Genomic DNA, 57671 nt, shown 5'->3' on the forward strand with positions numbered 1-57671 from the left:
CATCCCGCCACCCATCATCTGGTCGCGCGTGCGGCGCATCATGTTCCAGGCAAACAGCACCAACAGACCAAGCCCCAGCAACGACAAGAAAAAGAACAGATCGTCGTAATTCGCCGGGTTTTCGGCGCGGATTTCAATGCCTTTCGCTCGCAATTGAGCGAGCCATTCCTCGCCGACTTGTGGCGGCAACGTGCTTTGGAATTTCTTGATGGGGGCCGGCTGCTTATCGGCGGCTACCACGGGATTCGGAACTTCCACGGGCTCCTTAAACTCGCCAATCACATGCCGCGAAAGAATATTGATCTTCGCGACGTTACCCGCCTCGATTTGGTCGAGCAGTTGGCTGTACGAGATCGAGGGCTCTGCTCCCCAACTGGAGAACAGCAGAAATACCGTGGCCATGCCCAACAACAGAAACACGAGCCATTGCGTGGGATTGCGCTGGGAACCAGAAGGCTTTGCGGTGTCGCCGTTTTTTTCTTTTTCAGCCATGAATTCACATGTGAGAGAATGAGGATCAATCGAGCCTCCTCATTCTAGGCGGGGCACGCGAGAATTTCGAGCGGGATCAACCGCTCTAGTTGAATCGCTTGATTTCGCCCTGCACTTTGCCTTCCTTGAAGGTCGCTTCCGCGATCTTTTTGCCCGTGTCGTTGAACTCGGCCATGGGGCCATCGAGTTGGCCTGCCTTGAATTGAGACTGTTGCCGCATTTGGCCGTTCTCGAAATACGTTGTCCGCTCACCCTCAACTTTGCCGTCGACGATGTTGGCTTTCACCTTGGGAGTCTTGCCGTCTTCATAATAAGTGACCCATTCCCCGTGCCGGATGCCGTTCTTGAAACTCTGCTTGCTCTCCAGCGTGCCATCAGCGCGGCGCACTTCAAAAGTCCCTTCAGGCTTACCCTTCTTGAAGGTAATGGTCTTACATACCTCGCCCGTGGGATGCCAGTAGTTCCACTCCCCTTCCATCACTCCGCCAACGTAGTTCCCTTCGGTGAACTTCTGACCATCGGGATAGTATTCGACGTAAGGACCATCGTTGACATAGGTATCGTCCGAAAGGATCGAGACATTACGCTCCGAGCGGAGCTTCCCATCCTCGTATTTATCCTCGACCTTCTGTTTGCGAACTTCTCGTCCGGGGGGATCGGATTCCGGCTCATCAAGATACACGTCATCCGATTTGGCTTCTTGCGCGGAAGCAGGAACGACCCAGGCAATTCCGAAACAGAGAATGCATACAAACGAAAAGAACTTCAACGCGGTCATGTATTTCATTCCAAGAATGTGATGAATTTAATTAGACTATCAAGAGTTTAGCCCAAAGACGCTTGGGCAGACCCATTCAGTATGACATCTCCTTCGCGGCAGACCAATCGGTAGGTTGGCCCGGACGACGGGAAATTGCCTGCGAGGTCGAACCACCTATTCGGGCTGACGCGATTATGCGGGTCACAGCTGAATCTGCCAATTTGCGGGGAAACAGGCATCTTTCTCGACGACCAGAATCCCGTCCCGCAGCGAACAGAACTCGTTGATCTCGCAATCACCCTGATTGCCGGGATTCACGATCTGTGCCCGCGCGCCAATACGACAGTTTTTGTCGATGATCGCTTTCTCAATCAGCGCCCCTTCGCCGATCCCAATTGGGGTCCGCTCGCTATGCCGGGCGATGTCGTCATCGGTTTCGTAAAAGTCGGCCCCCATGATGATCGAGTCGCGAATCGTCACGTTCCGGCCGATCTTACAGCGCAGGCCAATCACGCTATTCACGATATGCGCGCCCGGTTCGATGATCGAACCATCCGCCACGAGACTGCTTTCCACGGTCGCACCGTCGAACCGCGTGGGCGGTAAGAACCGTGGTCGCGAGTAAATTGGCGCCGACGGCGTGGTCAGTTCGTAAGGAGCATTCGGCCGCGTGAGTTGCAAATTCGCTTCGAAGAACGAACGAATCGTGCCGATGTCTTCCCAGTAACCGTCGAACAGGTGCAATTGGACTTTGTGTGTCTCGATCGATTCAGGGAACACTTCTTTGCCAAAGTCGCGATGATGAGTTTCGTGCAGCAACTCCGCCAGAACAGCGGCATTGAACACGTAGATGCCCATGCTCGCCAAACAATCGCGGCCTTGGCTCTCGATGCCTTGCGCATCGATCCACGCCGGATCGGTACGTACGGAGTTGAGCAACTCCTCGGTCGTCGGCTTTTCGGCAAAACCAATGACTTTGCCGGTGTCGTCAGCCCGCATGATTCCCAGCGACGAGGCTTCGCTACTGTGAACTGGCTTGGTGGCGATCGTGATATCCGCCCCCGCGTCGCGATGCGTTTTCAGCATTTCGCCGAAATTCATGCGATACAACTGATCCCCCGACAAGATCACCACATATTTGATTCCAGGCTGCGTGAGATAGCGAAGGTTCTTCCGCACGGCATCGGCGGTCCCTTGATACCAATCCGTGCCTTCGGTCATCGTTTGTTGAGCGGCAAGAATTTCGACGAATCCGCCGCTGAAATTATCAAACCGGTACGTGCCCCGGATATGACGGTGCAAGCTCACCGACATGAACTGCGTGAGCACATAAATCCGGTTGAGTTGGCTGTTGAGACAATTAGAAAGTGGGATATCGATCAAACGATATTTGCCAGCCAGTGGCACGGCGGGTTTGGAGCGATATTTCGTGAGTGGCATGAGGCGCGTTCCTTGCCCTCCACCCAACACAACAGCAATTGCATCACGCATGAAAAGGTAATCCTTTGTTTATCCACTAGCCGGTTGCGGCTAAGCGATCCTTGTTCTTTTAATCCTTAACCTTTGATCACAAAATTTACCATCCGGCCGGGGACGGCAATCACTTTCACAATTTGTTTCCCTGCGAGCAACTCGGCAACCTTCGCGTCAGCTCGAGCCGCTGCTTCCATCGCTGCGGCATCGGTCTCAGCCGGAATCGTGATCTTGCCACGCAGCTTACCATTAATCTGCACGGGGATTTCCAGTTCCGTTTCGACGAGGAGTGATTCATCGTATGCTGGCCACGGCTCATACGCCAGGGTTTTCTCGTGCCCTAATGCTTGCCACAATTCCTCCGCAATATGGGGGGCAAAAGGGGCCAACAGCAGCACCAGCGGCTCCATCGCAGCCCGCGGACGACGATCCAGCTTTGTGAAGAAATTGCAAAACTCCATCATCCGGGCAATCGCCGTGTTGAACGACAGTTTAGCGACGTCCTCGGTCACGGCTTTGATCGTTTTGTGAAGCACCCGTTGCTGCTCGGTGGTCAAGGCGTCGTCGCAAACCGCCGCGTTGAGCGTGTTCTGCTCGGCATGATCGTCAAGAATCAACCGCCAGACACGGTTTAAAAACCCATGCACGCCGCTGACCCCTTCCATGCTCCATGGCTTGGTTGCTTCCAAAGGCCCCATGAACATTTCATAGAGTCTCAATGAATCCGCACCATACTCCTTCACCACGAGATCAGGATTGATCACATTGCCGCGGCTCTTCGACATCTTCTCGTTGTTCTCGCCAAGAATCATTCCTTGATTCACGAGCTTCTTAAACGGCTCCGGCTCGGAAACCACCCCCCGGTCGTAGAGCACCTTGTGCCAGAATCGCGAGTACAACAGATGCAGCACCGCATGCTCGGCCCCGCCGATGTAGAGATCGACCGGCATCCACGCCTTCTCCACGGCTGGATCAATCGGAGCTTTGTCGTTCTTCGGATCAAGAAACCGCAAGTAATACCAGCAGCTTCCGGCCCACTGCGGCATCGTGTTCGTTTCACGCTTGTACTTCACCCCATCGATCACCGGGTAGAGCCATTCCTCAGGCGCTTTATCCAGCGGCGGCTCGGGTCGGCCATGCGGCTTAAAATCTTCCAGATGCGGCAGATCGACCGGCAATTCCGACTCAGCCACCGCACGAATGCGGCCAGTTGGATTGCCGTTTTGATCAAGCTCATGCAAGATTGGGAAAGGTTCGCCCCAAAAACGTTGCCGACTAAACAGCCAATCCCGCAACTTATAGTTCACAGCCTGCTTGCCAACGCCATGTGCTGACAACCAATCCGTAATCCTTTCTTTGAACTGCGTGGTCGTGAGCCCGTCAAACTTACCTGAATTGATGGCAACACCATTACCGGGAAAAACCTTCTCACCCGCGAGTACGTCATCCCGATCGCTGGCGGTTTCGCCGGGATCAACAACGGCCTTAATGGTAATGTCATACTGCTTCGCAAACTCAAAGTCCCGCTCATCATGCGCCGGCACCGCCATAATCGCGCCCGTGCCATAGCTGATCAGCACATAGTCGGCGATCCAGATCGGCACTTTCTCGCCGTTCACGGGATTTATCGCATAACTCCCTGTGAACACGCCGGTTTTTTCTTTGGCGAGCTCCGTGCGGTCGAGGTCACTTTTCGCGGCCGCCTTTTCGCAATAAGTCTTCACCGCTGCGGCGTTCTCTGCCGTGGTCAGCTTCTCCACGAAGGGATGCTCCGGCGCGATCACCATATAAGTCGCGCCAAACAGCGTGTCAGGCCGCGTGGTGTAGATCCGCAGAAAATCATCTGCCGGCTTCCGTGGAAATGCTTGTCCACGGCGCTGCAACGTCACACTCGGCCAATTGGCAGATGGGCCAATATAAAAATCGACTTCCGCACCCGTACTGCGACCGATCCAATTCCGTTGCAGAGCCTTCACGCTCTCGGGCCAATCAACTAGCTCCAAGTCTTTTTCCAAGCGACTCGCGTAAGAAGTAATTCGCAACATCCATTGTCGCAGCGGCATTCGCACCACGGGATGGCTGCCGCGCTCGCTTTTGCCGTCGATCACTTCTTCATTGGCCAGCACCGTGCCCAGCGCTGGGCACCAATTCACCGGCGCGAAACTTTGAAACGCCAACCGATGCTCGTCTTGATAGGCCAGTACCGCGGCTGCACACTCGTCGGCCACGTCCGAAGGGATCGGCAGTTCCGCAATCGGTCGTCCCTTCTGCTGTTCCTCGTCGAACCACGTGTCGAACAGCTGCAAGAATATCCATTGCGTCCAGCGGACATATTCCACATCGGTGGTCGCGAGCTCGCGCGACCAGTCATAGCTGAACCCGAGCATCTTCAACTGACGACGGAACGTGGCGATGTTCTTCTCGGTTTGGATGCGGGGATGCTCACCCGTCTTGATGGCGTGCTCTTCCGCGGGCAGGCCGAACGAATCGAAGCCCATCGGGTGAACGACGCTCTTACCTTGCATCCGAGCCGCCCGGCAAACAATGTCGGTCGCCGTATATCCTTCCGGATGCCCCACGTGCAAGCCGTCGCCACTCGGATAGGGGAACATGTCGAGCGCGTAGAGCTTTTCACCCTTTGGCATTTGCGGGGCGACAAAGGTTTGGTGCTCCTCCCAATAGGCTTGCCACTTGGGTTCGACGACGGCGGGATTATAACGCGGCATGAGAAATGTCAGGCTGTAAAAGGACGCAAGCGAGCCGGGTCGTGGGCACAAACACGAAGTGTTGGTCGGACCCCAGTTCCAAGCAGCAAGAAAACCGCTAATTCTACAGCAATTAACGACTTGCGCGAACCGCGCAGCCGTTGACGTTTGTCCGTTCCGCTAAGTACGATAACCAGTTTGCAGCCGCCTGTGCGGTGCCGACTGGGAATAGCGTCTGCCGACGGGATTTTAAGAAACATGGAAAAGAGTAAAGTTGCCATTGTCGGCCTGGGAACCGTTGGCTCGGGCGTTGCCAAGATTCTGCTCGAATTCGGCGACCGCACCGCCCGCCACGCCGGCCGCACCCTGTGGTTGGAGAAAGCCGTTGTTCGCGATCTCAAAAAGGCTCGCAACTGCGACCTCCCCGACGGCATTCTCACCGACGATCTGAACGAAGTGCTCGACGACCCCGAGATCGAAGTCGTCGCCCATTTGGTGGGAGGCATCGAACCGGCCCGCACGATCATGCTTCAACTGCTGGAACGCGGCAAAGACGTCGTCACGGCCAACAAAGCGTTGCTAGCGGAACACGGCCCCGAACTCTTCGATCGCGCCCGCGAGCTGGGCCGCTCGATAGCCTTTGAAGCCTCCGTGGCGGGTGGCATCCCCATCATTGCCAACATTGGCCAATGCCTCTCCGCGAATCAGATCGAATCCATCCAAGGGATTCTCAACGGCACCAGCAATTTCATTCTCACGAAGATGCACGAAGATGGAGCCGCCTACGCCGAGGTCTTGGCCGAAGCCCAAAAGCTGGGCTATGCCGAAGCCGATCCGACGATGGACGTCGATGGCGCCGATGCGACGCAAAAGTTAGCCATCCTCGCGCATCTTGCCTTTGGTGCCCGCGTCGATTGGCAAGACATTCCGCGTTCCGGCATCGATACGCTCGACGTGGCCGATGTGCGTTACGCTCAAGAGATGGGCTACAAGATCAAACTCTTGGCCGTAGCCAAACTCGTGGACGACGGCTTGGAACTGCACGTTTCGCCCACGTTGGTGAAAGCAGGCACACCACTCGCCGAAGTGGGTGGCCCGTTCAATGCCATTCGCGTGGTGGGCGATGCCGTGGGACCGCTGCTCTTTTACGGTGCTGGGGCCGGTCAAATGCCAACAGCTTCTGCGGTCGTGGCCGACATGATCGACACCGCCGTGGGTCGCACCAAAATCACCTTCAAAACGCTGGAACTGTGGTCACGGCGTGAAGCCCGCGTGACACCCAACGATTATGCCCAAGCCAAGGGCCGCTTCTACTTGCGTGTGAACGTCGACGATCATCCCGGCGTGCTCGCGCAGATTACATCGGCACTCGGCAAACAAAAAGTTTCGATTTCGTCGGTGCTGCAACACGAAGCCGAACCCGGCAGCCAAGTCCTGCCGCTGGTGATCATGACCCACGAAACGACCGCCGGTGCCGCGGCCAAAGCCTGCGAAGAAATCGCGGGGTTGAGTTGTGTCAAAGGCGATCTGGTCCGCATGTGGGTCAGAGATTAGGTAACCACTAAGATACAAAGGACACAAAGACAGTTGAGTTGAAGTGAGTTCCTACGACCCCATAGCTGATGAGATAGAAAAAATTGCACATGAAGTGATTCAGGGTGCATTTCGAGTTCACAAAGCCCTGGGGCCTGGGTTACTTGAATCGGTTTATGAATCATGCCTATGTCATGAGTTGGCTAAGTCTAACTTAAAGTATGTAAGGCAAGCTGTACTACCAATTATCTACGACGATTTGGTGCTAGAATCTGGCTTACGTATCGATCTTTTGGTTGAGGATTGTGTGGTCATTGAACTGAAATCTTGTGAACAATTAATGCCACTGCACGAAGCGCAGTTATTGACCTATTTAAAACTATCGAAAAACCGTTTGGGACTTTTAATCAATTTTAATGTTCGTCTACTCAAAGACGGTCTCAAAAGAATAGTAATTTAATCTTCCTTTGTGACCTTCGTGCCTTAGTGGTTAATTAAATTATGAAATACGCGATCATCATCCCCGACGGTGCTGCCGACGAGCCGCAAGCTTTGCTTGATGGCCAGACGCCGCTTGAAGCCGCCAAGACACCCGCCATGGATGCCGTCGTGGCGTCGGGCGTGATCGCGCAGGCTTGCCATACTCCCAAAGTCCTCCCCGCGGGCTCCGAAGTCGGCAACATGAGTCTCTTGGGCTACGACCCGCTCACCAACTTCACGGGCCGCGCGCCGATTGAAGCCGCTGCACAAGGAATCGAACTCTCACCAGACGACTGGGCCATTCGCTGTAATCTTGTCACGGTCCAAGACCAGATCATGAAGAGCTTCACGGCCGGGCATATCTCGACCGAAGAAGCAACCGAGCTATTGGCGACGGCTCAAGAAAAACTCGGCGGCAATGGACTCGAATTTGTTCCTGGTGTGAGTTATCGCAACCTACTGATCTGGCGCGGTAAAGAACGCCCTGCCCCGTTCACGATGGAAATGCGAGCTACCCCGCCCCACGATCTGACCGACAAATCAGTGCTCGACAATTTCCCCCGTGGTCCTGGCAGCACGGTCCTCAACGAATTGATGACCGAAACAATCGCGCTGTTTGCCGATCATCCGGTCAACAAACGCCGCCTTGCTGCGGGTAAGCCTCCTGCAACGAATGTCTGGCTCTGGGGCATCGGCAAGGCGCCCAAGTTGGCTCCGTTCACCGAAGCCTATGGCCCACGTGGCGCAATGATCACCGCCGTCGACCTACTGCGTGGTTTGGCCGCTTTGGTCGGTTGGCAACGGATCGAAGTCCCCGGCGCCACCGGCTACACCGACACCGACTACGCCGCCAAAGGCCGTTATGCGATTGATGCCCTCCAGGAAGTCGATCTCATTTGCGTCCACGTCGAAGCCCCCGACGAATCGTCGCACGAAGGGGACTGCGGCAAGAAAGTCAAATCGCTCGAAGAGATCGACACCCACGTCGTGGGTCCTCTCGTCGACGCCTTGAAATCCTACGGCGACTACCGCGTGATGATCTCCCCCGATCATCCTACGTACCTCAGCACCAAAACACACACACATGGCAACGTCCCCGTGGCGATGGCTGGCACGGGCATCGAAGCCGACGAGTACACCACCTACGGCGACACCAACGCCGCCCAATCCTCGCTCGCCTTCGACGAAGGCTGGCGCACCATGGGTTGGTTCATAAAAAAATAACCACTAAGACACAAAGGGCACTAAGAAAATAAATTGCAATTTATCAAAATCTGAAATTTCTACTTTGTGATCTTTGTGCCTTCGTGGTAACAAACATTCCCCAATCCGAATTCCACAATCCGAAATCAAACATGGGCATCATCGTTCAAAAATTTGGCGGCACCAGCGTTGGCACACCCGAGAAGATCATGGCCGCCGCGCGCAAGGCCATTCGCTCCCAACAGCAAGGTCATCAAGTCGTGATGGTCGTGAGTGCCATGGGCAAGAACACCGACGTGCTTGTCGATCTCGCCGGGCAAATCTCCACGAACCCTTCAGCCCGCGAAATGGACATGCTCCTTTCCACGGGCGAGCAGGTGAGCGTGGCCCTCATGGCGATGGCGATTCATGAACTCGGTAGCAAAGCCGTGAGCCTCACCGGCGGCCAAATCGGCATCAAAACCGACAGTTCGCACACCAAGGCACGCATCCAGTCGATCTCCACCGACCGTATGCGTAAGCATCTCGATGACGGCAACATCGTGATCGCCGCGGGATTCCAGGGCATCGACGATGATTACAACATCACCACCCTCGGTCGCGGCGGGAGCGACACAACCGCCGTGGCCCTTGCCGCCGTGTTGAAGGCCGACGCTTGCCAGATTTACACCGACGTCGACGGCGTGTTCACGACCGACCCGCGGATCGTCGCCGAAGCTCGCAAGATGGATCAAGTCAGTCACGACGAAATCCTGGAGCTCGCCAGCCTCGGTGCCGGAGTCATGCACAGCCGTTCCATTGAATTCGGCAAGAAATTCGGCGTGCCGATTCACGTCTGCAACAGCGCCAGTTTCAGCGACGAGCCCGGTACGATCATTGGCCTGCATCCCGAAAGTTTGGATCGTCCGGTAAGCGGTGCGGCTCTCACCAAGAACGAAGCCTGGATCACCATCAGCAACGTCCCCGATCAGCCGGGCACGATGGATATGGTCTTCTCGCTAATCGGCAAAGTGAACGTCGCGGTCGACATGATCGTGCAAAACGTCGGCGAAGGGGGCAAAGCCGAGATTTCCTTCACGGTGCTCGAAACCGATTTGCCCGCCACGTTGAAGGCCGTCGAACAGGCCGCTAAAGAATTGGGAGCGGAAGTCACCCATCAAGCCGACGTGTCGAAAGTCTCGATTGTCGGCCTCGGCATGGCCACACAAACGGGCGTGGCCGACCGCATGTTCCGCGCCCTGGCCGACGAGAAGGTCAACATCCTGGCGATCACCACCAGCCAAATCAAAATCTCGGCCCTCGTGAAACGCGAACAAGCGATGCAAGCCTTGAGGGCTGTGCATAGCGAATTCGAACTTGAAAAGACCCCCAAGGATCGCGCGGCCTTCGGCGACAAACCGTCGACCACGGGCCAGCAAAACGCCATCGACATCGTGGCTCGCTTGCAACGGATGGAAGACCTCACGATCGAGAGCGTTCAACTCGACGAATCGCAAGGTCGCATCACGATATCACAAGTCCCCGACAAGCCCGGCATCGCCGCGGAAGTCTTTGAAGCGGTCGCCGCCGAAGACATCATGGTCGACATGATCGTGCAAGGCACGGGCCGCGACGGGCAAGCGAATCTCAGCTTTACTGTTCCTAGTGAATCCGTCGGCGCGGCGTCGGAAGTCGTCACCAAAATCGCCGAGCAACTCGAATGCGGGCCGGTCACCACCGCTTCGCAAATCGCGATTCTGTCGGTCTTCGGCATCGGCATCCGCACGCACACCGGCGTGGGAGTTCGCACCTTCCAAGCACTCTCCAAGGCGGGGATCAACGTCGAAATGGTCGGCACCAGCGAAATGCGAGTCAACATAGTCGTCGCCGCCGACAAGGGGGAAGAAGGCCTCAAAGCCCTCCAAACCGCCTTCGCCGACGTACTAGGATAATTTATAGAACGCGGATCTAACGCTGATTGGACTGATTGACACAGATCATAATTAAAATCTGCGCCCATCCGCCAAATCCGCGCGGATCTGTGTTCTATTTATTGTCCCGAACTATTCGAGATATCCGTCAGCACATCCTCGGCCACATAGATCGGCAGCGGCGGATCGCAACTCACGGCCACGGCAATCGCGTCGCTCGGCCGGGAATCGATCTCGATGAGCTCGCCATCCTGCCGCACGCGGAGCTGCGCGTAGTACGTGTGATCCTTGAGCTCGTTGATGATCACATCCTGAAATTCCCCACCCATGCTTTCGACGGTATTCACCACCAAATCATGGGTCAGCGGCCGCGGGGCTTCGATGCCGTTCACGCGACGGTTGATGCTCATCGCCTCGAACATGCCGATCAAAATCGGAAAGGTGCGCGTCCCTTCGATCTCGCGCAGCCAAATCACCTGCTCAGCGGTGACCTCGCTGATAATGATTCGCGACAATTCCATGGCGACTGGCATATAAAGACTCCCGTAAGAGCAACCGATCGAAACCCTGTTCCAACTGATGAATTATATGTGATTTTGCGCCGTAAGTAAGTAATTGCGGGTCGAGAGCGAAGAGTCCAGAGTCAAGAGCCGGAATCGTCTGGCTCTCGACTCTTGTCCCTCCGCTCTTAGCTTTTTCTCACGCCAACTTCGCCAGCGCTGCTTCCACCGACTCCAATTGCTCGCGGACTTCCGTCAATTTGCTCCGCTGCTCGTCGACGACGTTCGCCGGGGCACGGCTCACAAAATTCTCGTTCGAGAGCTTCGCGTTGAGCGAATCCACGAACTTCGCCAGATTGTCGCGTTCCTTTTCTAGCCGGGTCCGTTCCGCTGTCACGTCGAAAAACGCGCTAATATCGACGTGGACTTCCATCCCTTCGAGCGGCTTACTGGCCACGCGTTCCGGCGGAGTCACGTCGGCACCCCAGTCGGTCGCCGCGGCGTGCGCCATCGAAAGAAAGTAGGGCTCCATCGGTTGCAAAAGTTTTACCGTCTCGGCATCGCACTTCACAGAGAACTGAATCGGTTCGCGCGGCGGGATATTTTTCTCCTGGCGGATGTTCCGCACGGCACCCATTACGGTCTGAAATTTTGCAAACTGCGCTTCGATCGTATTATCGATCCACTGCGAGTCAACCTGAGGCCACTCCGCCACACAAATACTCTCCGCGGCGCGGTCCTGCTTCAGCAGGCCGCGATGCGGCGCCGCCTGATTCAACAAATGCCAAACTTCCTCAGTCAAAAACGGCGTCATCGGATGCAACAACCGCAGCAGAGTATCGAGCGCGTGAGCCAGCACCCGCTGCGCAGTGGCCCGTTGCTCCGGCACGGCAAACCGCGCCTTCGTCATTTCCACATAGAAGCTGCAGAATTCATCCCAAGCAAAACCATACAGCGAGCGCGCCGCATCGGCAAAACGATATTCCGCGAGCGCCTTGGTCACTTCGTCAGTCACCGTCGCGAGTCGCGACAACAGCCAGCGATCTTCAAGTAATAAATCTCCGGGCGCTGACGACTCGCCGCCTTCTAAGTTCATCAACGCGAACCGCGAGGCGTTCCACAACTTGTTGCAGAAGTTGCGGCCCAGCTCGAACCGTTCGCTCACCACGGCCCCGCGCGGGAGCTTCTGATCGTCTTCGGTGCCGTGCGATTGCGACCATTGCGTGCCGAACGGCTGATGGCATTTGTCGCACTCGATCCGCGGCAAGGTGCGGTTCTTTTTCGTTTGAGCAATCAACGAATGGCAGTGCGGGCATTCAAATTCCACCGGCATGCGGACGTCTTGCGTCTCGGTCGTCAGATACGCCAACCCAAACCGCAGCGAATCGGCCCCGAACTTTTCGATCACGTCCAACGGATCGACGCCGTTCCCCTTCGACTTCGACATCGTCTCGCCGAAGCCGTCGAGAATCTTCGGATGAATGAAAACCTCGGGAAACGGCACCTCTCCCATGTTGTAAAGCCCCGCCAGCACCATCCGCGCGACCCACAGCGTGATAATGTCCCGCGAGGTAATCAGCGTGCTCGTGGGATAAAATCGCGCAAGCTCCGGTGTTTGCTCCGGCCAGCCAAGCGTCGAGTGCGGCCATAAGGCGGAGGAGAACCAAGTGTCGAGAACTTCGTCGTCTTGCTTATATCCGATTAGTTCAAGTTTAGAATCAAGTTCAGGGACAGGAGTACGAAAACAGAGATAGCAAGTACCACCATTCCCTTCTGCCCCCTGGCTGATTAGAAACACAGCTCCATCAATCGGAAAGCTCTTGCCAATCACGGATTCGAGAAGTTCAGTTTCTGCTTCTGACTCGGTTTCTGCTTTAGGTCTGAACTCGTCCGGAACGTCCCCAACTGGTTTCGTCCACACTGGTATCCGATGTCCCCACCAAAGCTGTCGGCCCACGGGCCAGTCTCGCTTTTCACTGAGCCAATCGAGATACGTCTTCTTGTAACGCTCGGGAATGATCTTCACGCGGCCATCTGATACGGCGTCCATCGCCGATTGTGCGAGCTCGTCCATCTTCACGAACCACTGATCGGCCAAGTACGGCTCGATCGGCGTCTTGCTGCGATCGCTGTGCGCCAGATCGATGTCGCGATCTTCAATTTCCACACAAAGCTCAGCCGCTTCCATGTCGGCAACCACTGCCTCGCGGGCTTTCTTCATCGTCAGGCCACGATACTTCTCCGGCACGCTGTCGTTGAGCGTACCGTCGGAGTTCATGATGTTGATCGCTCCGATTGCCAAGTTGCGCTGCCACACCTGGTAGTCGTTTTCATCATGCGCGGGGGTGATTTTCACACAGCCCGAACCCAGTTCCGGCTTGGCCCATTCGTCGGCGATGAGTGGAATCTTACGACCTGTAAGTGGTAGCTCCAACATCACGCCGCGTTTGGCCATGTCTCTCAATTGTTCCAACTGCGGCAGCATCTTCGCGCGGCTTTCCAGAAGCAGCGTCGCCTGTTCTTCGAGTTCGCCCTTTTCCTTCGCGCTGGCAGCGATAATCTTTTCGCGCAGTTCGACACTCACTTTGTCGAAAGCCTTGGCCGGATCGGGATGCACCGCTACGGCCGTATCGCCGAGCATTGTCTCCGGTCGCGTGGTGGCAATCGTCACATGCGTCGGCTCGCCCGGCCGAGGATCAATGACCGGATAATTAAAGTGCCAGAAATGGCCCTTGGTCGCTTCGTGGAAGACTTCGTCATCACTCACGGCGGTTTGCAGGAACGTGTCCCAATTCACCAGCCGCTTGCCTCGATAAATTTTGTTGTCGGCGAACAACTTGAAGAACGTCTCGCGCACCGCGCGGGCGCACTGATCGTCGAGCGTGAACCGCAGCCGCTCCCAGTCGCAACTCGCGCCCAATTGCTTGAGCTGCGAAAGGATTCGCTGCTCGTATTGTTTCTTCCAATCCCAGATCCGCTCGACCAGCTTCTCGCGCCCCAGATCGTGCCGCGTAAGTTTTTCCTCTTCAAACAACCGGCGTTCCACCACGGCCTGCGTGGCAATGCCCGCGTGATCGGTCCCCGGCATCCACAGCACGTTGTAGCCTTGCATCCGCTTCATGCGGCACAAAATATCTTGCAGCGTGTTGTTGAGCGCGTGCCCCAAGTGCAAGGCCCCCGTCACATTCGGGGGCGGGATCACCACGCAATAGGGCGGCCGTGGATCGTCGGCGACGGCATGAAAGTAGCCCTGGCTTTCCCAATAGGGATACCACTTGGCTTGAGCCGCCGAGTGATCGTACTGGGCGGGAAGTTCAGACAACGAGGGGGTGTTCGGATTCGACATCAGAGGCTTAGACACAATCGAGAAAACAACGGTTCAGGGCAACAAAAAGGCCATTGTCCCATCACTTTCGCAGCGAGACAATGGCCTATTTCCGTTGGCAATCTATGCAATTCTCTCGCTTGCATGGCAAGGATATTAACCACAAAGACACGAAGAGCACTCAGATGCAATTATTCGTGGAATTCGTGTCGATTCGTGGTTAACCTCTTTGTGCCCTTCGTGCCTTCGTGGTTAACCCGACTGCACTAACGACAACCAAGCGTCGTCGCGATCGTCACCGGATAGTATCGTCCGTCGACGATGTGCCACAGATTCCCCCCGACGTGCAGCACTGCCACGCGGCGATTCCCGTGCCATTCCCAGCGCTCGCCGGTCGCCAAATCAAACACGCGGGCCGATGACGGATAACGCAGCAACTCCCAAACGCCTTTGCCATTGAGTTGTACCGCGGCGCTGCGGCCCACGTTATCGAGTTGCTTCAATAGCCCCGGGGCACGTTCGTTCAACATGCGGGCTTGCATTTCAGGGGATAGCTGCAGATCGAAGGCCGTGGTTGGCATGACGGTCCCTTCGCCGAACGCGAATTCAAATCCGCCACCCTTTTTGGCCAGCCCCCAGGCGCGCTCGCCGAGTTGCTCGTTGTAATAGTTGTAAACCAACCCAGGCTTGATCTCCGCGGGCGTGACCCGCACGAGCTCGACGGTTTCCAAATTGGGATGCAATCGGTAAACGCCCGTGTGGTCCTCCGCGGAAGCCACTTGAGCCACCGCAGCCTTGGAACTCAACAGCTGCACTAACAACATCATCCAAAATGCGAACGTCTTCATAAGAACCCCTCGGACCATATATGCGAAACGACCCTCAAATATAGATCACGGTTAGCCGGCAGCGTCCCGCTGCCGCGAATCCAACTTCTGCCCCCAAACCCACTGCTAGCAGCCCAATTTGGCCCATCTTCTGGCCTGCATCATTCTGCGGTGATTTGGTAAGCTCCGCCGCTATTTTTCGCGCTCGGCGTCGCTTCGCGGCACCGCGCGGTTAACCGGATTTTTCGCCACATGCTCAAAGCGCTTGAACTCAACGGCTTCAAAAGCTTCGCCGATCGCACGCGGCTGGAGTTCCATAACGGCATTACGGGCGTTGTGGGGCCTAACGGTTCGGGCAAGTCGAACGTCGTCGACGCGATCAAGTGGGTGCTGGGCAATCAAAGCCCCAAAGCGCTGCGCGGCAGCGAAATGACCGACGTCATCTTTGGCGGCTCGCGTTCACGCAAACAGAGCAATGCCGCCGAAGTGACGCTGTCGTTCGACAACAGCACCGGCGTGCTCAACGTCGACGATGCCGAAGTCCATGTCACCCGCCGCGTCTATCGCAGCGGCGAAGCCGAATACTTGATCAATCGACAGGTTTGCCGCCTGAAAGATATTCGCGAAATCTTCGCGGGAATCGGCGTCACTACCGGCGCCTACAGCATCATCGAACAAGGGCGCGTCGATGCCCTGCTGCAATCGTCGCCGAAAGAACGCCGCCTCATCTTTGAAGAAGCCGCAGGCGTGAGTCGCTTTAAACTCAAACGCCAAGAAGCCGCGCGGCGTCTGGAACGTATCGAACAAAACTTGCTGCGACTCTCCGACATCGTCGAAGAACTCGAATCCCGCTTACGCACGGTTCGGTCGCAAGCCGGTAAGGCGCGCAAATACAAAGAACACTCCGACCGCCTCCGCCAGCTGCGTACCCAATTGGGAATCGCCGATTGGCGTAAACTGACGACCGCACTCACCGAGCAAAATCAGCAGACCGAATCACTGCGTATTGCCGTTAACTCGGCCCGAGAAAACGCGGCTGCACGGGAAGCCGAATTGCAGGCCGTCGAGCAAGCCATCGACCAATGGCAACGCGATTCCCAAGAAGCCGGGGCCAAAGCCGCCGCGGTTCGTGAGCGAATTGCCCAATGCGAATCGACCCGCCGCAGCCAACTCGCCCGCATTGATGAGCTGGAACAAGAAACCGAACGGCTCGAGCGCCAGCTCTTGGCGATGACCTCCAAAGCCGGCAACGCTCAGCAAATGGTGTCGGAAAACACCGAGCAGCTTCAAGCCGCGGAAAGCCAGTTCATAGAACTCGAGGCTCAAGCCCGCCAGCAGCAAGCGGAACTCGATTTGGCCCAGGCGGCCCTCGCCCAATGCCGTGGGGATCTCGAAAAATGCCGTACCGATCACACCCAAGCCTTTCGCGATGCCACACAGCTGGAGCACCGCATCCAGATTATCGAAGCGCAACGCCAATCCGCCGTCGCAGCCGGTGAACGCTTTCGCCAGCAGGTTGAACAAACCCGCCAAGCCAAAGCCGAGATTCTCGAACGCTTCACCACGGCCAACGAGCAGCTTCGCATTCAAGAAGCTGCTGCGGAACAATCACAGCGGACGTTGGAACTCGCCCAAGCAAAGCTACGCGAACATCGCACGCAGTTAACCAAAGCCCAGGCCCAGTTCGCCGAACTGAATGGCCGACTCACGGGCGCTCGCGAACGCGCTACAGTCCTCGAAGAACTCGAACGCCAACTCGACGGCTTGAGCGCGGGAACCAAAGAAGTTCTGCGCCTCGCCCGCACCGAACCTCACGGTCCCTTCGGACAAGTCCACGGCATCGTGGCCGACCTGTTGCACGTCGACGCCGACACGGCCTCGTTGGTGGAAATCGCTCTGGGCGATCGTGCGAATTGTCTCGTCATTGAGAAAGTCGATCCACGCTTGGTCAATATGGCTGAGAACGAGTGGGCCGGGCGCACAAGCTTTTTGCGACTCGATGTTCCACTAGTCGCCAGCGCGGTTGATCGGATTGACCTCTCAAACGAGCCCGGCGTCATGGGCCGTGCGGATCAATTCGTCGAAATCGCGGCAGAGCTGGCCCCTCTCACGCGACGGCTACTGGGCCGGCATTGGTTTGTGGATTCGCTCAAAACCGCATTTCAACTGGCCGGTGGTATTGGCCGTGGTTTGAACTTTGTCACGGTTGTCGGAGAAGTCGTATCGGCGGATGGAACGCTGACCGTCGGCCCACGACAATCGTCATCCGGCTTGCTGTCGCGCCGTAGCGAATTGCGGGCCCTCGTCGATGAAATCCGCGACATGGAACACAAGATCGACGAGCAACGCACCAATTGTTCGCACTTGGAAAAAACGCTGCACGACGACGAACAATCGCTTGCCGAACTCACCAAACAGCACGACCGGACGTCGCAAACGACCAACGAAACTCGTCTCAAGGTGGCTTCTGCCCGCGAACGACTCGACCGTGCCACCGAGGAGTTAAATTCCGCGGAAGCCGAGTTGCGTTTGCACGATGAGCAAGCGACCTCCGAAGACAATGAACTCACCGACATTCGCGGCCAACTCAAGCAGCGTCAGACGGATCTGGAAAATTTCCAAAAGCAGCTTGAGCTGCGCACCGAGCAGGGCTCGCGTTTGGAAGAGCAGCTCGCCTCGCTTCAACCGAGCGTCACCGACGTTCGCGTGGCCCTCGCTCGCAGCGAACAACGTCGCGATGGCTTGCGCCGGCAGATGGAACAATTGCACCGCGATCACGCCGAGCACGACCGTGCTTTGGAAGAAACCCGGCAACGCTCGGTCGATTGCCGCACTCAGCGAACCCAATTGCAACAATCGGTTCTCGAACACACGACCGAACTCGCCGAACTTTACGCGGCCAAAGATCAACTCACGACGGGCCTCACTGATTGGTCCACCAAGCACGAAGATCTTCGCAAACAACGCACGGCCGCCAGTCGTAACGTCGAGGGTTTGCGCTCGCAGCTTCTCGAAAACCAATCCAAGCTGCAGCAACTTGATCACAAACTTCAGCAACAAGAGCATCAACGCAAAGAACTGGCCGAGCGGCTCAAAGAAGATTATCAAATCGAGCTGGCCGTGCTGGCTGTGACCGAACCCCCGGCCGAAATCACCGGCCGCGACGAAATGGAAAAAGAAATCCGTACGCTCCGCGACCAACTTTCCGGCATAGGCCCCGTGAGTCTCGACGCCCTCACCGAACTGGAAGCCATTGAAGAGCGGCATTCGTCGCTCGCCAAGCAGTACATCGATCTCAAGACCGCCAAAGCGAAGCTCGAACAGCTCGTCGTGAGCATCAATTCCGAAAGCCGCGACATCTTCGTGAAAACGCTCGACGTGATCCGGGGACATTTCCAAGAACTTTACCGCAATCTGTTTGGCGGTGGCGAAGCTGATATCATCGTCGAAGAAAGCGAAACCGATGACGTGCTCGAATGCGGCATCGAGATCATCGCTCGCCCCCCCGGTAAGCAGCCGCGGAGCATCTCGCTGCTATCAGGTGGCGAACGGACGATGACGTGCGTGGCGTTGTTGCTAGCAATCTTCCGCAGTCGCCCCACGCCGTTCTGCGTGTTGGACGAAGTCGACGCCGCGCTCGACGAAGCGAACATCGACCGCTTTGTGGAAGTCTTGAAGCAGTTCATGGCCAACACACAGTTTATCGTCGTCACGCACAGCAAGCGGACGATGTCCTGCGCCGACACGCTCTATGGCATTACCATGCAAGAATCTGGCATATCGAAACGCGTATCGGTCCGCTTCGAGGATGTCCGCTCCGACGGTTCGATCGTCACCAGCCAAGCGGCGTAAATTTTTTCTTAGGCGCGTTGCAACGCTTCCTACAGAACCTGTCGCCGCGCCGATTTGCGGCTATTTTCTCGATTGGTTCTTAAACTTCCAGCATCGATTTTCTGGGCACGACGACTAGGATCGGCACCTTCTTTACAGCCCGTACAACCGGTTGTCTCACCTTGAATAGAGAAAGTTTCTAAAGTCGGACCCCCGTTTGAATCGAAACTATCCTTCGGAAGGATTGTTCTGGCCGGACGAAATACAATCAGCCAGTCAGAATGATCCACGCAGGGGGGAGCCTGCCAAAACCGGGATCATGTAATCGCGCAAGCGATTGCACCCACCTACCTTACGAGTAGCGGTACGCTCTCTCCACGCCAAGACATATTTGCCGCTCCAAAGGGAGCGCAAGTGTTGGAAGTTTTGCGCGATCGTAACGATTGGAATCGCTGTTAACTACAGTCTCCAATTTAACGAATTTTGCCAATCTTCCAGTGCTTGCACTGCCGATGGAACACCATGGCGGAGAGGATCAGAAGGACCTGAGCCAACCCTACATGCGATTTTAGTATCCCGACCCAGGTGTGCACAGAACACCGTACTGGCCGAAGGGAAGCCGACGCCAGGCTGTTGCACGCAAACGGGATGCGCGGCTATCGGGCAAGTGCCCATAGCGCGACAAGATGCGTTAACGCGAGACTATATTGGAGTACCCGTGATGAAGGTCTTTACAACTGGTCAGGTCGCCAAGATCTGCAAAGTGGCCCCGCGCACGGTCAGCAAATGGTTTGACTCAGGGCGATTAAAGGGCTATCGAATCCCCGGTTCCCAGGACCGTCGGATTCCCCGTGAATACTTGATCCGCTTCCTCAAAGAGCATGGCATGCCTTTGGGCGATCTCGAAGACGAAGCGATGGCCAAGGTTCTGATTGTCGCCCAGGACCAAGTGCTGATCGAAAACCTAAAGCGTGAACTGCCTGTGGAACGAGCTTTCCGCACCTCCACCGCCGCGAGCGGTTTCGAGGCCGGCATCCAAGCCGAAAGCTTCCACCCCGACTGCATCATCGTCGATTTCTCGATTGGTCAGCTCGAGGCCCTGCAGATTTGCCAAAACTTGCGTCGCTCAAGCGACTTTGCTGAAACCATTCTGATTGCCTTGTTGCCCGATGACGGCACCACGGCAAGCTTCGACCGCTCAAGCATCAACGAGACGTTCAAGAAGCCTTTCGATGCCGCCCTGTTGGCCGAAAGACTCCGCACGCTCATCGGTGCCAAGAAAGAGTTGGTCTAAGAAATCAAATGCTTCCCAGATCAACCGGTCCCTCGCGGCCGGTTGATCTATTTATGTCACACATCCGCTCTAGCGGTTCATATAGCAAGATAGGGGCTGTTGAACGATTCAACTGCCGGGCGACGGAAAACTCCCGTTAAAGTCGTCCTCCCCGCACATAAGCCTCGCCACCGGAAACGGTGGCGAGGTTTTTTTATTGCGCGAATTCATGCTGAAAGTCCCTAGCCGGAGGACCACGTCCTCCGGGGCTGCCCGGACCGCGTGGCGGTCCGGCTAGGGGAGGCATATAATATGAGCATGGGCACTTCCATCGAAAATCTCGTCACGCTCACCGAACTCTCCACCGATCTCGAAGCCGCGATGATTATTGCGGCCTTGGAACGTGAAGGGATCGAAGCCTTCATGAAAGGTGAGTACACCGCCGGCTTCCGTGCCGAAGCACCCAGTTGGCCCAAAGTCGAAGTCAGAGAATCTGATTACGCTCGGGCACGATCCATCCTCGACGCAATGCAGCCGGCTCACGATGAATCGCAGATCGATGAAAACGAAATCGCCACGGATTCGCTATTCAGAAAGCTCTGTCTGTGGAGCGTGGCAATCGGCTTCGTACTTTATGCCGTATTCGCTTTATTGATGTGGCTCATACCATGAGCAAGCTCACTCACTTCGACGCTCTTACTCACTTTGATGAAACGGGCGCCAGCCGGATGGTCGACGTCGGCGAAAAGCCCGTTACCAAGCGCATTGCGCGAGCCAGCGGGCTGATTCGCATGCAGCCCGCAACACGGCAACTCATCACAGATAAAAAATTATCCAAGGGCGATGTGCTTGAAGTTGCCCGGCTCGCCGGAATTATGGCGGCCAAGCGAACCGACGAACTCATTCCGCTTTGCCATTCGCTCCCCCTTGATGCCGTACGTATCGATTTCAGCGAAATCGGCAACGACGCCCTAAGAATCGAAGCCACGGTGGAAGTGACCGCCAAAACAGGCGTCGAAATGGAAGCCCTCACGGCGGTGAGCGTCGCGGCGCTGACTATCTACGACATGTGCAAAGCCGTCGACCGCGCAATGCGGATCGAGCAAATCCAACTCGAAGAAAAGACCGGCGGCCGCAGTGGCCACTTCGTGCGTTAGACGGCATCGTCCCGATGCCGTGTGAATTCGCAACTTCGAGGCATCGGGAGGATACCGGTTAACGGTGCTTCCATTCGCGCTGATTTCTCTATAATGGCGGTTCATGTCTCATCGCCTATCTCGGAGTTCCACCATGCTTCGCTTCACTCTTTGTGCCTTTGTGTCCTTTGTGGTCTTAGCCTCAAGTCATGCCGCTGAGTTACCAACCTCAACCCCCGACGCCGAAGGCCTGTCGGCGGAAAAGCTGGCCGAAGTCGGCAAGATCATGAAAAAACAGATCGATGAGCACAAGATCGCCGGAGGGATCGTGCTCATTGCCAAGAACGGCAAGCTTGTGTTCCAAGAACCCTATGGCGTGATGGACCTCGAAACAAAAAAGCCCATCGCTCCCGACACGATCTTTCGCATCTACTCGATGAGCAAGGCCATCACTTCGGCCGCCGCGCTGATCTTGCACGACGAAGGCAAGCTCGATCTCGACGCGCCCGTATCGAAATACTTGCCCGAATTTGCCAATCTCAAAGTCTTCGATGGCGACAAAGAACATCCCGCCGAGCGCGAAATGACGGTGAAGCAACTCTTCACGCACACCTCGGGGATTGTCTACGGCGCACCAGGGGGTAGTCCCACGGAAAACATGTTCGAAGTCACCGACGCGCTTGATTTCAATTCCGACCTGGCGTTGATGACCAAAAAACTTGGCCAAATCCCACTTCCTTTCGAACCCGGCACGAAGTGGCAGTACGGAGCGGGGATCGACGTGCTCGGGCGCGTCGTGGAAGTGGCTTCCGGACAACCGCTCGATGTATTTTTTGAGGAGCGAATCTTCAAACCCTTGGGCATGACCGACACCGGGTTCTATGTGCCCGAAGACAAACGCGAACGCTTCGCCACGAATTACTATGCCGACGGCAAGGGCCGCATGATTATTAAAGACGATCCCCAACGGAGCGGCTACCTTCACAAGCCCGGGCTCTTGTCCGGAGGTGGCGGTCTCGTGGGAACGGCTTCCGATTACATGCGATTCCTCATGATGATTGCCGGCGACGGCGAATTCCAAGGCCAGCGAATCCTCAAACCCGAAACCGTCGAGCTCATGCGGACCGACCAAGTCCCCAAGCTGGCCGGTTGGGTCAAATTTGGCGAAGAAGAACGCACTGGAGTCGGCTACGGCTTGGGCTTCTCGGTGACGACTGAAGCCCATAAGTCGAACGCACATGCCAAGAAAAATGAATACGGCTGGGGCGGCGCGGCGAGCACCCACTATTGGCTTTCCCCCGATGATGACCTCATCGTGGTCACGATGGAACAGCGCGTGCCGTATTCCCCGGAAACGGAAGAGAAACTCAAGCCGGTGATTTATGGGGCGGTGGAGGAGTAGATACGTATGATTAATTTCAAGTGTTAGCCGGCAGTGTCCCACTGCCGATAGTTCCTAATGCGGCACAATCATTACTCGGCATCGGAACGATGCCGGCTAACGCGTGGCGATGTCGCTGGCAATCGCTTCCGCGTTCACTTCCCCCGTAATATCCACAAACCGGCATTCGCACAAACTGCGGAACCATGTTCCCTGCCGTTTCGCAAATCGCCGTGTGCGGGTTTTGATCTTCGCGACCATCGCATCGTATTCGCCGCCGTTGATGTACTCGATCACTTCTTGGTACCCCACGGCTTGGCTGGCCGTGCGGCCGAGTTGCTTGCCCTCGGCGACCAATTGCTTCACTTCATCAACGAGTCCGCGCTCGAACATCTGCTCCACGCGGGCGTTAATTCGTTCATGCTGTTCTTCACGCGGTCGACGCAAAACAAACACGCGGCAGTCTTCGGCGGGTGTTCCTTCTTCAAAGTGAAGTTGCTGGTGGCTGATTGGTGAGCCCGTCATGCGAAAGACTTCCAACGCGCGAATCAAGCGCCGCGTGTCGTTGGGGTGGATTTGCGAAGCGGCGAGCGGGTCGAGTTGCTCCAGCCGTTCGTAAAGCGCCGCGTTGCCCACTTCTGCGACCTCGGCGGCAATTTCTTCGCGCATCTGCCAATCGGCGGGGGGGCCTGACGACATTCCGCGTAGCAACGCTTTGAGATAAAGCGGTGTTCCTCCGACGAACAAGACTTCACGGCCACGACCCTTAATCTCGGCAATGGCGGCGTGAGCGGCATCCAGATAGCGCTCGATGCTAAATTCTTCGTCGGGGTCGACGATGTCAATCAGATGGTGCGGCACTTGGGCTTGTTCTTCCACAGTGGGCTTGGCCGTGCCGATATCCATGCCGCGATAGATAGCCATCGAATCGAGCGAGATAATTTCCGCACCAAGTCGACGGGCCAACGCCAAACCGACCTGCGACTTACCGGCCGCGGTGGCCCCGGTGAGAAACCAACAATCGAGAGTGGGCTGAGCTTCGTTCACTAGTTTCTCCGACCTTCTTCAACAAATCAGGGAGCTTACGCACCCCGCTCGCCCTAGCGATTGCCACACTGTAAATCCCTGCCTAAACTGGAGGATTACCTCGCCCTTACCAGCCCATTGTGATAAGTGAACCTTCGCAAGGGAAGCCACACTTATGTCCGATCACCCACGCACACTCGACTTGCTCGAACAAACGATCGTCGCGCGCAAAGGGGCTTCGGGCGAAACATCGTACACGGCCAAGCTGCTGGCCGGCGGTGTGACCAAGATCGGTGGCAAGATAATTGAAGAAGCGGCCGAGGTTGTCGAAGCGGCGGGCGAAGAGGGTGAGGAAGGCCGACAACACACCATCCGTGAGGCAGGCGACGTGATTTACCACTTGATGGTGCTGCTCGCCAGCCGCGACGTGGAACTCGCCGAAGTGGAAGCCGAACTCGCTCGCCGATTCGGTGTCTCCGGTTTAGAAGAAAAAGCCAACAGAAAAACTTAAGATTCTCACGCAAAGGCGCGGAGAACGCAGAGGACGACAAGAACACTAATACACACTTATCTTCACTAATTTTTTTATTAGCGATTATTAGTGCTAATTAGCGTTCCAAATATTTCCTCTCTGTGATCTCAGCGTTTCTGCGTGAAACAACTTTATCATGAATGAAAATTTACGTATCGGTGTTCCCAGCAAAGGCCGCTTGGCGGAAGTTTCGACGGCGCTACTGCTTGAAGCGGGGCTACGCTTTCGCCGCCAGGATCGCAGCTTGTTCGCGCGCGTCAAGGAAATGCCGATCGACATCACCTTTCTCCGCACAGACGACATCCCCGTGCTCTGTGCCGAAGGGGCCATCGATCTAGGAATTACCGGTGCGGATCTGGTGGCCGAAAGTGGCGTTGAACTGGTGGAACGACTCAACCTGGGCGTCGGCAACTGTCGCTTAGCCGTTTGCGTACCCGAAGATGGCGCGATCAAAACGCCGAAGGATCTTGCCAATCAACGCGTGGCAACCAGCTTCCCCAACGTCACCAAGGGCTATCTCGCCAAGTTTGGGGTCACCGCCCACACGGTCAAACTAACCGGCTCAGTGGAAGTGATGATCGCCTTGGGCATTGCCGATGCGATTGTCGATCTCGTCGAAACCGGCAGCACGCTCGCCGCCAACCGTTTGCGAATTCTCGACGAGATCGGCACTTACGAAACCGTGTTGATTCAAAATCCGAAAACCGCACACCAGGCACTTTGCGACCGCGTGGTGCGTCGCCTTGAAGGTGTCGTCATCGCCCGGGCGTATTCCCTGCTGGAATATAATGTTCCCGCCGCCAAGCTCGCCGACGCCGAAAAGATCACGCCGGGTTACAACTCGCCAACAGTCAACCAACTCGAAGATAAGAATTGGTGCGCCGTCCGCGCGATGGTCAAACGCAACGAAGTGATCGGCATCATGGAACAGCTCGAATCACTCGGCGCCACGGCGATTTTGGAAACATCTATTGCGAATTGCCGGCTGTAGCCGCTCGCGGCTTAGCGGTGTTTAGCGCTAAGCCGCAAGCGGCCACAAGCGTCTACTCATAAAACGCCACGCTGGCAAAACTCACGCACGACGTGCGATCCTCGGCCACGGCTTGGTCGTATTTCAAAAGTTCGCCACGTTTCGGTTTAACAGTTTCTAACAGCGTGTACATCGGTGCGAGCCCGCAGATGCGATTGGCATCCCCTTGTTCAGATACGTGCTCAAACCACGCTTGGGCGTCGCCCGCACACGCTTTGACCAACAAGTTCTGATCGTCGGTCCACTGCGACTTGAGCCGCTTATCATCGAGCAACTCAGGATCGCCAAACTGCTGGCCGATGTGGGCCATGTCGACGCCGCCGACGAAACAAACGTCTTCACCCGTCGCAGTTGCAGTCTCTCGCAATGCTTCGATAAACTCCGCCACGACGGGCGATTCCTTAGGCAACTTGCCATGTTGCACAAAGGGATGAAACGAACCCACCAGAATCGGCACGATCTTATAGTCCCGGCGTCCACCGAGCACATATTGCAGCATGAGAGCTTGAAACTCGATGGAGTGCTCATGCCGATGGGGTAGTTCGTCGCGAAAAATCTTGTCGGGATTGCCTAACCGCTTGGCCAAAGCGTCAATGAATTGGCGGTCCGTCACGGCCGTGCCCAACGGCGTGTCAAAATCCTTTTGCGAAACACTATAAAAACTTTTTAGTGGTGTGTGGGCCGTTCCCAAAATCACAAACAATTTGGCAGGCGAGTCGGTCACAACGCGGTCATAAGCCCACGCAAAACTGGAACCGCCGCGATGGAAATCGATATGAGGGCTCATCACGCCGCAGAGTTTTGACTCGTCGACTAATCCCCCTCCTTGCCCTAATGTTGGAGTCATGGCCGAGGAGGGGCTAGGGGAGGAGCCTTTGAGACCTTCCCACGGCAACAGCCCCGGCCCTCCCTCACGGGTGAAAAGATCGCCCAGTTGTTCTTTTAATTCTAATGGTCCACCGAAATAAGCACCCCCAGCATGCGCGGCGGGCCGCACGGCAAGCTCGAGGTAATCTTCCTCGGAGCGCATCTCGTAAGTCGCGAAGCGCAGGCTGTCGAGAAAATAGAGTTCATCCAGCTGCGCGACCAGTTTCTCGATTTCGGCCACGTCGATTCTTTGCTCAACAGTCCGCTGAAACTCCGCCCGGATTTCGTCATGGGTTCGCCGCCCATTCATCAACGACACCAAAATCGCCGCCGCAGGTGGCAACACCACCGTTCTGGCCAAGCCACTCGGATCACGCAACACATAGTCGCCGTCCGACCCATGCGGAAACATTTCAAGGGGACGAATGCGAGGCTTGGCGGGAATTGCATTCACAGAGCGTTACTCACCGAGGATCTTTACGAGAATCCGTTTCTTGCGACGGCCATCAAATTCATAGTAGAAGATGTGCTCCCACGGGCCAAGATGCAGCCGGCCATTCGTGATCGCCACCACCACCTCGCGGCCCATGATCTGGCGTTTGTGGTGGGCATCGGCGTTATCTTCCCCCGTGCGATTGTGGTGATACCGCTGCGGCGACGGATCGAACGGGGCAAGCTCTTCCAGCCATTTGTCGTAGTCGCGATGCAAGCCGCTTTCATTGTCGTTGATGAAGACACTCGCGGTGATGTGCATGGCGTTCACCAGCACGAGCCCTTCTTGCACGCCGCTCTCGGCGACCAATCGTTCAACGTCGTCGTGGATCGAAACAATGGCCCGTCGCTCGGGGACATTCATCCACAATTCTTGCGTCAATGTTTTCATCGCCGAAAGCTCCTCTAAGCACCATTGTGCTTGAAGAAGAAGGAATTGTCAGCGGGACGAACGACGCCACCTCTTGGGTCAGACGCGAATCGAGGCTCTCTGCGCAGCTCTTTAGCGGTTTTGCGCACTAGGATTTGTGTTATTCACCGCCATCAACGACAACAGTAATTAGAGCCGAATGAAGCCTCCGCAAACTTGCTGACCACCATAAGTTGATGCTGCCATGCCGTCGCGCCTCACACGGGTCGTCTCGACCGTGTTTATCATTGCCGTATTTATTGCTCCTGCCCAAGCCGCGGTTACGCTGACGGGCAATATCGATGCCGGCTCACTCAAGAGCTATTCGGTTGTTGGCAATACCGTCAACATCGTGGGCCGTGATACGTTCGCCGGCGGTGGTTTTAATTTAGGTGACGATCATTGGCGTTGGCTCTATTTCAAAGCCAATGGCGTACTCAATCAAAATTTGACGTTCTCGGTCAACGGCGAATTCGGCGGCGATGGCACTTGTTGCGACAATGTTAATATTGAAACCGATCACGAGCTCTACGACCACGAAATGGTCTATTCCTATGACGGAGAAAATTGGCAGTATTTTCCTCGCGCGAACAACACCCTCAGCACCGCCAACGCCAATCCCGCCAACGATCGCTACACCTTCACGCTAAATGCCCCCTTCACGCAAGATGAAGTCTACGTGGCGTATGCCTTTCCTTATACCTACAGCAGGAGCACGACGCATACACAAACCGTGTTAGCTTCGCCTTGGGCCGAGCCCACTTCCTCGGGAAATGCCAATGGCGTAATCGGCCAAGCACCGGCAGGCACCGACGACCTCGGCCGCGCTCAACCCGCACGCGATCTTTATGCCTATCGCATCACCAATCCCGCCACGGACTCGGCGACTCCCAAATACAAAGCCATGTTTGCGACCGGCCAGCACGCCAGCGAAACTCTTGGCATCTACACCTACGAAGGTCTCGTCGATTGGTTGATCTCCGACGACCCGCGCGCCGCGGCACTCCGCGATCAAGCTGAGTTTTTCGCGTATCCTACCTTGAATGCTTCCGGCCGTGCCGCCGGTCTGACGCGAGCGATGTTGCAACGTCCTACGAACGACCCGAACAGTTTTTGGCGGCCGGGTACCGCAAGTGGCAACAACTGGGACAGCCCGCTTCGCACCGAGCAAAAAATCAACGGCGAAGCGATGCGACTCGATGCCGACTCTACGCCGGGCTCCTCCATCGATTTGTTTGTCGATTTTCATTCGTCCGTCCCTGACTATCAGATTGTCGGTCCCAATGGCCAGGGATCCGAAAGCCCCCTTCCCGGTTACGCCGGCCAGTTTCGCGACGATTGGGCCTACATTCGGGCCGGCTATTCCGACAACGAATGGTGGCAAGCTTATCGCGAACTACAAACCAACATCCTCGAGGTTGAATCGACGACCGGGCCTACCAGTGCTAACCTGACGGGGTTGGCCTGGAACACTGTTTATGGTCTCAATGCCCAGATGTCGGTAACGCTTGAAAATCAATTCGGCATTTCGCGACCAATTTCCTATTACCAAGACCTCGGCAAGAACGCCGGGCTCGCGATGTACGAAGCCTGGATTCGCGTCGACAATCCACTCGAAGGTGATTTCGATGAAGATGGCGACGTCGATCAAGGCGATCTCATCGCGTGGCAGCAAAGTTACGGCATGACGACCGGCGCCGAACACTACATGGGCGATGCCGACGGAGATGGCGACGTCGATGGCCGCGATTTTCTTGTCTGGCAGCGCCAAGTTAGCAGCAGCTTGGTGGCGAATTCATTGAGCGTGCCCGAACCGGCTGCTACGACGCTCTTGCTGTTTGCTATACCGCTCTTATTGAAGCGGCGCTAAAAAGAAAGTAGCGGCGGAGGGATTCGAACCCCCGACACGCGGATTATGATTCCGCTGCTCTAACCAACTGAGCTACGCCGCCGCATGTTGATCGTTGCCGATCCAGCGATTTGAAGTTCTCGATTATCGTTCGTAAACTCTCCAAGGTAAAGGGGGTCGCAATCACGCAAAAAGCCACCAGAGAACCCCTGAGTTATTTTGAACGTATAGCCGGTTTCGCAAAATTTCTTTCGGAGATCGCACCATGAATTCTTCGCGACGCTCATTCCTTTCAACGGTTGCCGCGGGCACGGCTGTCCTGGCAAGCAATTCCCTCTTTGCTCAATCACCGGGGCCGGGTTCCATTATGGCCACCGAAGGCAAACCCACCGGCAAACCACTTCCCACGAATGCTCCCGAGGGCAAACACTATCGACCACCTTATCGCTTCGGCTTAGGTGGAGTCGCGATCGGCAATGGTTTTGAACCAGTGAGCGATGAAACGGCCCAAGCCGCGCTGCAAGCTTCTTGGAATGCAGGCGTCCGCTATATCGACACGTCTCCGTTTTATGGGTTCGGACTGAGCGAACGCCGCGTCGGACATTTTCTGCATAATCACGATCCGAAGGACTATGTCCTCTCGACAAAGATCGGACGAATCTTCACCGCGACGAACACCCCCAACACGGAAACTCTTTGGAAAGATCCTTCACCGTTCGAGTTTCGCTACGATTACACCGCCGACGGCGCACGACGATCCATCGAAGACAGTTTGAACCGGCTGGGTGTATCGCAAATCGATATCGTCTTCATTCACGACCTTTCGCCCGACAACGGCGACATGAAGGACGAGTGGGTCAAGCACTTCGAAGTCGCCGCCAAAGGCGCGATGCCCGAACTCACACGCATGCGCGAAGAAGGCCTCATCAAGGCCTGGGGCTTGGGAGTGAACCGCCCCGAGCCGGCGCTGCGAACCGTTGAAGTCGCCGATCCCGACATCTTTCTGTTAGCAACCCAGTACTCGCTCCTCGATCATCAGGAAGCGCTCGACAATACGTTTCCCAAACTTGCTGAGCACGATGTTTCGGTCGTCGTTGGTGCGCCGCTTAACGCCGGCTATCTGGCAGGCCGCGAGCGCTATCACTACGGCGGCACGATCCCTGATTGGGCACCTGCTAAACGTCAGCGCATCAGCGAGATCGCAGCCGAGCATGGCATCGACATCCGCACGGCAGCTTTGCAATTTGCCGCCGCACCGCCGATTGTTTCTGCCGTCATCCCCGGAGCACGCAATGCCGCACAAGCGAAGGCCAACGTCGAGTCGATGAGCATCGCGATTCCCAACGAATTTTGGGCGAAACTCAAAGCTGAAAAGCTGATTGCTCCTAACGCTCCAACCCCACAAGCCAGTTAAAAGGATAATCATGAAGACCCGACAACTGGGAAAATCCAAGATCCAAGCGTCCGTTGTAGCCAAGTAGTTTTTGAAGGTTCATTGGTCAAATGTAATCCCCCTGCTAGAGCGGTGAAATGAGACATACACTAATTCTTATCGCAGTCTTTACAGCCCAAATCGCTTGCATAGCTCAAGAGCCCGGCGTAGAGAAAACATCAATTCAACCGAAGCCAGCAATTCAAGAGCGGTTTGACAAGATTCTCGCCGCTTTGAGCAACTCCCCCGGTTCTCCGCCGGGTGATAACATGGAAGCCAGGCGAGAAATTAAAGACCTGAAAGACTCTTTTGACGAACGCGAGATTGCTCGTCAACTGATCCCCTACGCATCTGGCCTCGAAGAGGAACAACCGCTTAAGACTTTGTTGATCTTGCAGTTGCTTGACTTACCGCCCAGAGTTGTAATCCCAGAATTTGCGCCTTATCTAAACGACGAAGATGTGCAGGTGCAATCGTTTGTAAGTGATTGGTTCCGAGGGCATGATGAAGTAGACCCCTATAAAGACTACAGGGACTATGCCCGGAAAAATGATGTCCCTCCGGCCCTCGTCCAGTACCTCTTTGAGAAATCACCGGATCGGGCTTTTCTTGTTTTTGTTAATGCTGGAACAAATAGTCGTTTGAATAGTAAGATAGAAGCTCTTCGCAAGCAAATGGATGAAAAGCGTCCTGGTTGGCAAGAGAGTTTACCGCAAGAGATGAGGGTTGAAGGCGGCAACTCCTCACCAACGATACAGTCTGAGCAGAAGAACGAATTACTTCTAGCAGAGCACACAATCACCCACGCAATTTGGCTTAAAAAGCATAACTTCGACCAACGGTTTTTTGGCGCTGTGCAGCAAGCCATGAAACAGCTTTCCCAGTTATCAGAGCATGGGCAGTGGTGGGCGCGTCTATACGTTGCCGAGACAATGCGGCAGAACCGAGATTTCCGAGACCCTAATGTTCTGGAAAAATTGAGCCACGACGACAATGAACTTGTCAGTAAGGCGGCTAAAGCTGCTTTGGATTAGGCAGGACTGCGAGGCTGGGCGCTGCGATCATGATTCCGCGATCTATGCTATCTAGCTAGATGTAGTATGCTACGACCGGACATACACGATCTAGCTACCGAGGTTCCGGCTACGGACTTAAAGATTGACGCGAATAGGAACACCTTACTTAGCTCCCGACGGCGCACCACCAGCGTCGAAAGGGCATGCAAAACCCAGGGCACTTGGCCTCCGTAGCGTTTGCTGGATTTGACCCACGCCCTCCTTTGCACCCCACGCCTACAATAAGCATGGCGTAGGTTGTAAATCAGAGAATTGCCAGCACTCTGGGCCCGCAAAGTCCGGCCATCTTAACTAGCTTAAGTTCCCGCGCAGATTTTGCGCCCATTCGTGCCTTGCCAGCAATGCATCATTCTCCAGGGGCCTTGTCGGCAATGCCGATACTTTTCTCGATGCTCCGATTTTTCTCACTTTAACGTTTGTGAGACTCACCATGTTTTCCTTCGCCTTGCGACCGGTCCGCCAGTTCGCTCAAGCGCTGATCGCCAATGATTCGCCGCGCCAAGTTGCTTGGGGCTTCGTGATCGGCATGCTGATCGGTTTGGTTCCCAAGGGCAACCTCACCGCCATTCTGCTCGGCATGCTGCTGTTCGGCTTGCGCGTCAACAAACCCGCGGGATTGATGGGCATCGGCGTATTCACCTACCTCGGTTTGTTTCTCGATTCATTCGCCCATCGCATCGGTTCGGCGGTGATCGCTTCGGAATCGTTTCGCACATTGCATACAGAACTCTACCAAGCGGCCATCAGTCCGCTGTTGGGACTTAATAACACCGTAGTGCTCGGCCAACTCCTGATCGGCTTGTATCTGATTTATCCAGTATACGTGGTGTCCTATCGCTTTGCCGTCAAGGTGCAAGCTCCGCTCAGTGCTTGGCTGTTGCGGTACAAAGCGGTGCGCTGGATTCGTGGCGCCGAACTCGGAACGCAATGGGGGATGGAAAGTTGAACTTCATCCGTTGGAAATATCTCGTTCCCCGTTTGATCTTGCTGCTCGCTTGCGTGGCCAGCGTGCGATTTGGACTCGATCCGCTGCTGCACTCTCTGATCGTAACCAGCGGCGAATCCGCCACCGGCGCCAAGGTCGAACTCGCGTCGGTGGAAACATCGCTTTGGAGTGGCCGCGTTGTGTTGCGTGACCTCCAAGTTGCCAATCCGCAATCCCCTATGAGCAATTTGCTCGATGCCGAGCATGCCGAGTTGCAACTCGACATGAACGCGCTCTTTCACAAGCGCGTGGTCATCAAGAATGGCGAAATCTCCGGTATTGAATTCAACACCGAGCGGACCGAATCGGGCGCGCTGGAAATCGTGATTGATGAAAACACTGAACCTTCGGCCCTCGATCCGCTGATTGCTCAGGGAGCCCAGTGGGCAGGCGATTGGTTCGATGCGGCCAGCGAACGGCTCGATGCCGACTTCACCGACCAATTGCAAACACCGCAAGTCGCGCGGGCCCTCGAAAACGGCTGGCAGGGTCAAGGCGATGCCTTGCGCAAGCGTGTGGAAGAACTCAAAACTCGCGGCAAGCAACTCGAAGCCGAGTTCCGCGAAGTCAAAAGCAATCCGTTGCGTGGCGTCGAAAAACTCCCGCAACTTCAAGCACAGCTCAAATTCGTACAGCTCGAATTGGTTTCGATCCAAGAACAAATCAAAAAGCTCCCCGAACAAGTGAAAGCCGATCGCCAAGCCTTGACCGCTGCCCGTAAGGCCGACGAAGCTTTTATCAAAGAACATCTCAAATTCGGCCGCCTCGATGGCGATAATCTCACGCAAGTGCTGCTTGGTCAGCCGGTCGCCGAAGGGACCCAGTCGGCGATCGATTGGATCGTGTGGGCCCGCAAGCGACTCCCCACGAACTCGACCAAGCAAATTGCCAAACAGCGCAGCCGCGGCACCGACGTCACCTTTGGAATCGCGCAGCCCAAGTTCCACATCGAACGCTTGGGCCTCTCGCTCATCGCTCCGATTTCGGGCGAGCCGATGCAGTTCGTTGGTTCGCTCACCCACGTGAGTGATCAACCTCGCCTGCTTGCCGAGCCCGCGAAATTGCAACTCATGGCGACGGGCGTTGTCCCCGCGACCTTGGAAGTCGTTTCCGACCGGCGTGGCGACGTGCCTCGCGAAGAATTGTTCCTCACCTGCACGGCGATTCCCATCGCAGGCCAAACCTTGGGCAAGTCCGACAAGCTCGCACTCGAGCTTTCGCCCAGCACCGCGAACATCCGCGTGGAGCTAGTTCTCACCGGCGATGATCTCTCCGGCGAAATCTCGTTCACACAACCCAATTTCCGCGTCTCTCCGCTGACCAATCCCAACAGCAGCCAAACACTCATGGCGGCGTTGTCCGAAGCCTTCGGCAAGATCGACGGCGTCTCGGCCGAGATTCAACTCGCCGGCACGCTCAAACGGCCCCAGATCAAACTCAGCTCACCAGTCGGCCAACAACTCGCCGATGGCATCAGCACGGCCGTTATCAATCTCGCCAGCAAGAAGAGTGAAACGATGCTCGCCAACGTCTCGGCCCAAATGACCGAGCAACTCGCGAAGCTCGAATCAACCAAAACCAAACTGCAAGACGACCTCACAGCCAAGCTCGGCGAGAATCAAAAACTGTTCGAATCGCTCGCCACGTTCAGCACCGGCGACACGCGCCTCCCCGTGCCGCAACTCGGCTCACTTGGTGGAAGTTTGCTGCGGAAGTAAACAGACTTGCTAAAAAATTACGGCAAGATGTTCGGACTTAGACGCGGCGCAAGTTAAAAGCAACACCGAAGGCGATGAGAACCGCCACTATTCCGCTAGGCTCCGGAACTAATCTGGTCAGCGTTAGGTTCGTAAAGCCCGTTATACTCGCTGTTGCACCAGGTGCGTATGTGGTGTCCAACTTAGCGATAAAATAGAAGAAGTAAGTCGAGGCAGGGAGAACTCCTGTTGTCTGGGTAGGGAATCCCGGTGCCGAAGGATCGGGAAGATCGTTCGCTTCTAATATAGCCGAGTCAAAAGCCCAGTATTCTTTTTGATAATAGTAATTGGGGGAGTAATTATCGAAGAGAACCCAGTTGCCATAAAACCTAGTCCCAGAGAGGTCAGTGCTGCAGTTTAAGGCTCCTTCTATGGTATAGGCCATCGGTTCATTCAGTTGAATACTGAGTGAAACAAATGCTTGTGCAGTCGAATAGTGAAGTGGCCCGATATGCGTACCCAGCAAATCGATATCAAAATTGAAGGTCGCCGAGTTATTGTAATCGATTGCCTCGTAGTTGACCTCTGCACGCGCGATGCTGCCATCATAACGTTGATTCCCGATGATGCTTTGATTTGATGGAAAGTGGGCTGCAGTATTATTAGCGCTAATAAGAGGGCCAAAGGCTCCGGTCGCTTCAATGAAGCTGAAGTCATCAAGAGTTACAGTAGAACCTGTGCATATAGACGCAGATGTTAAGATGACTAAGGGCAGGAAGTATTTCATAAGCTGAGAACCTATTAGCGCTGTTGTATATGAACCGAGTTGCTCAGACCAAACTTATCGCCAATGGCAGGATTTGGTCAATTTCAATGAGCAAGTTTCAAAAAGGTGCGGAATACTTGGTGGCACGCTTTAAAAATCAGTTCTACCTGGCCAAAAATCTCCGCGTCCTCCGCGTCTCCGCGTGAAAACTCTCCTTTCAAGTGGCCAAAGATTTCAGAAGATTTGGCCACCGCAATTGGTTAAAATACACGCTCGCTGCGAGCGGCCCGTGTTCTTTGACAATTGAAACCGTTGACTGAGTTTTGGAACAGACTTTTTGTGCGTTTCGTCCAAAAGTCGACTCGTTTTGGAACGTGCGAATTTCGCAAGAGCTTGAACGTTCAGCACTTGTGAAATCGCCAAGTGACAAAACCCAGGAGTTTCGTCACGAAAGTTGGGACCCCGGCGCACGCGCGAAAAATCAGGTTTGCCGTGGGAAGAGGTTGCAAACCAAGCAAACCTGACAAAGCTCGCAAACCTGAAAAGATGTTTTCGTAGGCCGGAACAAGCTCCGCGCAGTTCCGGCACAGAACACGTGTTTGGTAAGCCATGCCGGAACTGCGCACCGCTTGTTCCGGCCTACACCTAACACATGCACAAACCGTGTGAAGGTGGAGGCTAGATTCTTCGGCTCGTACTACAAAATTATTACTGGCACCTCAGAATGACTTAAATACGAACCACTGACAAAATCAAAATAAACCCCGACAAGTTGGAAGAGCTGGACAAGTTGGACGTCTTGATCCGAAACCTGCGGCTACCGAAAACATGATCCGTCCGTTATCCTGCCAACATGGGAGAAAATGAAACGATTCACTTGAATTCACGCACCGCGGAGTTGGTCCGCGCGATTGTTCATCGCACCGATGTCTTTGACATTCGTGTGGAGACCGTCGCGTGTGGTACGACGCTCGTGGACTTTGGCATTAACGCGCCGGGCAACCGCCTGGCGGCGATCCATCTCGCGCAAGTTTGTCTTGCCGATTTGGCGAACGTTGTGATTGATGATTCGACGCAACCCTGGCCCACGGTGCGGGTCGAAACCAGGCATCCCGTGCAAGCGTGCCTCGCTTCGCAATACGCGGGGTGGGAACTCAAGGGAGAAAAATTCTTCGCCATGGGTTCCGGGCCAATGCGAGCCGCCGCCGGGCGCGAGGCCTTATTCAACGACATCGGCCATCGCGAAACAGCCACCGAGTGCGTCGGCGTGTTGGAAGCGAGCAAGTTTCCGCCCGACGACGTGTGCCGCGAGATCGCCGAGAAGTGTGGCATCGAACCCGAGCAATTGGCATTATTGGTCGCTCCCACGCATTCGCTGTGTGGGACGGTGCAGATCGTTGCCCGCAGCGTCGAGACCGCTTTGCACAAGTTACACGCCTTGGAGTTTGACCTCACACGAATCGTGACGGGACGCGGTACGGCACCGTTGCCGCCGCTCGCCAAAGATGACTTCGCCGCGATCGGTCGCACGAACGACGCGATCGGTCGCACGAACGACGCGATTTTGTATGGTGGCGAAGTCGTGCTGGAAGTGACGGGCGACGACGAATCGCTCCGTGAGATTGGCCCCAAGGTTCCGAGCGCCGCGTCGAGCGACTACGGCCGACCTTTTGCGGAAATCATGGCCCATTACAACAACGACTTTTACCGGATCGATCCGCTGCTGTTTAGTCCCGCAGCAATCGAGTTGGTAAACATCGACACCGGCAATAGTTTTCGTTTCGGTGAAGTGAACCCCGAAATGCTAACACGTTCCTTTGATGGCAGTTGATATGCGCATCGCCATTCTTGGAAACGCTGGCAGTTGGTACACAAACGACCTCACTCGCGCGGCGGGTGCGAAGCACGAGATTATCCCGATTCGATACCAGCAACTGGCTTCGACGGTTAGGCTCGCTACGACAGTTCATGCAGGTGACGTATCACTCAACGAACTCGATGCTGTGCTGGTTCGATCGATGCCACCGGGCAGTTTGGAGCAAGTGATCTTCCGCATGGACGCGCTGGCGAACCTTGCTGCTTCCGGCGTGCAGATCGTCAATCCACCCCGAGCAATCGAAGTGGCGGTCGACAAGTACTTGGCCACGACGCGACTTGTTGCGGCGGGATTGCCCGTACCCCAAACGATTGCCTGTCAGACGGTCGATCAAGCGCTCGCGGCGTTTGAATCCCTTAACTGTGATGTTGTCCTCAAACCACTATTCGGCAGCGAAGGCCGCGGCATCGTGCGGATCAGCGATCATGCGATTGCCTTGCGTACTTTCAACGCACTCGAGCAAGTTGGCTCCGTGTTTTACTTGCAAGAGTTTGTCGAACACGAAGGTTGCGACCTGCGACTGCTGGTCATTGGCGACGAAGTGTTGGGGATGAAACGCCGTCATCCCACAGATTGGCGGACCAACATTAGCCGGGGTGCGATTGGCGAACCGCTGAAAGTAACAAGCGAACTGGCGGAGCTCGCCCATCGTGCCGCCAACGCGGTTGGTGCTCCGCTGGCGGGAGTGGATTTGCTCCCCGCCCGAGATGGCCGGTTGCTGGCGATTGAAGTGAACGCCGTCCCCGGGTGGCGTGCGCTCGCCGAAGTCACCGGCGTCGACGTCGCGGCGAAGGTGCTGGGGTTTTTATCGCGTGGCAATCAGTGAGATATTATTGAAGCTTGATTTTTCTTGGACTATAACGGATGGATACTTCACTCCTCTCGTATGGCGGGCCCAATCTTTGCATACGTTTCGATTACTAGCGGCTTGCCTATGCGGTCTCTGCCTTGCTGATATTGCCCAGGGCCAAGAAGCAAGAATATGGACCGATGCCAGCGGCAAGCACGAAATTCGTGCGAAGTTTATCGACGTCGTCGATGGGCAGGTTCGACTCGAACGTCCTAATGGGGATATCAGCCGCATTGCCGTCACTAAGCTGAGCAAAGCCGATCAAAAATACATTCAACAAGCCGCCGAAAAGCCAGCGAGTGAACCTGCACCACCTGCAGCAGCCACTGCAGGACCAAGTGGGTTGCAAATCGGAGATCGCGTGGAAGCCGAGCATTTCGGCAAGTGGCAATTGGGGACAGTCACGGAAATCGACTACAAATGGAATGACGTTAAAGTGCGTATTGACGGTGAATCGGACATGAACTGGACGGTCGACGTTGAGGACTTGCGATATCCAGGCACGAATCAGGAACCCGTCTTGATTAAGCCTGCCGGGCCGGAGAGCACACTCAAGACTGTTCGGCCCGATTACGACGACATGGATCGACTGGTGGCCGATGGTCGGGGCAAGGACCGTATTGCCGCGGATCCCGCCCCTGACCTCAAGTTAAGCTGGCAACCGCGGAGTATTCGACTGCCGGGGACGCAAGATTTCTTTGAGAATCCCAGCGACTTCGAGATTTCACCCAATGGCGAGCCCGTCGCGCTGATCGTCTATGCAAATAATCATGACGACGAGGCGTTCCCTCGGGTTGAGTTGGTCGACATGCAAAAGCGCCGCGCGGTGACAAGCGGCCCCGCACCGCGAGGGACAAGTCGTTTAGCCATGTCTCCCAGTGGCAAAAGGGTTGCAACTCTTCCGGGCGACCACCCAGACAAAGAAGATGGGCTGATTCACTTCTGGGAACTTAACGGCTCGAAGATTGAGCATTTGATTGGATTTTCTCCCTATGTGATGAACGCCTGGCCCAATGCCGACCCTTCGTGGGCCGAGTGGCTTGATGACAAACACTTCTTTACCGTTAACAAGGAAGGTCAATTACTTCTTTGGGATATGGAAAAAGCCAAGGCGAAGTATGAATTGTTGATCGACCAGGGCGGTATTCCCACGCTGTCGCCGGGACACAAATATTTGGTCGTACCCACCAGTTCTGGCGTTCAATTTTACGATGCGGCATCGGGCGAATTTCTGGCGCTGCTCGGCTCGGAGGACTACACACGTGCCGCCTTGGGATTTTCACCTTCTGGGCGTCAATTGGCTTCCGCAGCGAACGGCTTTATTGACATCGTTGATGTCACGACGGGTGAACATACACGCTCGTTTCCGTACGACGAAAAGGCATGGGTTCAAGAAGTCAACTGGATCGACGAGGACTATCTGCTGACGGATACGGGCATGCTAATTAATGTGCCCTTACGGGTCATTGCCTGGAAATTCGAAATGCCTCCGCGAGTTGCTTCGCACACTTTTGGAAAAACACATTGGATCCTCGTGGGCAATCATCAAAACAAGAGCCAGATTCTCACCCCCTTGGAACTGCCACCGCCTGAGGCGGAAAGCGCCATCAAAGGTCTCGACAGTGAAGAACTCTTGATCGTCAAGCCAGGTGCCTCTGTCTCGATCGACGTACAAATCCCCGAAGACAGTTTCCTTGCCGAGGATGTTAAAAATGCACTTCGCACGGCACTAGAGAACGCGGAAATGAAAGTCGCCGAAAACCAGCAGTTAAAAATCGTGGCTCGGATGACGCACGGTGAAACGCAGCAGGTCCGATATCACCTGTTTGGAAGATTTGGGCGTGATCCTGGCGAAACCGTGAGCGTCACCAATCGTGTTTACGATCTCGAACTGCAACAAGATGGCGTGACAATCTGGAAAAGGAACGCCGTTCATTCGGCCCCTCATCATATCAGGATGGAGAGGGGCGAATCCATTCAAGCTGCCATCGAGCGGATCATGAAGCCACGGGCCGAGAATTTTGCGGGGCGTTTGCCTTCCTATGTGGTGAAACCCGAGTTTAGTGAACCGTTGGGGAGTTCCAGGCTCATGCCGGGTTTTTAGCATCGGCTGGTAACTACCAAACTGACCTTCAAGCGAAATTGCACTGAAATCGCCGGGAAAGCTTTGGTTCGAATTCTGGCAAGATCGCCCCATTTCAGGCGAATACTCTGCAAACGGATTCCGTGCAGTCTACAATGGAGGCACTCACTTCCAGGTACGTTCACGGCCTAAGGAGATGGCTGATATGTTACACCTCATTTTCCTCATCGCGGCAGTCATTGGCGGGACGGTCATGGTCTGCCAGTTCGCGCTCACGCTCCTGGGCATGAGTGGTGATACTGACGTTTCCGACGGAGATTTTTCTGGCGACGTATCTCAATCCGGTGAATTCACAAGTGTCGGCGACCTTGGAGTCGATCATCAGACTCCACTTGGACATGCAGGGGATGCAGACTATCAGCATCCCGACAGCACTTGGCTGTTTGGGGTCCTATCGTTCCGCACCTTGATCGCCGCGGCGGCCTTCTTTGGTATCGCCGGCGAAACGGCGCTCAGCGCGGGTTACACTGAAGGGATCGCATTCGCGATTGCGTGCCTGACTGGTATCGCCGCAATGTATGGCATGTACTGGCTGATGCAGGGCCTGTCGCGGCTCACGTCATCGGGTAATGAACGAATAGGACTGGCGGTTGGCAAACAGGCCACCGTCTATGTTCCGATTCCCGCCGAGGAACGCGGGTTGGGCAAAATTCAGCTGACTCTGCAAAATCGCACGATCGAGTATCAGGCCGCGTCGTTGGAAACGGCGCCACTGAGAACGGGAGAAACGGTCGAGGTCGTCGGGATTAAGAATAGTGATACCGTGACCGTGCGCAGGATCAAAGAAGCCGTCAACGCTTAGCAATTTCAAAGAATTCAATCGGGGGAGAACTACGCAATGAACAATCTCATTCTCTTGGCTGAGCTGACCCTAACGACCAAGTTTGGTCTGATGGCGCTCGCGGGTATTGTGGCGATGGTCTTCTTCTCCACGATCATTCTGCTCAAGTCCAATTACAAACGCTGCTCCAGTAACCAAGTGCTGGTGATCTTTGGTAAGACCAAACAAGGGCAAGCTGCCAAGACCGTGCACGGTGGCGCGGCATTCGTTTGGCCCCTCTTTCAGGATTATCAATACCTGAGCCTCGAACCGATTCAAATTGAGATTCCTCTTCGCGGTGCCCTCTCGATGGAGAATATCCGCGTCAATGTGCCGAGCGTGTTCACGGTGGCCATTGGCACGGCCCCGGAAGTGATGACGAACGCGGCGATCCGTTTGCTTGATCTCTCGACGCAGGATATTCGTAAGCAGGCCGAAGAAATCATCTTCGGCCAACTAAGGCAAGTCATCGCGTCGATGCAGATTACTGACATCAATCGCAACCGTGATACTTTTCTGGAGCATATTCAAAATTCGGTCGAGCCCGAGCTTAAGAAGATCGGGCTTGTGCTGATCAACGTCAACATCACCGACATCACCGATGAAAGCGGCTACATCGACGCCATCGGTCAGAAAGCGGCCTCGCAGGCAATTCAACAAGCTCGCGGCGACGTGGCCGACGAAGAGAAGCAAGGCGAGGTCCGCGTGGCCAATGCCAATCGTGAACGTGCAATTCAGGTGGCCAGTGCCACCAAGGAACAGCAAATCGGCACCCGTGATGCCGAACGTGAACAAGCGACACGCATCGCTGAAATGGCCAAGTTGCAGTCTGTTGCCGAACAATCTGCAGCGTTTCAGCGCGATACCGAGGTGAAACAAGCCGAACAGCAAATGCGCATCACGGTGGCCCAGGCTAACGCCACCGCGGTTGAAGGAGAAAACCTTTCTGAGGCCAAGATTGCTCAGTCTCAAGCAACTCTGTTGATGGAACGTGCCGACGCCTATCAACGGGGCGAATCACGTAAGCGTGAAGCCGAAGCCGCGGTGCTGGAAGTCCAAAACCGCGCAATGGCCAAGGCGGCCCTCGCGGAAGCTGAGAAGATTGAAGCCGAAGAACGGGCCAAACTCGAAGCTCCCGCCAAAGCCCAAAAGGCTCGTATTGTGGTCGATGCCGAAGCCGAGGCGGAAAAGATTCGTTTGGAAGCCGCCGGTGAGGCAGCGGCCATTTACGCCAAGCTCGAAGCCGAGGCTCGCGGCCAGTACGAGATCCTCGCCAAGAAGGGCGAAGGCCTGAAGATGATTGTCGAAGCCTGCGGTGGAGCCAAGGAGGCGTTCCAGCTCATGATGCTCGAGCATCTCGACACGCTTGCTGAAAGCTCTGCCAAGGCGATCTCCAACATCAAGTTCGACAAAATCATCGTCTGGGAAAATGGCGGGCAGAATGGCCGTTCCAGCACGGCAGACTTCTTGCACAAAATGGCAGGTACCTTGCCTCCCATGATGCAAGTGATGCGGGACATTGGCGGGATCGAAATTCCCGAAAGCCTCGCCAAACTGGCCGGTGAAGACGAAACCGTCGAGCACGTCGGAAATGGACGCATGCCTACGGCAAAACAACCGTCTTCGACCGAGACGAAATAGGCGAAGCCGAGGGAAGAGCGTAGAATCAATGTGACGATCGTCACTCTGGAAAAACGTCTATGCCCTTCTCGATCAACTTTCAAGAACCGCTGTGGCTGCTGCTACTCGCACTTGTGCCGGTGGTTTGGATCGTGTCGCGGCGGAGCATGGGCGCTCTCGGCGGCTGGCGGGCTTTGCTGGCAAACATTCTGCGGTCGCTCGTGCTGACGGGCATTATCATGGCGCTGGCCGGTCCGCAGTGGAACCGATTCAGCGAGAACGTCTCGGTTGCCTATCTGCTCGATCAGTCGGAAAGTATTCCGGCCGAGTATCGCGACGAGATGCTCCGCTATGTGACCAAGAATGTGAAACGTCACCGTCAGGAAGCCAAAGGGGATCGCGCGGCCGTAATCGTCTTTGGTCGTGATGCGGCTGTGGAGTACCCGCCGGTTGAATCGACTCCCGATGGCCGCAACATCGAAACGTTGGTGGACCCTACGGCTACGAATTTGGCCGACTCGCTGGCGAAGGCCGCGGCGCTACTGCCTAATAACTCTGCCCGTCGGGTAGTGCTCGTCACGGACGGAAATGAAAACATCGGTGCCGCCAGTCGGCAATCGCAACAGCTCGCCCAAGCCGGCATCGGTGTGGATGTTGTTCCCACGCCGACGGGCGGTCAACAGGACGTCGCCGTGGAAAGCGTCGCGGCTCCAAGTTCCGCTAAAAAAGATCAGCCACTGGAAGTCCGTGTTGTTCTCAACAATCAAGGCGATGATCCCGCACCCAGCGTAGGGAGCTTACGTATCGTCCGCAAATCGGGTGGACGCGAAGAAACGATTGCCGAAGAGCAGATGACCCTACCAGCGGGAAAAACAGTTTTCACGTTCCGTGAAACACCGACGGAATCGGATTTCTATGTTTATGAAGCTCGTTTTATTCCCGACAAACAGGGCGAAGATCGTTTCCTGGCGAACAACGTCGCAACTGGTTTCACCGACGTGCGAGGCAAAGGCCGGGTGCTTTTGCTGGAAGATTATCAGCATCCTGGCGAGTTTGATGCACTTGTTGACAGCCTGCGTAAAGAAGGGATCGACACCGACGTCGTCGCGAGTGACCGGGCGTTCTCGTCTCTTGCTGATTTGCAGCGTTATGACAGCGTGATTTTGGCCAATGTGCCACGAATAGCTAGCGATACCGCTGGATCGTTTGTAAGCCTCTCCGACGAGCAAATCGGCATGCTCGTGCAAAACACCAAGGAACTCGGCTGCGGGCTGGTAATGCTTGGTGGGCAACGTAGTTTCGGGGCAGGCGGTTGGGCGGGTTCGGAATTGGAAAAGGCTATGCCGGTCGATTTCCAAATCAAGAACGCCAAAGTGATTCCCGTTGGTGCGCTCGCACTTGTGATCGATAAGTCAGGTTCCATGGCGGGTGAAAAGCTCGACCTGAGTCTGGCTGCCGCTCGCGAGGCCATCAAAATGATGGGCCCCCGTGACTATATCAATGTCGTGGCATTCGATGAGATGCCTTACAACGTGGTGCCGCTTGAGCGCGTGGGCGACGGTCGCAATGCTTTAGCACGAGTCTCCCGGATCACGATTGGTGGTGGCACCGATCTTTATCCAGGCATGAAGATGGCCTACCAATCGCTCAAGAATGCCGATGCCGCGGTCAAGCATATGATCGTGCTCACCGACGGCATGACGCCCGAAACGGAGTTTAACGAACTTTGTCGGCAGATGCGGAACGACAAAATCACCGTGAGTGCCGTCGCGGTGGGAAACGATGCTGACCGGGCGTTGCTCGCGAGAATTGCTTCGCTAGGCAAAGGCAAGTTCTATGCAGCCCCGAATCCTCGTGCCGTCCCGAGAATCTTCATGGTAGAAACTCGCCGTATCGCCACGCCTGTGATTCGCGAGCTGAGCCCCCCAGCTGTTCCTCAGCGTATGGCCGATCACCAGATGTTTACAGGAATCGAAGGGGATTTCCCCGCCATCAACGGCTTTGTTCAAACCACAGTCAAAGAAAACTCCTTGGTCGAAGTTCTATTGCGTTCTCCCGTGCCAACGGTTGAAAAGAATGCGACTGTGCTAGCCACATGGACTTATGGTTTAGGAAAAGCAGCAGCGTTTACGACCGATGCTGGCAGCTTATGGGCAAACCAATGGAAAAATTGGGGTAGTTACGAAAAGTTCTTTTCCCAGCTTGTACGGTGGTCCATGCGGCCGGCAGGGGAACAAGGCAACTACACCATCGCCACCCAAACGACCGACGGCCGAACACAAATCGTGATCGACGCGTTGGACGACGAGGATCAGTTTATCAACGAGCTCAACCTCTTTGGCAGCGTAGTCGGCCCAGATTTGAAGCCAGTCTCTTTGGCTGTCGAACAAACGGCCCCGGGACGTTACGTCGGTGAATTTGCTTCGCAAGATCCAGGCAGCTACTTCGTGACGGTTTCAACACCCGATGGTTCGATGTTGCGCGCCGGGGTGAATGTTGGGGCTTCACAAGAGTATGGCGACTTTCAGGTCAATTTGCCGCTACTTGAGCGATTGGCAAATAACGCTCCCGAAGGAGGTCAGCCGGGGCAAGTGATTGGTTCAGATGAGGAATTGCCGTTTGCTACGCAGGCTGGAGCAAAGTTAGCAGAAGATCTTGATCCTTTTCGTCGCGACCTTCCCCCTTCGATCACGAGCCGCGACATGTGGCCGCCATTGGTCGTGGCTGCGAGCGTTGTATTTCTCAGCGATATCTTCATCCGCCGCGTGCAAATTGATCTCTCAGGGTTAAAAACTCGTATGGCGAGCGCGATGTCACGCCGCAAAGTCGTTCAAGCTCCCGCCACTCTGGCCCGACTCTCCGCCAAGAAAGCGGAAATTCGCGAACGGTATCAACCCCCAACCGTGGATGCGCCACCTGTGAGCAACGTCGCCGTAAATAAGCCCGTGGCAGCGAAAGCTCAAACAACCAAGCCAACCGAGCCGCAAGAAAAACCTGCCGAAGAAACGATGACGTCCAGGCTGCTCGCAGCGAAGAAAGCGGTGAAAGACAATCGCTGGAAAAGCGATCACTAGTTGGCCGCTATTCACGTTTGCCAATTTCTTTGGCTGGGTTGCCACCAACGATTGTGGCTGCCGGAATACTTTTTACGACCACGGCCCCCGCGGCAACGATGGCATTGGCTGCGATTTCGACTCCTCCGAGCAAAGTCGCTCTAGCGCCAATCCAAGCACCATTCTTAACGACGATCGGTTTGGCCAGCAAGGCAAACGTTGGAGAACGGTGGTCGTGGCTCCCCGTGCAAAAATAGGAGTACTGCGAAACGCATACGTGGCTGCCGATCACCACATCTTCAATGTTGTCGATCCACACGCTCTGACCGATCCAACAATGATCGCCAATGGTCAATCGCCACGGATACTTAATCCGCACGTGGGGCTTAAAATTAACTTCCTTGCCAATGCTCGCCCCAAACAATCGCAGTAAACGAACCTTCAAGCCACTCACTGGCAGCCAGCCACTCTCTATGAAAAACAGGCTGCAATAATACCACAGCGTACGCACCAACAACCCACGACCCGGATTGTACTCCGGGTTGGAAAACGCGCTGAGATCACACAGCGGACCTTCTGAACTTTGATCGTGTGTGTTCATGTGATCTTAGTTCCTGCCAGCACGCTGAAGAGTCTGATGATACATCTGTTCATAGCCAGCCACGACTTGTTCCTCGGCCAGCCACTTCTTGACATACGCTCGGCCCTGCTCACCTAGAGTTTTTCTTCGCGCTTCATCTGTCAGTAGTTCAACAATAGCGTCGGCTAGCGTGTCGGGACGATTATCGACGATTGAGGCCCCCGCTTGCTCCAATTCTCGCCAAACATCAGTGCCGCGCGTCGTGACCACTGGGGTACCGCAGGCAAGGGCTTCCGGCAAGACGAGTCCAAAATTCTCTTGATGCGTTGGCAGGACAAATACGTCAGCCACCTCATACAATGATAGCTTAACGTCGCCGCGAACCATGCCCAGGAAATGTGTCGATTCGCTAACACCTAGCGTTTTCGCCAGTTGCCGCATCTCTGTAACATAGTTTTCTTCTCCTGGACCGGCGATCAGCAAATCAAATTCAAGGCCCCGCGATTTCAATAGCCGAGCCGCTTGCAGTAGCAAATCAACGCCTTTTTTAGGATGAACCCGGCTGAGAAATAAGATTTTCTGCCGTGACGAATCAATTTGCGGAAAGGCTGCTAATGCTGGATTAGGACCCGGCAAGTTATCGTAAGGTGCTAAATCCATCGCACACGCTTGGATCACTGGCAAGTAGTCGCCCGGAATCCACGACTGCGCTTGTTCACGTTCCGCTTCTGCCGTGAAGTGAACCGTTGTGGCGCGGCTAAAAAGTTTGCGTCCACCCAGTGCAAGATATGCACTTTTCTTCACACTCTTTTGACGCATACTGTAGTCATCGAGCATGCCATGCACTGTGACTATGTAAGGAATGTTCTCGCGTTGAAGCACTCGAGACAATTGGAGATTACTCAACTCCCATGGAGTGTGCAGATGCACAACGTCAGTCTCTTTGAGTATGCCATGGAACCGCGCAATGGCATCACTGCTCAATAAATGTCCACACCAAGAAGATCTCGCTAGCTCTCGAACTTGAGGGAGTTCGACTAGACCCTGACGCCATGGCTGCGGCACATCCAACGCATCGCTGGTCGTAAGTGTTATGCGATGCCCCTTATCGGCCAAGGTGCCACACAAATCAAGAACCGTCTGTACGACCCCCCCTTCTTCTAAGCGAATCCTCGGAAAGAAGTGAACTATCGAAAGTGAATCGCGCATAGAGTTGTCGGGAAAATTTGGTCAACGCATTTGAGGCCAAGGGTTCATCTGAACTTGCGGAAGCTTTTTGCCGAACAAACGGTCCGCTATAAACAAGATGATGTAAGTGGAAACGAACCCGAGAATAATAAGATCGGTAAAAACCGCAATACAGCCTCGAGCCAAACCAAATGCTTGTCCTGTTGCCACAGCAGCAGGCAAGATAATAAATGAGTTCGTAGGATTGAGTCGAACTAATTCATCAATAAATCGCAAAAACTGCCCAAAGAACAGGGCGTAAATTACGATCGCCCAATAGCCGCCTTCCGCAACGGCATATCCGACAACACCCGGGGGAATTGTTATACCCGTTTTATTTACCCCATCGATGTCAGCCAATGTTGCAATATCATTCCCCAAGGGCTCAGGCTTTTCAGGCCATAAAACCCGAGGCACAAAATACATACCCATGTACTTCAAACTAAATAGGAAGCGAGGCTCAAGTTGATCAGGCCATTGTTCAATGGCCCATAAACTTGCTGATCCACACGCCTGGCCGCCAAGAAGGTCCTTCATACCTTCTTTGATGTTGGCCTGCATCATGCCACTTATGGCACTACTTGCGTCTGATGAACCACCGAATTCGTGATTGCGAGCAGCTGTGAAGGCAGCCACCGCAACAGCAGCCGCAACCATAAACGGAGCGATATAGAGAATCATCTTCCCAGGGCTCATCAATCGCGCACGGCGATGATAAACGCCCCATGCGAATCCCATCACGACAGCTAATAATGGCCGCCGACCAAATACGCCCGTCAAAGCAATCATGAGACTCGTCGCAACGACCAGCGCAGCAACAGCCGCAACGGGGATGTTCGAGCGTCTATTACTCCAAACCCAACCACTTATAGCAGCAGAAATCGCTGCGAAGGCTATAGCCACCTGCACGCTCGCAGCCGCAATGTTTGGAATGGGCATGAACCGCAAGGTCATCCCGAGCACGTTCAAAAATACGGCAAGACCAAGCAGCAAAAAATCGTTCGTCTCACGCGGTGGGAATTTGAACTTCTGAGCAACCCAGGGTGTAAAGCGTATCCGCTGATAGCTGAAAAGAAAAATCGCGATAAACGTAGCAGCCATTGCCAGAAACTGCTTGCCGGTATCGCTTGGAAAGTAAACTCGAAAGAATGTATAATTGTCCGTTTGTAAGGCAATAGCAGGGCTCGTCAGCTGATAAATAATAAAGCCGACGAGATACATGTTGCGAGCGCTAAACAAGTCGACTTTGCGCGATAGACCCTGCTTGAGAATAAGAATAACAAGCACAGCCGCAATGCTAAACAGAGCAACAACTGTTGTATTGATCATAGAACCTAAACACCAAGGCGATCGTCACAGGATATCTACATGGCGGCCACGCGCATAAAGAACTTATGTAGATTATACCTTAAATTAGATTATTACATTCACCAGGTGTCGCCATTTCAGAGTTAAATTCGGTCAAATCGCTCCAACCGGTCAACTTTCGACCCAACCACTGTTCTAGACATTTCGCGTCTTGGGAATAGTACGAAATTAATTTTTGCTTCAGTTCGGGTAGCAGACGCGGTCGATCGGCGGCGAACAACCGGCTCCATATGAAACGATCCAGCAGATTATTCGCGGCAATAATTGGAGTTTTTAGTATTCCTCGCTCGCGAACAAAGTATCTACCATCAGATGACCAAGAACGTGTATGACGGTCTAACGCGTCCCATAATCGCAAGCGAGTAATAGAATACGGAGCTTTCATAGGGCGGGAATCAAACGAACCAGGATGAAACTCCGTCGCCACACCCAGAAACCCATACAATTGTGCCAACTGACCTTTGGCATCTTGCTTCATATCTTCTAGCAACATTACTAAGATATTCTCGCGCGGAAAATACTCGGCATAGTTTTGTAAGTGTTTTGCATACAGGCCAAACTCCAGAACATCTTGTGCTCGTGGGTACTCGTTAAATTCCCCACGCAAAATTTTGGGTAAGCCTATCTCGACAGGCGCAATTGGCAGCAATCCCGTCTTCATATAGTGAAAATATCCAGAAATGGCTCGCTCTACGGGGTGACGTAAAATTGCGATGATTTTGAGGTCAGGCATATGTCGCTGCAAACGCTCGGGGCATTCAGGATGCCCTAAAAGATTCGGCCGTTTGACACCCACTAATTGATCAGGTTTGGACCCTTCAAAGTGTCGCTCGAATTCGTGTATTTGATCTTCCGAATAGAGTGAATCTTCAAAGAACGCAATTTCCTCGGGAGGCATAAAAATCTGCGGATGATCGTTTAGGCACTCAAGCAAGTAGGTCGAACCAGCCTTCTGAGCTCCAATCACAAAGAAATCTGGCAGCATGGCATTTTACACTAAAAAGCACTATGACGAATAACTCACACGCTTGATGATATTATACGTTTGACAATTTGACGTGGCACTAATTATGACCGGCCTGCACAATATCGCACAGCTGCCGCCATACCCGCAACCATATTCTGCAAGCTAAACTCTTTCTCGACGGCCTGTAGAGCTTCTTGTGACATCTGCTGTGCCAATTCTCGATTCAGGAAAATGGTCCGTAGCGATTCTGCCAGTGCTCTGGAATCAAGGTGATCGTACAGCAGTCCATTAACTCCTGGCTTGAGGGCTTCGATCTCCGGATTCTGACTCCCAATCTGATCACTTGTTACCACTGGCAAGCCATAACCGAAAGCATGCAATATGCTCAAACCAATATTTGCCGGGTAACAGAAGACATCTGCGGTCAAAAACCAGGGTGCTATTTCCAACTCATTGTAGATCGGACCAATAAATCGTATCCGGTTAGCAAGACCATTCTTCTCTGCCAAGGCCTGAATTCGAGATTGTTCTTCAGTTCCCTTGCCAACAATATTCACTTGCAAATCGGGGAAATCATCCCTCATGAGCGAAACTGCTTCCACTAACAAATCCAAGCGATTAGCCCGGTCAAGTCGAGATACAAACAGTACCTGTGGACCAGGGCCCATGCCTTGCTCTCGTCGAAATTCTTTGAGTTTCTCCGGATTGGATTGCCAAAAGAGTTTCGCTTGGCGGATCGGTTCCTGATCCAAGCTGTTATGAGCGACAAAGATCGACTGCTGGTCGAAGCCCGCATCTTTAAAAGAATCTGCCGCGGCCTGATTATAAAACATAAGTGCTGTAGCCAATCTTGCTACCGAGTGGCGTACTTTTCTGCGTATCAAATTATCCGTTTTAGAGTAGCCGTGGCCCCATAGGATCGTGGGTAACCCCATCGCCTTGGCCTTTAAGAGAGTTGGCACAAGACTCAGATAACGCGGATTCCAAGTTAGCATTAAAACATCCGCCTGTTTGAGTGAAGCTGAATTCCACTGGGCAGCATGCCAAAAAACGTATTGCCCTCGAATTTTTTTTTGCCACAAGTAGACGGGCTCTGCGTCAAAACCATCCGCTTCAACATTAGGCAGATCTGGTCGAGCGCCGTACAGCAATTTCAATTGGATATCGGGGTATGTCGCGAGTTCACGAAAAACCGGCACGCGGTATTTGGCTAGCGAGGGTTGCTGAACAATCAATCGTATCGGTTGACACATAATTTTTTCGCTATCGCCCGGTCGTCGAGTTAACGCCTTTCGGCCGGTGCGCCACACCAGCGCCACACGATTTCGAATGTACTTACGTAGTGAACTAATTGCATAATGCCCACCACACGAATCCATGCCCACCACCCATATCCACGCAGCATGAGTTTCCTGCGAGCATTTACCAATCCTCCAGTTTTTGGCAACAGTTTTTTGGCGGTCGTGAGCAGTTTGCTAACAAAATGACGCTTGCTTTGGCGGGCATGCATGTCGATTTTCCCTCCTGCACGACGACGCGCCTGCCGCAAAACTTCGCTTAATTTAGTGCGAGCCGGATGAATAACCACAGCGTCATCGACATATTTAACGATATAGCCATGCTCCGCGGCACGTGCAGACCATACAGCATCAGCACCACTCATGAGCGAATCGTCAAAGGGGCCAACTTTTTCGAATAAATCACGTCTCGTAACCATGTTGGCGGTAACAACTCCATTCGATTCGTTAACTCTTTTTTGTTGGTCCATCCGAACCGCGATATCGAAAAGTTCGGTTGCTTTCGGGCGAGCTGGATCAAGCGCTACGAGATCAATTCTACCGGCCACAACATCAATTGAATTGACGCCATCGATAGCTATGACCGCGGCCTCTAACCATCTGGTGTCAGGCACGCAATCTGCATCCGTAAATGCTAGTATCGACCCTCGAGCCATCGATAGAGCCTTATTCCGAGCGGCAAACGAACCAGGACGAGTTTCCTCTCCAAACCTTGCGAAGTCATATCGAGCGACCAAAGCCCGGGGAGGATCTATCGAACCATTGTCAATCACAATGACTTCAAGCTGATTACGCGGAAAGGTTTGTTCAGCCAATGCATTTAAGCACTTTTCGAGATACTCAGGCTGATTGTACACAGGCACAATTACAGAGACACAAATTGTGGATTGGCCATTGTTACTCATCGCTAACTGCTACCAAAAATGATCTACGAATTTGAGTTGAAGCTAATTGGCCTGCTGTACAGCCTCGACTACTTCTCGTAGCCGCTGGGGCGTTGATGCCGAAACTAACAGCACCGTGTCGGGTCTTATCCGTCGCGCTTCACGGATCAATGTCGTAACCGGGTAAACACAGCGACCGTGGCGATCCTTCTCAGCAAAGCGAAATATACTATGAAAAATGTAAGACACGTCAGCCGAATAGTCGGTAGCTCGCTCACCTGGCCATCCGGATTGCCAAAACGTACCAAATTGAGCCCAACGATCTTCAGCTGCTCCAATGCCTACACCAAAAGCCCTAATCAAATTTTGCCTAATGAGTGATTCAAATCGGGCTGCAACTTCAGGTGTTAAATCGTCTCGGTGAGGTTCGTGTGCCAAAAAAATGTCAACCTGGTCGCGTTTCAACCGCTGCAAGCTTTCCCCAAGCGACCGCTCGATCGTTTGTTGTGAAAAGTCATAGCGGGGCCGACCAGCGGAATGTGGCCTAGGCCCCACGAGACCACCGACTAGCATTTTTATACCACGGAATTGATCAAGCAAGGACTTTGCAAGAAATCTCATCCTTGTCTTCGTCGCATTGTACGGCTGTCGAGGCGGGCCAACCTTTGTGGCAATGACAACCTCTGAAGAATTGCCGATCACATGCCCCAGAGCCTCTTCTGCGGTTCCATATGACGCGGCAACATCAAAATATGTGATACCCAAATCGAGGGCAGTTTCTAGGAGCTTCGTCGACTGTCGCAACCCCACACGACCATCCAAGCGCGAGCAGCCAAATCCAAGACATGAAACTTTGCGGCCGATAGGTCTTAATTCAATTTCTTCCATTTGTTGACCTCGTCAGATGATCGGCCAGACGAGTGGCAAAGGCCATAGCAGTAAACGTAACATTAGCATTACTGCTTGTTCGGAAGATGCATGCTCCTGCGGCATAGAGATTTTCTGTGCCAAAAACGCGCAGGTCTCGATCAACAACTCCATCTTGCTTGGAATCGCCAATTATACAGCCACCGGTATGATGATTTGTGTCGTGCAGTTTATCCAAGAAGCTTTGATTCCCAGCCGCTAGATCAGAATCCATGTCAACGTCGGCTAACTCGGCCTCTTCTAACGCCAATTGCACGCGCTTAGTAAAATCCAGGATTCTGCTAACTTCAAGTCCAGATAGTCGCCAATCCAGCACAACCTTGGGTAGCCCATAGATGTCACGCACATTGGAATCGATCGTGATACGGCTTTCACGCACGGGTTCGACTTCTGCTTGAATAGTTAATGCAATGCGGGATCCACTTGGTATCAAAATGCGATGCTCGATAACGTATTTCCACATGAGTGGAATCATATGCCGAGCACAGGCAAAAATATTTCGCACCAACTCCTTAATCGAACCGATTTTGCGACTTAAAACAGCAGCCTTATAAAACTGCTTGAGATACACAAGATTCTCGCGCACTGAATTCTCGAATGTAATCGTCGCCTGAGTATTCAGTAGCGGTTCTTGCTCAAGCAAAGCGTTGATAAGGCGAATCCGCGGCTGAAATTTGTTGCCCCGAAATATAATCGTGCAAAATACATCATTGAACGCTTTGGCATTTCGCGGTTTGAGATACGCCACGCGACCACCAAGGTGATCCATAAAATAGCGACCAATATTCTCATTGCCGCGCCAAGGACAATCTAAGGCAGGATCTGCAGCCATATGAAGTAAAAGTCGCGCGTTTTCGATCGTCCCGGCACAGAGTACAAAATCGCTGCCAGCCACCTGGTGACGTGCACCCTGGTCGTCAACCACATCGACAGCAAGAATGCGACCAGCATGCATCTCAAGACCTACGGTAGTTGCGCCAAGCACAACGATGAGCTTAGGATTTGATTCGATCTCCTGACGAAAGTGCATCGCGAGATTAGGATACTTCATCCAGCGAGTCAGAAATATTTCCACACCATTATCAAGCAAGGGCTTAGGCTTTCGCGTTTCCGACCATACTGCATCATCGTGCTGCCAGCGTTGTTCGTAGCCCAACGCCTCATACGTTTCTGGATAATAGGAGGCCAACTCCTCAAACCGCACAGGCCAACGCGAATCCTGCAACCAATCACGACCATCGAGATCGACGGGAAGAAACTCAACGAGTTGCCCTCCCCAAAGATTGGTCGTTCCTCCGAGAGCAACGCTTCGACCGATGCGAATCCCATCATGCCCCCGTCCTACGACTGCAAACGAATCATGGGAAAAGCTACGAATGGTTTGATCACCTGATTCCAGCAAGACAACTTGACGACCTCTGCGCGCTAATTGGACTGCTAAGTGTATTCCGACCGCACCAGCGCCTATCACAACCGCGCAATCTGGGTCGAGAGTTATCTTGTTCAGCGCTGAAGGATCTTCAAGAAGCATTTGTCAAAGAGCACGAAGTCTGATCTCGTGCGTAGTTATTTTAAGGTTGTCGCGGGAAATCACCTAAATCCTAACAAAGGACGTGGTGTGGAATGGCGTAGCTTAGTACCAAATGATGTAAGTACGGCCTGCGTCTAATCTAGTGTCTAAACGATTCGTGTGTGGCTGAGAGGGAGATGTCATAAAATTATTATAGATCGTAATCGATGGCACTGCTAAGGCTTGCTCGTGCCAAGCGAAAATTGAGACTTTATACGGGGAGCCATTATTTCGATGAAATGACTGTTTGCCTCGAGGTATCGGCAATAAGTTCGTTGTAAATCGTTACCCAACGATGAGCTAAAGCTTGTTGATCCAAGTTGTGTTCAACAAAAATTTGCCCAGCAGCACCCATTCGCTCGCGTAATCCGGGATCGGATATCAGGAGAGAAATTTTCTCCACTAATTGGTCCACATCCTTTGGCTCGATCAAAAAGGCGGACTTATCTTCAGTCACTATTTCAGGTATACCCCCAACGCGACTTGCCACAACGGGCAGCCCAGTTGCTTGAGCTTCAGCGACTGCAACGCCTTGACCTTCACGCGTTCCATCCTTCGCAATAATACCCGGTTGGATGTAGATATCTGACTCCTGCAGCAATGCAAGCGTCTTTTCATGCTCAAGAGCTCCATGAAACCGTACGTTCGAAACGACATTCAATTGTACACATAATTGCTCCAAATCATCTCGAAGAGGACCGTCACCGATAACATCCAAAGTTACATCGGTCCACGTTTTCTGTAGCTTAGCAATTGCCCTTATCGCGAACTCCAAGCCTTTGAATTCAACCAGTCTTCCAATAGTAACAAGGCGTATCCCCAAAGAACTTGCTCTCTTTTGCTTCTGTTGAGGCAACTTGAATCGAGATAAATCAATACCCATGGGTATGACCTTATATTTCTCGGAAGAAATATTGCAATCTTCTAAATGCTTCGCCATGTGCTTAGTTCCGACCGTAAGTAACTGCACTGTGCGAAAGACTCTTCCAAAAACTCGACGGATTGGTATTTTCCGGTTTTCGTTTAAGTCCGTGCCGTGAAAAGTTACGACAACGGGAGTCTTGAGAAACCCGGCATTGCACAACTGGGCAACAGGCAAAGAAAAATTACCAAAATGAACGTGAACAACGTCCCAATCACTATATTGCATGAGTGCTGAAGCATACGGAATGGCTGCTAGAGCAGCACCATCAGATCGACCACGAACGTAGTCCGCGACCATAAACCAGAGCAACTTCAAAGAACGAAAATCAAAAGGAAATTGCCGCACTAGATCAAAGAGAAGCTTTACGAAATTCCCGCGGGGGTATGTGATCGGCAAAATACGTTCGACAGCTTGATCGTCCACACGCTTAGTTACGTTCAACAAGCTCGAATCACCCGGTTCGGCCATGACAGTTACGCTGTGACCAAGCTCCAGGAGAGAGCTTACATGCAAAAGTATGAATGTCTGCGACACAACGGGATAACGCCGAGCAACGATCAGGATATTCACGTTTGACTCCTAGCCCGAGGAGCTTCCTGGTTTGGGATTGGAGCCGACCAAAGATTTGAGAGCCCTCTTCGTCTTTCCAAAAACTATGCGAAGAAATGTACGAGGCTTTCCGGCAATCTCGACATCGATTCGCGGCATCGCTACACCTTCTTTGACGATAACAGCAATCAGCAAAGTCTTGGTGATGGTCGCCACTTTACTTCTAGGGAATGACATGAAATCAGCAGCAGTCCATAGACTCCGATGGCGTTCTAACTCATTTTCACAAAGCGCTTCTTGGCCGGTTTCGTATTTAGGAGTGCTAAAGATGATAGCTTTCTTGGCTTTACTCAAAAGAGTGTTAATTAGCTTTACACCATCTTCTTTTGTCACATGTTCAATAATATCACCTAGAAATATCACATCATATGAATCAATCGAATTAGCAAGCGATCGCACGTCACCAATCATGATTTCGTTGTACAAATACCGATGCATATCCGTGATATACTCGGGAAATCCTTCGATCCCATCAATACGCACCTGCCAGTTGTCACGACGATACCGACTTGGATCATCTTCTGATTCTATAATGTCTGTATACTCTCGAAAAAGATGACCCCACTTTCCAAATCCTACACCAATATCCAGAATTGATGTCGGCTTCAACTGTTTGATAAGGTGAATCACAACAGGAACTGCGTTGGGGCGGCTACTAGGCATAATATCTTTCGTATCTATTTCCGATGTATGGCAGGTTAAGTTCTATATTAATTCAAAACCAATAGAATACAGATCTACTCAGAGTTTTGTTTTGAAAAGACAAAGAAATCTGCAAAGCTCCCTTTCTCTTCGCCAGGAATCTTTGGGAAAGGATTCTTTACATGTTGAGCCAGTCGCCATTCCCGATATTTACTTGCTACTGTGTCAGTAAAACGACGATGACGTACGTGTGGAGCAGGTTGAGGTTCATCACAATTACTCGAGTAAACAATAACGTATCGATTTGCTGAGCCAAACAGGAGCTGCAAGTACTTTTCGTATATCTGGTCTTCGACAAGATGATAAATTACATCTAATGACAGACTTAGATCTGCCTTCTCTCCTTGATATTCGTCTACTAAGTGAAATCGCTTGTTAGAATCATCAATAAATAGTTCTCTACAATGATTCACCGCTGTCTGGCTTACATCGAATCCTAGATAGTTTGGATAATTAGCCATAAGCAATTGATTGCCGTCTCCGCAACCAAATTCAATTACAGTCTGAATATTATTCTCTTTCACGAATGAATTAAGAAATTCTGCCTTGAATTGCGCTAATTCTCCGTATGATCCACGGCCAGAATGACCACCAGCCTGATAACGTGTTTCCCAATAATTTTCCGATGACGAAAACTTGACATTCTTAGGTTTTCCGCCTAAGGCACGCAGTGCATACCTCGCAATAGTTTTGATCACTGGGATCTTATAGAGAAAACTTTTCTGATCGGCTTTCATAGTGCCTCTTTAAATTTCTGATTTCAGATATGTTGTCCGTTTGAACTTGACCGTTTACTTCTAAGTCTAAACTGATCAGCAATAAATCTTAAAGTTTGACGTCCACTTGAGCAAAGTAAAACCAATATTCCCCAAATGAACGCAGCGGCAAGTGCGGCCCAGAGTAGCTGTAATGCTGGCGATAAATGCTCTCCAAAATAGGTGATGATCATAGCAGGAGCAGCGACTGGAACCGCTTGAGCTATCCCTTCTAATGTTAATTTCCATAAATCCTTTACGCTCACTGGACCAGCAGCGCCTGCATACCAATAGGCCAGAGGAATTATTATTATGTAAATCATTGCTGTGTATGAAATGGCCACCCCCAGCGGCCCCCATGGAAGACCGGCAAAGAAAGATAAAACGATGAGACTGCAGCCAATGACACCCCAACGCATGAGTTCACGACCTCGTCCCTGGCTAATGTAGAGCCAACCTAAAGTATGACTTAGAGGCTGGACGATTCCCGCGACCGCAAGCCATTGC

General features: G+C 53.8%; 45 protein-coding genes and 1 tRNA gene (2 of these 46 only partly in view). 22 read left to right on the forward strand and 24 right to left on the reverse strand.

The features are described from left to right. The 4 genes from ftsH to leuS all read right to left on the reverse strand — a co-directional run. A protein-coding gene (gene ftsH / locus SH678x_RS17890; RefSeq protein ID WP_496919816.1) for an ATP-dependent zinc metalloprotease FtsH crosses the window boundary here: on the reverse strand, positions 1-492 show its 5' portion. It extends 1431 nt beyond the left edge of the window; only the first 492 of its 1923 coding nucleotides appear in the window; its start codon is at positions 490-492; its stop codon lies off the left edge, out of view. Positions 493-577: 85 nt separating this feature from the next. Continuing rightward, complete coding sequence (locus SH678x_RS17895; protein WP_496919817.1) at positions 578-1270, reverse strand: toxin-antitoxin system YwqK family antitoxin; 693 nt, start codon at positions 1268-1270, stop codon at positions 578-580. 183 nt (positions 1271-1453) lie between these two features. Continuing rightward, entirely contained in the window at positions 1454-2743 is a 1290-nt protein-coding gene (locus SH678x_RS17900) for a glucose-1-phosphate adenylyltransferase (RefSeq protein WP_496919818.1), read from the reverse strand. Between the two features lie 65 nt (positions 2744-2808). Further along, on the reverse strand, positions 2809-5451 hold the full coding sequence (gene leuS, locus SH678x_RS17905; RefSeq protein ID WP_496919819.1) for a leucine--tRNA ligase: 2643 nt from the start codon (positions 5449-5451) through the stop codon (positions 2809-2811). 237 nt (positions 5452-5688) lie between these two features. Here leuS and SH678x_RS17910 point away from each other — a divergent pair, with 237 nt between their 5' ends. The 4 genes from SH678x_RS17910 (at position 5689) to SH678x_RS17925 (ending at position 10577) form a co-directional block, all read left to right on the forward strand. Beyond that, positions 5689-6984: a homoserine dehydrogenase gene (locus SH678x_RS17910; RefSeq protein ID WP_496919820.1), complete on the forward strand. Its 1296-nt coding sequence runs from the start codon at positions 5689-5691 to the stop codon at positions 6982-6984. Between the two features lie 43 nt (positions 6985-7027). Further along, positions 7028-7423 (forward strand): GxxExxY protein, encoded by a 396-nt coding sequence (locus tag SH678x_RS17915; protein ID WP_496919821.1) that lies wholly within the window; start codon positions 7028-7030, stop codon positions 7421-7423. Positions 7424-7464: 41 nt separating this feature from the next. Next, positions 7465-8667 (forward strand): cofactor-independent phosphoglycerate mutase, encoded by a 1203-nt coding sequence (locus SH678x_RS17920; RefSeq protein WP_496919822.1) that lies wholly within the window; start codon positions 7465-7467, stop codon positions 8665-8667. A gap of 131 nt (positions 8668-8798) precedes the next feature. Next, on the forward strand, positions 8799-10577 hold the full coding sequence (locus SH678x_RS17925) for an aspartate kinase (RefSeq protein WP_496919823.1): 1779 nt from the start codon (positions 8799-8801) through the stop codon (positions 10575-10577). A 98-nt stretch (positions 10578-10675) separates the two neighbouring features. Here SH678x_RS17925 and SH678x_RS17930 read toward each other — a convergent pair whose 3' ends face one another. The 3 genes from SH678x_RS17930 to SH678x_RS17940 all read right to left on the reverse strand — a co-directional run bounded on the left by SH678x_RS17930 (position 10676) and on the right by SH678x_RS17940 (position 15229). Continuing rightward, entirely contained in the window at positions 10676-11089 is a 414-nt protein-coding gene (locus SH678x_RS17930) for a bifunctional nuclease family protein (RefSeq protein ID WP_496919824.1), read from the reverse strand. 166 nt (positions 11090-11255) lie between these two features. Further along, a complete protein-coding gene (locus SH678x_RS17935; RefSeq protein ID WP_496919825.1) occupies positions 11256-14402 on the reverse strand; it encodes a class I tRNA ligase family protein in 3147 nt (1048 codons plus the stop codon). 245 nt (positions 14403-14647) lie between these two features. Beyond that, positions 14648-15229, reverse strand: a complete 582-nt coding sequence (locus SH678x_RS17940) for a hypothetical protein (RefSeq protein WP_496919826.1) — start codon at positions 15227-15229, stop codon at positions 14648-14650. Between the two features lie 231 nt (positions 15230-15460). Here SH678x_RS17940 and smc point away from each other — a divergent pair, with 231 nt between their 5' ends. The 5 genes from smc to SH678x_RS17965 all read left to right on the forward strand — a co-directional run bounded on the left by smc (position 15461) and on the right by SH678x_RS17965 (position 22850). Further along, positions 15461-19060 carry a chromosome segregation protein SMC gene (gene smc, locus SH678x_RS17945; protein WP_496919827.1) on the forward strand — a complete coding sequence of 1200 codons (3600 nt, stop codon included), beginning with the start codon at positions 15461-15463 and terminating at the stop codon, positions 19058-19060. 700 nt (positions 19061-19760) lie between these two features. After that, positions 19761-20333, forward strand: coding sequence for a helix-turn-helix domain-containing protein (locus SH678x_RS17950; protein ID WP_496919828.1), 573 nt, complete (start codon positions 19761-19763; stop codon positions 20331-20333). Positions 20334-20630: 297 nt separating this feature from the next. Further along, complete coding sequence (locus SH678x_RS17955; protein WP_496919829.1) at positions 20631-20984, forward strand: putative signal transducing protein; 354 nt, start codon at positions 20631-20633, stop codon at positions 20982-20984. After that, entirely contained in the window at positions 20981-21469 is a 489-nt protein-coding gene (gene moaC, locus SH678x_RS17960; protein ID WP_496919830.1) for a cyclic pyranopterin monophosphate synthase MoaC, read from the forward strand. Before SH678x_RS17955 ends, moaC begins: the two co-directional genes overlap by 4 nt. Before the next feature lie 133 nt (positions 21470-21602). Continuing rightward, positions 21603-22850, forward strand: a complete 1248-nt coding sequence (locus SH678x_RS17965) for a serine hydrolase domain-containing protein (RefSeq protein ID WP_496919831.1) — start codon at positions 21603-21605, stop codon at positions 22848-22850. 96 nt (positions 22851-22946) lie between these two features. Here SH678x_RS17965 and miaA read toward each other — a convergent pair whose 3' ends face one another. Next, a complete protein-coding gene (gene miaA, locus SH678x_RS17970) occupies positions 22947-23876 on the reverse strand; it encodes a tRNA (adenosine(37)-N6)-dimethylallyltransferase MiaA (RefSeq protein ID WP_496919832.1) in 930 nt (309 codons plus the stop codon). A gap of 154 nt (positions 23877-24030) precedes the next feature. Between miaA and SH678x_RS17975 the strand changes: the two genes are divergently transcribed. Further along, complete coding sequence (locus tag SH678x_RS17975) at positions 24031-24366, forward strand: phosphoribosyl-ATP diphosphatase (RefSeq protein WP_496919833.1); 336 nt, start codon at positions 24031-24033, stop codon at positions 24364-24366. A 157-nt stretch (positions 24367-24523) separates the two neighbouring features. After that, entirely contained in the window at positions 24524-25378 is an 855-nt protein-coding gene (gene hisG / locus SH678x_RS17980; protein ID WP_496919834.1) for an ATP phosphoribosyltransferase, read from the forward strand. A 52-nt stretch (positions 25379-25430) separates the two neighbouring features. Here the strand turns inward: hisG and amrB are convergent, their stop codons facing one another. Together amrB and SH678x_RS17990 are read right to left on the reverse strand one after the other, a co-directional pair. Then, on the reverse strand, positions 25431-26738 hold the full coding sequence (gene amrB / locus SH678x_RS17985; protein ID WP_496919835.1) for an AmmeMemoRadiSam system protein B: 1308 nt from the start codon (positions 26736-26738) through the stop codon (positions 25431-25433). 6 nt (positions 26739-26744) lie between these two features. Continuing rightward, the gene (locus tag SH678x_RS17990) at positions 26745-27167 is read right to left on the reverse strand and encodes a secondary thiamine-phosphate synthase enzyme YjbQ (RefSeq protein ID WP_496919836.1); all 423 of its coding nucleotides are present in this window, start codon (positions 27165-27167) and stop codon (positions 26745-26747) included. A 223-nt stretch (positions 27168-27390) separates the two neighbouring features. Here SH678x_RS17990 and SH678x_RS17995 point away from each other — a divergent pair, with 223 nt between their 5' ends. After that, a complete protein-coding gene (locus SH678x_RS17995; RefSeq protein ID WP_496919837.1) occupies positions 27391-29055 on the forward strand; it encodes a M14 family zinc carboxypeptidase in 1665 nt (554 codons plus the stop codon). An 8-nt stretch (positions 29056-29063) separates the two neighbouring features. Here SH678x_RS17995 and SH678x_RS18000 read toward each other — a convergent pair. Further along, positions 29064-29137: transfer RNA gene (locus SH678x_RS18000), tRNA-Met, on the reverse strand. 162 nt (positions 29138-29299) lie between these two features. Between SH678x_RS18000 and SH678x_RS18005 the strand changes: the two genes are divergently transcribed. The 4 genes from SH678x_RS18005 (at position 29300) to SH678x_RS18020 (ending at position 34245) form a co-directional block, all read left to right on the forward strand. After that, positions 29300-30448 carry an aldo/keto reductase gene (locus SH678x_RS18005; protein ID WP_496919838.1) on the forward strand — a complete coding sequence of 383 codons (1149 nt, stop codon included), beginning with the start codon at positions 29300-29302 and terminating at the stop codon, positions 30446-30448. A gap of 116 nt (positions 30449-30564) precedes the next feature. Next, positions 30565-31500, forward strand: a complete 936-nt coding sequence (locus SH678x_RS18010; RefSeq protein ID WP_496919839.1) for a hypothetical protein — start codon at positions 30565-30567, stop codon at positions 31498-31500. Positions 31501-31972: 472 nt separating this feature from the next. Further along, positions 31973-32488, forward strand: a complete 516-nt coding sequence (locus SH678x_RS18015) for a TIGR03546 family protein (RefSeq protein WP_496919840.1) — start codon at positions 31973-31975, stop codon at positions 32486-32488. Continuing rightward, complete coding sequence (locus tag SH678x_RS18020; protein WP_496919841.1) at positions 32485-34245, forward strand: TIGR03545 family protein; 1761 nt, start codon at positions 32485-32487, stop codon at positions 34243-34245. The genes SH678x_RS18015 and SH678x_RS18020 overlap by 4 nt, the downstream gene beginning before the upstream one ends. Before the next feature lie 37 nt (positions 34246-34282). On the opposite strand, the gene SH678x_RS18025 is transcribed toward SH678x_RS18020, so the two are convergent. Then, the gene (locus SH678x_RS18025) at positions 34283-35011 is read right to left on the reverse strand and encodes a PEP-CTERM sorting domain-containing protein (protein ID WP_496919842.1); all 729 of its coding nucleotides are present in this window, start codon (positions 35009-35011) and stop codon (positions 34283-34285) included. Between the two features lie 856 nt (positions 35012-35867). Here SH678x_RS18025 and mch point away from each other — a divergent pair. The 6 genes from mch (at position 35868) to SH678x_RS18055 (ending at position 45373) form a co-directional block, all read left to right on the forward strand. Beyond that, a complete protein-coding gene (mch, locus tag SH678x_RS18030) occupies positions 35868-36821 on the forward strand; it encodes a methenyltetrahydromethanopterin cyclohydrolase (protein WP_496919843.1) in 954 nt (317 codons plus the stop codon). Beyond that, entirely contained in the window at positions 36811-37692 is an 882-nt protein-coding gene (locus SH678x_RS18035) for an ATP-grasp domain-containing protein (RefSeq protein WP_496919844.1), read from the forward strand. Before mch ends, SH678x_RS18035 begins: the two co-directional genes overlap by 11 nt. A 76-nt stretch (positions 37693-37768) precedes the next feature. Then, on the forward strand, positions 37769-39820 hold the full coding sequence (locus SH678x_RS18040) for an SHD1 domain-containing protein (RefSeq protein ID WP_496919845.1): 2052 nt from the start codon (positions 37769-37771) through the stop codon (positions 39818-39820). 184 nt (positions 39821-40004) lie between these two features. Next, positions 40005-40661, forward strand: a complete 657-nt coding sequence (locus SH678x_RS18045) for a hypothetical protein (protein ID WP_496919846.1) — start codon at positions 40005-40007, stop codon at positions 40659-40661. A gap of 36 nt (positions 40662-40697) precedes the next feature. Next, on the forward strand, positions 40698-42320 hold the full coding sequence (locus SH678x_RS18050; RefSeq protein WP_496919847.1) for a flotillin family protein: 1623 nt from the start codon (positions 40698-40700) through the stop codon (positions 42318-42320). Positions 42321-42379: 59 nt separating this feature from the next. After that, a complete protein-coding gene (locus tag SH678x_RS18055) occupies positions 42380-45373 on the forward strand; it encodes a VWA domain-containing protein (protein ID WP_496919848.1) in 2994 nt (997 codons plus the stop codon). Positions 45374-45380: 7 nt separating this feature from the next. On the opposite strand, the gene SH678x_RS18060 is transcribed toward SH678x_RS18055, so the two are convergent. The 12 genes from SH678x_RS18060 to SH678x_RS18115 all read right to left on the reverse strand — a co-directional run. After that, on the reverse strand, positions 45381-45953 hold the full coding sequence (locus SH678x_RS18060; protein WP_496919849.1) for a WcaF family extracellular polysaccharide biosynthesis acetyltransferase: 573 nt from the start codon (positions 45951-45953) through the stop codon (positions 45381-45383). Positions 45954-45959: 6 nt separating this feature from the next. Next, on the reverse strand, positions 45960-47141 hold the full coding sequence (locus SH678x_RS18065; protein WP_496919850.1) for a glycosyltransferase: 1182 nt from the start codon (positions 47139-47141) through the stop codon (positions 45960-45962). 21 nt (positions 47142-47162) lie between these two features. After that, entirely contained in the window at positions 47163-48488 is a 1326-nt protein-coding gene (locus SH678x_RS18070) for a hypothetical protein (protein WP_496919851.1), read from the reverse strand. A gap of 79 nt (positions 48489-48567) precedes the next feature. After that, positions 48568-49512, reverse strand: coding sequence for a sulfotransferase domain-containing protein (locus SH678x_RS18075; protein ID WP_496919852.1), 945 nt, complete (start codon positions 49510-49512; stop codon positions 48568-48570). A gap of 83 nt (positions 49513-49595) precedes the next feature. Continuing rightward, positions 49596-50813, reverse strand: a complete 1218-nt coding sequence (locus SH678x_RS18080; protein WP_496919853.1) for a glycosyltransferase family 4 protein — start codon at positions 50811-50813, stop codon at positions 49596-49598. Next, a complete protein-coding gene (locus SH678x_RS18085) occupies positions 50777-51697 on the reverse strand; it encodes a glycosyltransferase family 2 protein (RefSeq protein ID WP_496919854.1) in 921 nt (306 codons plus the stop codon). The genes SH678x_RS18080 and SH678x_RS18085 overlap by 37 nt, the downstream gene beginning before the upstream one ends. Before the next feature lie 42 nt (positions 51698-51739). Further along, a complete protein-coding gene (locus SH678x_RS18090; RefSeq protein WP_496919855.1) occupies positions 51740-52564 on the reverse strand; it encodes an aldo/keto reductase in 825 nt (274 codons plus the stop codon). Next, entirely contained in the window at positions 52551-54134 is a 1584-nt protein-coding gene (locus SH678x_RS18095; RefSeq protein ID WP_496919856.1) for an FAD-dependent oxidoreductase, read from the reverse strand. Before SH678x_RS18095 ends, SH678x_RS18090 begins: the two co-directional genes overlap by 14 nt. Positions 54135-54399: 265 nt before the next feature. Continuing rightward, on the reverse strand, positions 54400-55668 hold the full coding sequence (locus tag SH678x_RS18100; RefSeq protein ID WP_496919857.1) for a glycosyltransferase: 1269 nt from the start codon (positions 55666-55668) through the stop codon (positions 54400-54402). Between the two features lie 9 nt (positions 55669-55677). Continuing rightward, positions 55678-56370 (reverse strand): class I SAM-dependent methyltransferase, encoded by a 693-nt coding sequence (locus SH678x_RS18105; RefSeq protein ID WP_496919858.1) that lies wholly within the window; start codon positions 56368-56370, stop codon positions 55678-55680. A 74-nt stretch (positions 56371-56444) separates the two neighbouring features. After that, complete coding sequence (locus SH678x_RS18110) at positions 56445-57146, reverse strand: class I SAM-dependent methyltransferase (protein WP_496919859.1); 702 nt, start codon at positions 57144-57146, stop codon at positions 56445-56447. Between the two features lie 23 nt (positions 57147-57169). Beyond that, positions 57170-57671, reverse strand: the end of a protein-coding gene (locus tag SH678x_RS18115) for a lipopolysaccharide biosynthesis protein (RefSeq protein ID WP_496919860.1). It continues 1016 nt past the right edge of the window; the window shows 502 of its 1518 coding nt (coding positions 1017-1518); the start codon falls outside the window, past its right edge; the stop codon is at positions 57170-57172.

The organism is Bythopirellula superficialaquae, from assembly GCF_059632245.1.

What these genes read in the sequence shown, in the direction of transcription:
- SH678x_RS18065 (WP_496919850.1), bottom strand. Translation starts at nt 47,141, where the DNA reads ATGCGCGATTCACTTTCGATAGTTCACTTCTTTCCGAGGATTCGCTTA.
- SH678x_RS17975 (WP_496919833.1), top strand. Translation starts at nt 24,031, where the DNA reads ATGTCCGATCACCCACGCACACTCGACTTGCTCGAACAAACGATCGTC.
- SH678x_RS17990 (WP_496919836.1), bottom strand. Translation starts at nt 27,167, where the DNA reads ATGAAAACATTGACGCAAGAATTGTGGATGAATGTCCCCGAGCGACGG.
- moaC (WP_496919830.1), top strand. Translation starts at nt 20,981, where the DNA reads ATGAGCAAGCTCACTCACTTCGACGCTCTTACTCACTTTGATGAAACG.
- SH678x_RS17940 (WP_496919826.1), bottom strand. Translation starts at nt 15,229, where the DNA reads ATGAAGACGTTCGCATTTTGGATGATGTTGTTAGTGCAGCTGTTGAGT.
- hisG (WP_496919834.1), top strand. Translation starts at nt 24,524, where the DNA reads ATGAATGAAAATTTACGTATCGGTGTTCCCAGCAAAGGCCGCTTGGCG.
- SH678x_RS17995 (WP_496919837.1), top strand. Translation starts at nt 27,391, where the DNA reads ATGCCGTCGCGCCTCACACGGGTCGTCTCGACCGTGTTTATCATTGCC.
- SH678x_RS17955 (WP_496919829.1), top strand. Translation starts at nt 20,631, where the DNA reads ATGGGCACTTCCATCGAAAATCTCGTCACGCTCACCGAACTCTCCACC.
- SH678x_RS18055 (WP_496919848.1), top strand. Translation starts at nt 42,380, where the DNA reads ATGCCCTTCTCGATCAACTTTCAAGAACCGCTGTGGCTGCTGCTACTC.
- SH678x_RS17965 (WP_496919831.1), top strand. Translation starts at nt 21,603, where the DNA reads ATGCTTCGCTTCACTCTTTGTGCCTTTGTGTCCTTTGTGGTCTTAGCC.
- SH678x_RS17930 (WP_496919824.1), bottom strand. Translation starts at nt 11,089, where the DNA reads ATGCCAGTCGCCATGGAATTGTCGCGAATCATTATCAGCGAGGTCACC.
- SH678x_RS17935 (WP_496919825.1), bottom strand. Translation starts at nt 14,402, where the DNA reads ATGTCGAATCCGAACACCCCCTCGTTGTCTGAACTTCCCGCCCAGTAC.
- SH678x_RS17920 (WP_496919822.1), top strand. Translation starts at nt 7,465, where the DNA reads ATGAAATACGCGATCATCATCCCCGACGGTGCTGCCGACGAGCCGCAA.
- SH678x_RS18070 (WP_496919851.1), bottom strand. Translation starts at nt 48,488, where the DNA reads ATGATCAATACAACAGTTGTTGCTCTGTTTAGCATTGCGGCTGTGCTT.
- SH678x_RS18095 (WP_496919856.1), bottom strand. Translation starts at nt 54,134, where the DNA reads ATGCTTCTTGAAGATCCTTCAGCGCTGAACAAGATAACTCTCGACCCA.
- SH678x_RS18045 (WP_496919846.1), top strand. Translation starts at nt 40,005, where the DNA reads ATGTTACACCTCATTTTCCTCATCGCGGCAGTCATTGGCGGGACGGTC.
- SH678x_RS17910 (WP_496919820.1), top strand. Translation starts at nt 5,689, where the DNA reads ATGGAAAAGAGTAAAGTTGCCATTGTCGGCCTGGGAACCGTTGGCTCG.
- smc (WP_496919827.1), top strand. Translation starts at nt 15,461, where the DNA reads ATGCTCAAAGCGCTTGAACTCAACGGCTTCAAAAGCTTCGCCGATCGC.
- SH678x_RS18005 (WP_496919838.1), top strand. Translation starts at nt 29,300, where the DNA reads ATGAATTCTTCGCGACGCTCATTCCTTTCAACGGTTGCCGCGGGCACG.
- SH678x_RS18105 (WP_496919858.1), bottom strand. Translation starts at nt 56,370, where the DNA reads ATGCCTAGTAGCCGCCCCAACGCAGTTCCTGTTGTGATTCACCTTATC.
- SH678x_RS18025 (WP_496919842.1), bottom strand. Translation starts at nt 35,011, where the DNA reads ATGAAATACTTCCTGCCCTTAGTCATCTTAACATCTGCGTCTATATGC.
- SH678x_RS18090 (WP_496919855.1), bottom strand. Translation starts at nt 52,564, where the DNA reads ATGGAAGAAATTGAATTAAGACCTATCGGCCGCAAAGTTTCATGTCTT.
- leuS (WP_496919819.1), bottom strand. Translation starts at nt 5,451, where the DNA reads ATGCCGCGTTATAATCCCGCCGTCGTCGAACCCAAGTGGCAAGCCTAT.
- SH678x_RS17895 (WP_496919817.1), bottom strand. Translation starts at nt 1,270, where the DNA reads ATGACCGCGTTGAAGTTCTTTTCGTTTGTATGCATTCTCTGTTTCGGA.
- SH678x_RS18075 (WP_496919852.1), bottom strand. Translation starts at nt 49,512, where the DNA reads ATGCTGCCAGATTTCTTTGTGATTGGAGCTCAGAAGGCTGGTTCGACC.
- SH678x_RS18010 (WP_496919839.1), top strand. Translation starts at nt 30,565, where the DNA reads ATGAGACATACACTAATTCTTATCGCAGTCTTTACAGCCCAAATCGCT.
- SH678x_RS18035 (WP_496919844.1), top strand. Translation starts at nt 36,811, where the DNA reads ATGGCAGTTGATATGCGCATCGCCATTCTTGGAAACGCTGGCAGTTGG.
- SH678x_RS18085 (WP_496919854.1), bottom strand. Translation starts at nt 51,697, where the DNA reads ATGAGTAACAATGGCCAATCCACAATTTGTGTCTCTGTAATTGTGCCT.
- SH678x_RS17900 (WP_496919818.1), bottom strand. Translation starts at nt 2,743, where the DNA reads ATGCGTGATGCAATTGCTGTTGTGTTGGGTGGAGGGCAAGGAACGCGC.
- SH678x_RS17925 (WP_496919823.1), top strand. Translation starts at nt 8,799, where the DNA reads ATGGGCATCATCGTTCAAAAATTTGGCGGCACCAGCGTTGGCACACCC.
- SH678x_RS18110 (WP_496919859.1), bottom strand. Translation starts at nt 57,146, where the DNA reads ATGAAAGCCGATCAGAAAAGTTTTCTCTATAAGATCCCAGTGATCAAA.
- SH678x_RS18015 (WP_496919840.1), top strand. Translation starts at nt 31,973, where the DNA reads ATGTTTTCCTTCGCCTTGCGACCGGTCCGCCAGTTCGCTCAAGCGCTG.
- SH678x_RS18050 (WP_496919847.1), top strand. Translation starts at nt 40,698, where the DNA reads ATGAACAATCTCATTCTCTTGGCTGAGCTGACCCTAACGACCAAGTTT.
- SH678x_RS18060 (WP_496919849.1), bottom strand. Translation starts at nt 45,953, where the DNA reads ATGAACACACACGATCAAAGTTCAGAAGGTCCGCTGTGTGATCTCAGC.
- SH678x_RS17950 (WP_496919828.1), top strand. Translation starts at nt 19,761, where the DNA reads ATGAAGGTCTTTACAACTGGTCAGGTCGCCAAGATCTGCAAAGTGGCC.